This is a genomic window from Trinickia dabaoshanensis (assembly GCF_002879885.1).
GTDB lineage: Bacteria > Pseudomonadota > Gammaproteobacteria > Burkholderiales > Burkholderiaceae > Trinickia > Trinickia dabaoshanensis.
The window spans coordinates 112,570-168,053 of record NZ_PNYA01000013.1 but is presented as its reverse complement, the minus strand read 5'-3'; the positions used below and the strand labels follow the sequence as shown (position 1 = coordinate 168,053).

Sequence of the window (55,484 nt, the reverse complement as noted above, 5' to 3'; positions counted from 1 at the left end):
CGTCATCGCCCCAAAAAAAAGTGATGTGACCTTCCTTCGTCGGCAATGCGTGTGGCGAGTTCCAAACGAGTATTTAACCATGCTACGCGACCTTGGCGCACGCGTGCCGCCCGCTCGTCCCGGGCACGAAAACTGCGGATGGCCGAATTCGACGGTAAGCGGAACTTGGCGCGCGCTCGGCGATCGGAATAACATCCGGGCAGTGTGCAAGCGCCGCCTTACCTCGCATTCGTGATGGCAGCGAGTAATGCTAGGGGGATCTCATGGCTCGTCCTAAAATCGGCATTTTTGGTGCACTCGTCGCGGTTGGCGGCGTGTTAGCGTTGCGCTGGGCGCAAAAACATCGGGCTGCGCAAGCGCGGCTTGCAGGCGAGCTGACTCGGTGGGAGGGCGAAGGCGGCGCGGTGGCTGCGAGCAGCAGCGCTGCCGGGCCGATGTCCGATAGCGGCCCCGGGCACGACGTGGTGCCCAACGGCGCCGGCCACGGCGCAATGGGGCGTATCGGCGGCACGCGCGACGCGTGGATCTTCCCCCACGGACATAGCTGACGCCGGTTAAGCCACGCTGGGCTGCTTTGGGCGCCGCCGGTCCGGCGGTGCCGATTCCGTATTGGTATGCCGAATCGCTCGCTTGACTCGTTGCGCCTAGGCACAATGTCGCGACGGGCTGCGCGAGCGTTTCGCGCTTTTTTGTTTCTAACCGTTATTCATCACAGACCAGCGAAAACAGATGCCACATGTGCTGATAGTCGACGACGACCCCGAAACCCGCGAAGCGCTCGTATCGATCATCGCCGCCGACGGCTTGACGACCGCGACGGCCGGCGATCTGCGCGAGGCGCGCATCCAGCTCGTACGCCAGACGCCCGACGTCGTGTTCACCGATCTGCAATTGCCGGACGGTAGCGGCGTGGATCTGTTCGAGGACCTCGATCCGCGCTCGGGCGTCGAAATCATCGTCATCACCGGCCATGCTACGGTCGAGTCGGCCGTGACGGCCCTGAAGATGGGCGCCACCGACTACCTCGTCAAGCCGATCAACATGCAACGCGTCAAGGCCGTGCTCGATCGTTTGCCGCGCGCGGGCGATCTGAAGGCGCAGATCGGCACGCTGCGCGGCGAACTGCGCCGCATGGGGCGGTTCGGCTTGATGCTCGGCAGTTCGCCGGCCATGCAATCGGTCTACGACCAGATCGGCCGCGTGGCGCCGACGGCCGCGTCCGTGCTGCTCGTGGGCGAATCCGGCACGGGCAAGGAAGTGGCCGCGCAGACCATCCATGAACTCAGCTTGCGGCGCAAGCACGCGTTCCTGGCGGTCAACTGCGGCGCGATTTCGCCGAATCTGATCGAGTCGGAGATGTTCGGGCACGAGCGCGGCTCGTTCACGGGCGCGGACCGCCAGCACAAGGGTTATTTCGAACGCGCGAGCGGCGGAACGATTTTTCTCGATGAAATCACCGAAATGCCGGCCGAGCTGCAGGTCAAATTCCTGCGCGTGCTGGAAACCGGGATGTTCATGCGGGTCGGTACGACCAAGGAAATCGAGACGGACGTGCGCGTCATCGCGGCCACGAACCGCGACCCGGAAGAAGCCGTGCTCGAAGGCAAGCTGCGGCTCGATTTGTATCACCGGCTCAACGTGTTTCCGATCAGCCTGCCGCCGCTGCGCGAGCGCGGCAACGACGTCTGGCTGCTCGCGCAAGCGTTCCTCGAGGAACTCAACGAGCGGCACGGTTCGCGCAAGCAGTTCCCGCCGGCCGTGCGGGACATGATGTTGTCTTATCCTTGGCCGGGCAACGTGCGTGAATTGAAGAACTACGTCCAGCGCGCGTTCATCATGGCGGCTCCGGACGCCGATCTTACGGCCGCCGTACCGCTGCAAATCTCGCTGTCCAAGCCCTCGACGGGCACCGCGGTGACGATCCCGTTCGGCACGTCGCTCGCGACGGCCGATCGCCAACTCATTCTTGCCACGCTGGAGCAGTGCGGCGGGGTCAAGACACGCGCCGCCGAAATTCTCGGCATCAGCCTGAAAACGTTATACAACCGCCTCGTGGAATACGGTGAAGACGCGAAATCGGCGGCGAGCGAAAGCGATACGGCCGGCGAGCCGGGCGAGGCCACGGCCGGCGGCTGAAGCGCTCGGCAATCGTTCCGATGTGTAACGGGCGTGGCCGGGACGTTGGTATTGGTTCCGGCCGCGTCGCGCGCATGGCAGAAGATTTGCTCGTCTATCGTCCCAATTCCAATGGGTTGATTGACGAGGTACATCTCGATGTCCGCATCACGTAGAGCATGCATCCCCGCTTCGGTCTCGTTCCGGCTGCGGCCGCGATCGCATCTGCATACTCCCGAGCCTGATCCGCCCATCCCGCCGCCGAAAGAGCCGCCGTTGCCCGGGCCTGGGCCTGAGCCGGGCCCGATTCCCGAGCGCGAGCCGCCGGAGCCTGATCTGCCCCCTATCGGCGATCCGACCCCCGTTCCGCGGGACGTTCCTCCGATGCAGTAGCCATGAGCGTCGCGTTGCTGTACCCGTTACAAATCTGACGCAATTGTTACCGCGCGTTCGCGCGCTGCGCGTCCTAGACTTTGAAATGCAATTGCTTTGCTTGCGCGGGCATTGGCCTGCTCCTGGAGATCGTTCCATGAGACACCCTGCGTTACGGCGCTCCGCGCGCCATGCGCTCAAGCGTGAAGCGAAGAACGGCGGCGGTTATCCCGCTCGCTCGCCGTCTTCCGAAGATCCGTCTGCACAAAATCGCTCTGCACCCGGAGTGCCCGCGGACGGCGAGCACAATCAGGGCGGTGCTCGTGTCGAAGGACTCGATTACCAGCGCGATCTTGGCTCGGAGCAGGACGCTTAGACGCGGCTTGAGGCAGTAGCGAAGAAAGGTGACGCGCCTGCGGGTGCGCTGGCCTGCGGTTTTATCTTTTGTTGCGCATCTCGCGCAGCATGCTTGCGCGCGCTTGCTCGTTTCGACGAGCGCGCGTCGGGCTTTGGGGCTCGTCCACGGGGGATCGGCAAACGCAAGCGTGTGACGCGCATTGCGGCACGGCGCTTGCGTGCATGACGCCTAGCGACGGCGAGACGGTTCGCCGCGCGAGAATGCCAACCGAAGAGGTGGAGCCGCAATGAGCAGATTAATCGTGGTGTCAAACCGCGTCGCGCCGACGCAAGAGGGCCGCCCCGCAGCGGGAGGGCTCGCGATTGGCGTGCTGGACGCCCTGAAGGAAACGGGCGGCGTCTGGTTCGGGTGGAGTGGGGAAATCGTCGGCGAAGCACAGGCTCCGACGATCGAGAACCAGGGCAAGGTCACTTATGCGACCGTCGGCCTCACGCGACGCGATTACGATCAATACTATCGGGGGTTTTCGAACGCGACCCTATGGCCGACGTTCCATTACCGCACCGACTTATCTCGCTACGACCGGCAAGAATACGCAGGGTACTTGCGTGTCAACGCGACGATGGCCAAGCAACTGAAGGCCATGCTCCAACCCGATGACATCATCTGGGTTCACGACTATCACCTTCTGCCGTTCGCTCGTGCGCTGCGCGAGCTCGGCGTGAACAACCCCATCGGCTTTTTCCTGCACATCCCGTTTCCCGTGCCGGAGATGCTGCGCACCGTGCCGCCGCACGAAGAACTCGTCAAGGCGATGTGCAGCTATGACGTGGTCGGCTTCCAAACGCAGGCGGATCGGCAGTCGTTCGTCGACTATATCGAGCGCCGAGGTTTCGGCACGGCGAGCGACGACGGCATGGTCCACGCGTTCGGACGCATGTTGAAGGTCGGCGCCTATCCGATCGGTATCTATCCGGATGCGATCGCGAAGGCTGCGCAACAGTTCGCCGATCGTAAGCAGGTAGGCACGCTGCGCGACGCCATGCGCGGCCGCAAGCTCATCATGAGCGTCGACCGACTCGATTATTCGAAGGGTCTCGTCGAACGATTCCAAGCGTTTGAGCGTCTATTGCTGGCCGCGCCGCATTGGCATGGCCGCGTTTCGCTCGTGCAGATCGCACCTCCGACGCGCTCGGACGTGCAGACCTATCAGCGCATCCGTCAAACGCTCGAAGGCGAGGCGGGACGTATCAACGGACGATTCGCGCAGCTCGATTGGACGCCGATTCAATACCTGAATCGCAAATACGAGCGCAATCTGTTGATGGCGTTGTTCCGTCTTTCGCAAGTCGGCTACGTGACGCCGCTGCGCGACGGCATGAATCTCGTGGCTAAGGAATACGTGGCGTCGCAGGATCCGGAGGACCCGGGCGTTCTCGTGCTGTCGCAATTCGCCGGCGCGGCCGAGCAGTTGCCCGGCGCCTTGGTGGTCAATCCGTTCGACCTGACACAGATGGCCGAGGCGCTGGAACGCGCGCTATCGATGCCGCTGGAAGATCGCAAGGCACGGCACACCGACATGATGGCTCAATTGCGCTCGGGCGATCTCTCGACGTGGCGCGATGCCTTCCTGGTCGATTTGCGCCACGTGACGACGGCTGCATCGGTGACACGTAAAGCCGTCAAGCTGGCCGATATCGCCGCTTAGCGCGACAGCGCATCGACGATCTGTGATGTGAAAAAGGGAAAAGGGCCGACTGAGAAGTCGGCCCATTCTTTTCGCCCGGCGCCGCTTAGGACTGCTGATGATCGGCAGCCCTAAGCGAACTAAGCGAGGCGATCTTCTCTAACTAGGTGGACATTAGGCTTGCCGCCGCAGTTGAGCCGGCGGCACCTTCAACAGATTGCGGTACTTGGCGACGGTGCGGCGCGCGACGATCATGCCTTCCTGAGAGAGCATCTTCGCTAGTGCGACGTCCGATAGCGGATTGCGTACGTCTTCCTGATCGATCATCTCCTTGATCAAAGCGCGCACAGCGGCGGCCGAGCAGCGGCCGCCCGTTTCGGTGGCGAGTTCGCGCGGGAAGAAGTGACGGAACTCGAAGATTCCGCGGGGCGTGGCCATGTACTTGTTGCTCGACGCGCGCGAGACGGTCGACTCGTGCAAACCGAGTTCCTCGGCGAGCTTGCTCAGGACGAGCGGCTTCAACGCGATCTCGCCGTAATCGAAAAACGCCTTCTGATAAGACACGATGCATTGCGCGACACGTTGAATCGTCGTGAACCGCTGCTCGGCATTGCGAAGCAGCCAGCGCGCTTCCTGCAACTGTTGGCCGAGCGGCGAACCGGCCCCGCCCGATTGCGCGAACAACTCCGCGTAGACGCGATGAATGCGCGCGCGCGGTAGGACGGCCGGATTGATCGACGCCACCCAGCGTCCCTTCACGCGGCGCACGATGACGTCCGGGATGACGTAGTTATCGTCCGAGCGGGCATAGAACTGACCCGGCTTCGGATCGAGCCGCCGCACGAGCGCGCACGCGGTGCGCAATTCCTCGGCCGAGCATCCGAGCTGCTTTTGCAACTCGGCATGTTCGCGCCGGGCGAGCCGCTCCAAATGATGCTCGACGATTTCGCGAGCGGCGTCGCGTCCCGGCGTATCCGACGACATCACGTCGAGTTGCAGGCTCAGGCATTCCGAGAGCGAGCGCGCGCCGACACCCGGACGATCGAGCGTTTGCACGAGGCGCAGTGCAACGCGCAATTCCTCTTCGCTGAGCGGCGGGTCCGCTTCGAACGCGCCGGCCAGTTCCTCGAGCGACTCGCGCAGGTACCCGTCGTCGTCGAGCGCCTCGATCACGATCTGCGCGGCCGCGCGGTCGCGTTCGGTCAACGGATACAGGTGCAGCAGGTTATGCAAGTGCTCGTGCATCGTCGGCTGCGCGTGCGCCCACGCGCCCGGGTCCACGTCGTCGGAGTCGCCGTTGTTGCGCGAGGCGCCGCGCGTGCTCCAATCTTGGCCGAAATCGCCGATCGGATCGTCGGCCGGAGCGGTGACCGTGGCATCGGGACTTGCGAGCCCATCGTACGAATCGGCGGCTTCCACGGTCTGCGGCGCATCGGCGGCAACACCGGACTGCAACTCCGCGCCGTCGGCCGTGCGTGTGCCGTTAGCGGGGCTCTCGGACTCTTCCGCGATTGGGTCGTCGTATTCGAGAAACGGATTGTTATCGAGCGCTTGCCGCAATTCGTGCTGGAACTCCAGCGACGACAGTTGCAGAAGACGCACCGATTGTTGCAGGCGCGGCGTCAGTGCCACATGTTGTTTGCTGCGTAGCTCGAGTGTCGGTGGCATGTCGAAAGTCCTGTGGAATAGTCCTCGCTGTAAAGCAACGGCCATACCAGATGTTGCCGCGCGGGCCATGCAGACCATTGGGCGCCGCAGGAACCGTGCCGCGACGCGAAGAACGCGGCAGCTTTTACAGACTCGAGTGCAAAAGCGCGGCGCGCTGCGCTGCGGTTGCAAACGATGAGAGGTGGGACACCTTGCGATGAACGACGCGAACGATGAGGGCACGGCGCTTGCAGATGAGACGGGGGCGCAATCGAGATGGGGCGGCAGCCCTTTCCGATCGCGTACGCCGAGTTCGGCAAATTCTTCCATCTTTGAGCAGGAGAAAACCGTGAAAACGCTCCCTTTACTCAAAATCGCAGCCGTCGTTGCATCCCTGTCCCTCGCTGCCGGCGTATCGGCACAGACAATGGGATCGTCCGGCGCCTCCTCGACTGAAAGTGCGTCGGCATCGTCGGGCAGTTCCGAATCGCTCGGTCAGCACATTAGCGACGGCACCGTGACGACGAAGGTCAAGGCCGCGCTGATGACGGCCAAGGACGTGAAATCCACCCACATCCACGTGAAGACGCGGCGCGGTATCGTCTGGCTCACGGGCAGCGTTCCGACGAGCGACGACAAGACGCGCGCCGAGCAAGTGACCGCCGGCGTGACCGGCGTGCACGAAGTCAAGAATCGCCTGAAGGTGCGAGCCGAATAATGCGTCGAGCGCCGGGCGGCGCCGCGCATCGTGCGACGGCTACGCGTGGCGCTGCATGAACTCGGCGAGCGGAGTCGGCGGCACGGTCGGGTCGAAGTCGGCCCAACGGCCTTGCCGCCACTGTCCCGTGGCACGCTCGAGCGCGAGTGCGCCTGCCTCGTTCAGCGATCGCGCGGCTCTTTCCTGATTGTCGAGCGAGACGTGCACGGCCACGAGTACCCCTGAGTCGCGTGTTTCGTGATGCACCGCGTGGCGCATGCGTTCGCGCAAGTTCGGCGGGGTGGCGAGGTACGCTTGGATGCGGCCGCCGAGCAAGGCGCCCGCGTAGGCGCCGATCCCCGCCGCTGTCACCGCGGCGATAAACGATGCCGTCAGCGGGGCACAGATCGCCAGGCCAAGTACGGCGCCGGCCGCCGCGCCGAAGGTGCCCCATCGATTCGATTGCGCCGCGTGGCCGCTGATCGGAGCGACGGCATGCAGGCTGTCGGCCGCGGGGTGAGCGTGTTGTCCTCGCGGATTGACGAAAAACAGGCTGACGTCTTCTTCGAGGAAGCCTTGTGCGAACAATTGCCGAGCAGCGGATTGCGCTGCGGCGAACGTGGTGAAACGTCCAGCGACGATGAGCGACATGGCGGCTCCTTGACGGCGCTGCCGAACGGCATGCCGAATGAGCGAAGCGAACAACCGCGGGCGCGGCGGCTGGCGCGCGCCGTGCCACGGGCCATTCGGTTAGACACTCGTTTTTCGCATCAGTGCTGCGTGCGCAGCCGCAGCAGGCTCACGATCGCGGCGAGCCCGGCCACCGCGGACGCCAGCGTCAGCGCGATCACCGGCCCATGCTGCGGCGAGACGCCGAAAATCAGCGCGACGAGCGCGGCGCCGACCGTTTGCCCCGTGAGCCGCGCGGTGCCGAGCATGCCGCTCGCGCCGCCGCTACGCTCGCGCGGCGCCGACGACAGCATTTGCCGATTGTTCGGCGATTGGAACATCCCGAATCCCGCTCCGCACAATGCCATGCGCCAAACGATCGAGAAAACGCTCGGATGCGCGCCCATCGTCGCCAGCAACGCGAGCCCGATCGTCAGCGCGATAAGCCCGATACCGCCTAGCATGCCCGCCGAATAGCGGTCGGAGAGCACGCCCGCGATCGGCGCGGCGAAGATGATGACGAAAGGCCAAGGCGTGATCAAAAGCCCCGTGCGCACTTGGTCGAAGTCCAAGACGTTTTGAAAGAAAAACGGAAGTGCCACATAGGCCAGCATCTGCGCGCAGAAAGAGCAGACCGAGGTGGCGATCGAGAGCGCGAAGATAGGAATCTTCAGCAGATCGATCGGGAGCAACGGGGCGGGACGCGTCAACTGACGCCGAACGAACACGTAGCCCACGCCGAACAGCACCAGCACTTGCGCGATCAACCAGCCAGACGCTTCGCCGTGCCCGAGCCCGTCGATCGTGAAAATCAGCAGCCCGAAGACGACGGCGTTCATTGCCGCGCTGAGGTAATCGTAGGGCGCGTCGTACCCTGCGTTCGTCGGCAAGGCGCGCAACGCCCCGGCGATGGCCAGGATGCCGATGGGCACGTTCACCGCGAACAGCCACGGCCAAGGGGCGACCGAAAGGATGGCCGAGGCGGCGGTCGGTCCCACGGCGGACGATATCGCCACGACCATGGCATTGATGGAGACGCCGCGGCCAAGCTGGGTCGGTGGATAGATCGTGCGTACGAGCGCGGTGTTGACGCTCATGATGCCCGCGGCGCCAAAGCCTTGGACCACGCGCACCAGCGCGAGCGCGGGCAGGGAGCCAGCGAGCGCACAGCCGAGCGAGGCCGCGGTAAACAGCGCGAGCCCTCCGAGGTAGACGCGCCGATAGCCGATCCGGTCGCCTAGTGACGCGAGCGGCAACAAGGAGATCGTGACGGAGAGCTGATAGGCGTTGACCACCCAAATCGACGACGCGGCGCTGGCCCGCAGGTCTTTGGCGATGGTCGGCAAGGCGACGTTGGCGATGGCGCCGTCGAGCACGGCGAGCGTGATGCCCAGCGCGATAACGACGATCGCCCAGTAGCGCTGGGGAACGGGAATGCCTTGTTCTGCTTCCATCACGAAGAAACTCAGGGTAGCGGGCCGCGGGGACGTACCCCGCATTTTAAACGCGCAACCCTTCGACGCGCTTGCGGGCGCGCCGGCGCGGCTGCGGGCGCGTTTGGTTGCGTCCGCAACCACCATGCCCATGCGCCGCGCCAAGGCAGCCCGCGAGCACCTATTTCATTTCATAGAGCCCGGTGTAGGTGGTCGAGTCGAGCTCGTTCAAATGCGTCATGAAACGCGCCACCGCATTGGTCGTTTCGGGCGTGATCGGAAGATGATCCACTTTGAGCGCGTGCAGGCGGAAGATATAGCGATGGGGCTTGTCGCCGCGCGGCGGCGCGGCGCCGCCGAATCCCTGCGTGCCATAGTCGTTGCGCACCTGGATCGCTCCGGCGGGCAGCAAGCTGCCGTCCGCCTTGCCTGCGCCGAGCGGCAGCGAGCGAACGTCGGCCGGGATATTGACGACGACCCAATGCCAAAAACCGCTGCCGGTCGGCGCATCGGGGTCGTAGACGGTCAATGCGAGGCTCTTCGTATCCGCCGGCGGCGCTTCCCATTGGAGCGCGGGCGAGAGGTTGCCGCCGTCGCCGTCGACGCCGAACGATTTGTCGTTGCATTCCTGAGCCTTCGGCATGAAGCCGTTGCTCGGGAAGTCGTCTGACCAGATTCTGAACTCAGCCATCGGATGCCTCCTTCTTCTTGACAAGTGGGCCGTGCAGCACGATGAAAGCGCGGTGCGGGTTGCGTGCCGAGTGTATCACCGCGTCCGCGCGCGTATTGGCGGGTAAGCCCGCTCTACCGGGGCTCGTGCAGCTTGCGCAAGCGCCAGACGAGGCTGGAGGTGTCGAAGCGATTGCCGCCGAGCGCCTGGACCTCGCCATAGAACTGATCGACGAGCGCGGTGACCGGCAGCGACGTACCGCTGCGTTTGGCTTCGTCGAGACAAAAGCCGAGGTCCTTGCGCATCCAATCGACGGCGAACCCGAAATCGAACTTATTTTCGATCATCGTCTTGCCGCGGTTGTCCATTTGCCAGCTCGCAGCCGCGCCTTTGCCGATGACCTCGAGCACACGCGTCATGTCGAGCCCGGCGCGCTCGCCGAAATGAATCGCTTCCGAGAGCCCTTGCACGAGGCCCGCGATGCAGATTTGATTGACCATCTTCGTCAACTGGCCCGCGCCGACCGGGCCCAGGCAGGTGACGGCCACCGCGTAGTGCTTGAGGACGACGGCGGCGCGTTCGAAGGCTTGGGCGTCGTCGCTGCCGCACATGATGGTGAGTTTGCCGTTTTGGGCGCCGGCCTGGCCGCCGGAAACCGGAGCATCGATGAATTGAATGCCGCTCGCGCTTGCCGCCTGCGAGAGTTCGCGCGCCACACCCGCGGAGGCGGTGGTGTGGTCGGCGAACAGCGTGCCGCTCGTCATGCCGGCGAAAGCGCCTTGCTCGCCGAGCGTGACGCTGCGCAAGTCGTCGTCGTTGCCCACACAGGCAAGCACGAGTTCGGCGCCTTGCGCTGCTTCGCGCGGGGTGCGGGCCGCGCGGCCGCCGTATTCGGCCACCCATTGCTCCGCTTTCGCGTACGTGCGGTTATAGACGGTGACGTCGAAGCCGGCTTTTGCCAGATGGCCGGCCATCGGGTAGCCCATCACGCCGAGTCCGATAAAGGCGACACGGCGAATGGCGTTGTCAGAGGAGGAAATCGGCTCGCTCACGGCGGCTCCTTAGCTTGGGCGTTGAAGGGGGGGGGGACGTTGATTATCGCAGCGATAGGGCGTGCGCCGTGCGGCGGCGCACATTCGCGAAAGCGCGTCGTGCGTCTAGAATGCGCTTATCGAGACGATGAAGGAGACCGTCATGTCCTATTCATCGATTGGAATGATGCTCGCGCTGGCGCTTTTCGCCTGTGCCGCGCTGGCGCTGTCGACGCGCTATCGCACCGATCACCCGCTTGTCGACCTGACGCGTTGGGTCCATGGGCGTCACTGGTTCGATCGGCTTCATCACCGGCATTGATCGGATCGCCGATTCAGGGCCGAGTGAAACCCGGTGTCGAATCGGCCGATCGCGGAGCGGTTTCCCGTGCTACTGCCAGTAGAGTTCGCAACTCGGCAGCGTTGAGCTCCAGCCACAAGCCAAGACGGTTCCATTTTTCAGCAGAACCGCGCCGGGTTGCGCGCGTGGCATGGTCATGCTGCCGGCTGCCGACCAACTGTTGATGGCGGGATCGTAGATTTCCGCCGTCGCCAAGCCTACGTCAGCCGGATCGCTCGGATTGACCGAGCCTCCGAGTATCAACACCTTTCCATTCGGCAGGAGCACGGCGGCATGCTGCATGCGGGCCGCCGTGAGGTTGCCGGCCGATGACCACGTGTTCGTGCTCGGATCGTAGAGTTCAGCGCTCGATAGCGGCTGCCCCGACGCGTTGGCGCCCCCGACGACTAAGACCTTCCCGTCGGACAGCAGGGTGGCAGTATGGCGATCGCGGGCAACCGCCATGTTCGCGGCGGGTGACCAGGTATTGGCCGTGGGGTCGTAGATTTCGGCGCTCGACGTACTGCCAGCAGTTCCTACGGACGGATCATATCCGCCTGCGACGAGCACTTTTCCGTTGGCTAACAACGTCGCCGTATGGGCCGCTCTCGATGAGGCCATGGCCGGCACGGCCGACCAGCTATCGGAGCTCGGGCTGTAGCGCTCTTCTTCTCGGGCCTGCGTCGGCGGGCCAAACATGCCGCCCGTCACCAGCACCGTTCCGTCGGGCAAGAGCGTGGTGGTGTTGCCGTAGCGCGTCTGCAGCATAGTTGCTGGAGCGGACCATGAATTCAACGCGGGATCGTAAGTGGCGCTATGCCCGGTGATCCCATAAAAGCTCTGGCCGCCCACGCTCAGCACTTTCCCACTCTGGAGCAATGCCGCTGTATTGCCGATTATGGCGAGTGGAGAAGCCTCGGACCAGATGTCCTGATTCGGATCATAGAGTTCGGCATCTCCCGAGTGAACGTTGGATCCGCCCGCCGAAAACACTTTTCCGCTGGGCAACAGCGTTAGCGGCCCGAGCGTGAGCCGCATGTTAGCGGCAGGGGACCACACGTTGGCGGTCACGTTTATTGCGAAATCGACAGCCGCGCCTGCCGAGGAGACAAGGATGGTGGCCGTGCCCAACGCCGACCCCGTCACGGCTCCCGCATTCACCGCGGCGATGGATGGAGTCAGAGAAGTCCACGTTGCCGTTGTCGTCAAATCTGCCGTGCTGCCATCGGAAAAATGACCGGTGGCTGTGAATTGGCGCGTGATTCCGACGCCGGTATTAGCGGGGCTGGGCGTGATGGAAATTGATTGTAGCGTCGCGGAATTGGCACCAGCACCAGCACCAGCACCGTGGCCCCCGCATGCGTTCATCAATATCGCCGTCGCAAGCAGGATGATCGGCCGCAACGAGCGATTCGTCGTGATTGCACTCATTGGATCCTCCTATTTTTGTTTTTGTTTGACCCTGATGGGTATTGCCTCAACCTTCCAAGTCGAGATTCCCCAACAGAATAAACGGCTCGGCCTGCGAGCGCGAGGCTAAATCGAAATCCCGGGCGGCCTGCCAGGCGGCGAGCTTACGCGGCAGCGCTTCCAGATAGTGTTCGAACCGCTGCCGGCCGTTGCGCTCGGTTAGCGACTCGATCTCGCATTCATCCCATGTCATATGCAGATTGAGCGGGTGCCGTGCGCCGCGTACGCGTTCGGCGATCTGCGCGGTGATCGTGAGGGTCGTGGGGCGGCCCGGGCCGCCGTAAGGCTCGAGCCCGATCCGGGCGTTGGGTCCGATGACGTCTCGGATCGCTTGCGCGATACGAGGCGCGTACTCCGTATCGAATAGATGTGCTGTCGTCGGGTTCATGGGCGCTTCCGTGATCAAGCGATGCTAGCACGGCGCGACGGGGCGGTCAGACGGTAGCGTTGCCCCGCGACTTTCGAGGTCGTCGTCGCCGCTCCCGCACGGCGGTTTCCCCATACTTCTGCATGCTTTGACCGGCTGGTCAGCGTAACGAAAGACTATGCGCGGTTACCTGCGTGCGATCAGCCCTCACGCTAAACTCCATTGGACTGACCACTGACATTAGCAGTTGCATCTGCTTGGTACCGAGCGAATTCGTATCGACATCCCCGGAGAAGTCCATGTCTGAACAACTCACCGTTATCGCCTTCATGCGTGCCAAACCCGGTGCGGAGGAGGAACTCGGCCGCCGCTTGATGGAATTGGTCGAGGCGTCTCGCCAAGAGACCGGTTGCCTCAACTATGACCTTCACCGCAGCAATACCGACCCTGCCGTGTGGTGCATGTATGAAAACTGGAGATCCCGGGTCGATCTCGATGCGCATTTCCAGACGACGTATCTGCAGCGCTTCGCGCAGGACAAGGACCGGTTGCTCGCGGGCGATAGCGACATGCACTACCTGAGCATGGTTTCCGCTCAGGCGGCAAGTCGGTCGGTCTAATTCGGTCGCACGGTGTGCAATGCCGTTGTGCTTTGCCAGCCGAGCCCGCCGCGCGCGGGCTTTTCACAGGGCTTGGGAAAGGCTGGTCCCCCCGACAGGAATCGAACCTGTATCTAGCGCTTAGGAGGCACTTGTTCTATCCATTGAACTACGGGGAGGATTTGCTGACCGGGCGGTGAGCCCGGATGCGCCGGCGCGGATGCGCCGGCGCGCGCAGAGTATATCAAAGCCGGGCCGGTTGCCTATCGCAACCGCGCTAACCACTCCGCCCCCGCGCCCGATCTCAAAACTCCACAGCGGCGAATTCGCCCTTGCTGACGTCGCAAAGCGGGCAGCGCCAATCCTCCGGAATGTCCGCGAACCGCGTGCCCGGGGCGATCCCCTCGTCCGGCAGCCCTTCCTCTTCGTTGTACACCCATCCGCAAATCACGCAGACCCAACTTTTAAACTCGATCACGTCGCTCACAGCGTCCTACCCTAATTCATCTCGAAAAATCGCTACCTTAGCGCCGCGCAGCGGCCTTGCGGCGTTTTAGCGGCGGGACGAATTGTCGCACTCTTTTCCCGATCGGCGCAGACCACGCCGGAGAACCGCTCCGGTAGACCGAACGGCCAGCACATGCCGGCGGGCGCCCGGCGGCCGGTACAATGGATGTTTCGATTTTCGCAGGCGCGCTCTTTCATGTCGCTTTATTCCATCGTCGATGCGCAGCTCGCGTTCGGCCACGTCGCACTGCTCGATCACGCCGATTTCTCGCTCGAGGCCGGTGAACGCGTTGGGCTCATCGGCCGCAACGGCGCCGGTAAGTCGTCGCTGCTCAAGATCGTCGCCGGCCTGATGCACCCGGACGACGGCCTCGTCACGCGCCAGCAGGACCTCTCCACGGTCTATGTGCCGCAAGAGCCCGAGTTCGATCCGCAAGCCTCGGTGTTCGATGCCGTCGCGGCCGGCTTGGCGCAGGTGCGCGCTTCGCTCGACGAGTACGACGCCGTCACGCATGCGCTGGCCGATACGCCCGAAGGCGCGCAGCACGATGCGCTGATCGCGCGCATGAACACGTTGCAATCGGCGCTCGATGCGGCCAACGCATGGAATTGGCGCACGCGTGTGTCCACCACGCTCGCACAGTTGAACCTGGACGGCGAGGCCCGTATCGGTGCGCTCTCGGGCGGGATGCAAAAGCGTGTCGCGCTCGCGCAGGCGCTCGTCGTCGATCCAGACGTCCTGCTGCTCGACGAGCCCACGAACCACTTGGACTTCGACGGCATCCGCTGGCTCGAGGAGTTGCTCGTCAATTCGCGAGCGGGCCTGCTCTTCATCACCCACGATCGCGCGTTTCTCGATCGCGTCGCCACGCGCATCGTCGAACTCGACCGCGGCCGCTTGCTCTCGTACCCGGGCAATTTCTCGGCCTATCAAACGCGCAAGGCCCAGCAACTCGAAGTCGAGCGCATCGAAAACGAGAAGTTCGACAAGCTGCTCGCGCAGGAAGAAGTGTGGATCCGCAAGGGCGTGGAGGCGCGTCGCACACGCAGCGTCGGGCGCATCGCGCGGCTGGTCGAAATGCGCAATCAGCGCGCCGAGCGCCGCAACGTTCAGGGCAACGTCAAGCTCGACGTCGGGCAAGGCGAGCGCTCGGGCAAGATCGTCGCCGAACTCACCGATGTGACCAAGCGCTACGGCGAGCGCACGGTCGTCGATCGTTTTTCGACGACGGTGATGCGCGGTGACAAAATCGGTTTCATCGGTCCGAACGGTGCCGGTAAGACCACGCTGCTGAAGCTCATTCTCGGCGAGATCGCGCCCGACGAAGGCAAGGTTCGGATCGGCACGAACCTGCAAGTGGCCTATTTCGACCAAATGCGCGCCCAGCTCGATCCGGAAAAGAGTCTGGCCGATACGATCAGCCCGGGCAGCGATTGGATCGAGGTGAACGGCACGCGCAAGCATGTCATGAGCTATCTCGGCGATTTTCTGTTCGCCCCGGAGCGAGCGCGCTCGCCCGTCAAATCGCTCTCGGGCGGCGAGCGTAACCGGCTCTTGTTGGCCCGGTTGTTCGCCCGGCCCGCGAACGTCCTCGTACTCGACGAGCCGACGAACGACCTCGACATCCCCACGTTGGAGTTGCTCGAAGAGCTGCTGGCGGACTACGACGGCACGGTGCTGCTCGTCAGCCACGATCGCGCATTCCTCGACAACGTGGTGACGTCGGTGATCGCGGCCGAAGGCGCCGGCACTTGGCGCGAATATGTGGGCGGCTTCACCGATTGGCAGACGCAAAGCGAGCGCTCGCAGCGGCTCGCTCAGGAGGCGGCCGCCAAAAACGCGCCGAAGGCCGAACCGCGCGAAGCGGCGCCCAAGGAGAGCGCCGCCGGACGCAACGCACAGCGCACCGTCAAGCTGTCGTTCAAGGAGCAGCGCGAGCTCGAGGCGCTGCCCGAAACGATCGCGGCGCTCGAAGCGGAGCAAAAGGCGATCGGCGCGCAGCTCGAGGATGGCTCGATTTTCGCGCGCGACGCCAAGGAAGGCGCCCGGCTCACCGAACGCTTCGCCGCGATCGACGACGAGTTGCTGGCCGCGCTCGAACGTTGGGAGGCGCTCGAGGCCAAGCGCAAATAATCCGGCGGGTGGCCGGTGCGCTGCGTCGTGCCCGGCGGCCTAGAGGCTGGCCGCCCCGGGATCGCCGCCCGGCCGCCGTCCGCCCGAACGAATTGCCGCATGAAACGAAACCAGTAAAATACGGCGCGACTACGGCGGACGGGCATCCGGCGCAGCCGGCCGCGCTCGCTTCGCGGGCACGCCGGTCGCTGCCGTTGTTTCGATTCGCTTTTTTTGAACTTTCAACGCTTTGTCCACGCGGATATCCACACGCGCTGTGGACAACGACCTACACGAGACCATGTCCACGAAAAAGCCAAGCACCGCGTACAGCGAGGCCTCGATCAAGGTGCTCAAAGGGCTCGAGCCGGTCAAACAGCGGCCGGGCATGTACACGCGCACCGAGAATCCGCTGCACATCATTCAAGAAGTCATCGACAACGCGTCGGACGAGGCACTAGGCGGTTACGGCCGCCAGATCACCGTCACGCTGCATGCCGATCAGTCGGTTTCCGTCGATGACGACGGCCGCGGCATCCCGTTCGGCTTGCACCCCGACGAAGGCGTGCCCGTCGTCGAAATCGTCTTCACGCGCCTGCACGCCGGCGGCAAGTTCGACAAAGCGGCCGGGGGCGCCTATACGTTTTCGGGTGGTCTGCACGGCGTCGGCGTCTCGGTGACGAACGCGCTGTCGTCGCGGCTCGACGTCACTGTATGGCGCGACGGCAAAGTCGCTCAGGTCGGTTTCTCGCATGGCGACGTCATCCGGCCGTTGACCGTGCGCGCCGTCGAACGAGGCGAAAAGCGCTCGGGTACCCGCGTAACGGCGCTGCCCGACCCGAAATACTTCGATTCGGCCAATCTGCCGCTCGGCGAGCTTCAGCGCCTGTTGCGCTCGAAGGCCGTGTTGCTGCCGGGTGTCGAGGTCGTCCTCATCAACGAAAAGACGGGCGAGCGTCAAAGCTGGAAATACGACGACGGCTTGCGTGGCTACTTGCTCGAGGGCATGGCCGGCAGCGAGCTGTTGATCCCGCTGTTCGAAGGCGAGCGCTACGCGGATAGCACCCGCACGAGCGAGGATTCGTTCGCCGAAGGCGAGGGCGCGGCTTGGGTCGTCGCCTGGAGCGAGGAGGGCCCGCTGCAACGCGAGTCCTATGTGAATCTGATCCCGACGCCTGCCGGCGGCACGCACGAGTCGGGCTTGCGCGATGGGCTCTTTCAAGCGGTCAAGAGCTTCGTCGAGCTGCACAACTTGCAGCCGAAGGGCGTGAAGCTGCTGGCCGAGGACGTCTTCGCGAGGGTGTCGTTCGTGCTCTCGGCGAAGGTGCTCGATCCGCAATTCCAAGGGCAGATCAAAGAGCGCCTGAATAGCCGCGACGCCGTGAAGCTCGTTTCGTCGTTCGCGCGTCCGGCGCTCGAGTTGTGGCTCAATCAGCATGTCGAGCACGGCAAGAAGCTCGCCGAACTCGTGATCAAGCAGGCGCAGGCGCGCACGCGTGCGGGGCAAAAGGTCGAAAAGCGTAAGAGTTCCGGTGTCGCCGTGTTGCCGGGCAAGCTGACCGACTGCGAATCGACCGACATCTCGCGCAACGAACTCTTTCTTGTCGAGGGCGACTCGGCCGGCGGCTCCGCGAAGATGGGCCGCGACAAGGAGTTTCAGGCCATCTTGCCGCTGCGCGGCAAGGTGCTCAATACGTGGGAGACGGAGCGCGATCGCCTATTCGCGAACAACGAGGTGCACGACATCTCGGTGGCGATCGGCGTCGATCCGCATAATCCGGACGACAACGTCGATTTGTCGAATCTGCGCTACGGCAAGATTTGTATCCTTTCCGACGCGGACGTGGACGGCGCGCACATTCAAGTCCTGCTGCTCACGCTGTTCTTCAAGCACTTCCCGCAACTGATCGAGCGCGGGCACGTGCATGTCGCGCGGCCGCCGCTGTTTCGCGTCGACGCACCCGCGCGCGGCAAGAAGCCGGCGCAAAAGCTTTACGCGCTCGACGAAGGCGAGCTCGAGGCCACGCTCGACAAGCTGCGCAAGGACGGCGTGCGCGAGACGCAGTGGTCCATCAGCCGCTTCAAGGGCCTCGGCGAAATGAGCGCCGAGCAACTGTGGGATACGACGATGAACCCCGATACGCGTCGGCTCATGCCGGTCGCGCTAGGCGAACTGGAATACGAGGGCACGGTGTCGCGCATGACCATGCTGATGGGCAAGGGCGAAGCGGCGGCGCGCCGCAGTTGGCTCGAAGAGAAAGGCAACGAAGTCGAAGCCGATATCTGACGCAAAGCCAGCGCTTGCAGGCGCGCGCTTCTTCTAGAGTCTCCTGAACACGGACATTATTTTCGATGGATCAACAAGACGATCTGTTCGCACCGGCCGCCGCGCCCGATGGCGAGTCGCTGACGCTCGGTCATTACGCCGAGCGCGCTTATCTCGACTACGCGGTGAGCGTGGTCAAGGGCCGTGCGCTGCCCGACGTTTGCGACGGGCAAAAGCCCGTGCAGCGCCGCATTTTGTTCGCGATGAACGAGATGGGCCTCGCCTCCGACGCGAAGCCGGTCAAGTCGGCCCGAGTCGTGGGCGACGTGCTCGGTAAGTACCATCCGCACGGCGATCAATCGGCGTACGACGCGCTCGTTCGGCTCGCGCAAGATTTTTCGATGCGCTATCCGCTCATCGACGGCCAGGGCAACTTCGGCTCGCGCGACGGCGACGGCGCGGCCGCGATGCGGTACACGGAAGCTCGCTTGACGCCGATCGCGAAGCTGCTGCTCGACGAAATCGGCGAGGGCACGGTCGATTTCGCGCCGAACTACGACGGCTCGTTCCAAGAGCCGAAGCTCTTGCCCGCGCGTCTGCCATTCCTTCTGCTGAACGGCGCATCGGGCATCGCGGTCGGTTTGGCGACGGAAATCCCGTCGCATAACCTGCGCGAGGTCGCCGCGGCAGCGGTGGCGATGATTCGGCATCCTAAGATTTCGCACGCCGAGCTCATGGAGATCTTGCCGGGCCCCGATTTCCCGGGAGGCGGCCAGATCATCTCGAGCGCGACCGAAATCGCGGCCGCCTACGAGACGGGACGCGGCAGCCTGAAGGTGCGCGCGCGCTGGAAAATCGAGGATCTCGCGCGCGGCCAGTGGCAACTCGTCGTGACCGAGCTGCCGCCGAATACGTCGGGCCAGAAGGTGCTCGAGGAAATCGAGGAGCTCACGAATCCGAAGATCAAGCTCGGCAAGAAATCGCTGACGCCCGAGCAGTTGCAGACGAAGCAGACGATGCTGGCGCTGCTCGACGCGGTGCGCGACGAATCGGGCAAAGATGCGCCGGTGCGTCTCGTGTTCGAACCGAAGTCGAGCCGCATCGATCAAACCGAGTTCGTCAATTCCTTGCTCGCGCACACGAGCCTCGAATCGAACGCGGCGCTGAACCTCGTCATGATCGGCGGCGACGGGCGGCCGCGCCAAAAGGGGATCACCGAGATCCTGCAAGAGTGGATCGGGTTCCGTTTTGCGACGGTGACGCGGCGCTCGCGCCACCGGTTGACGAAGGTCGACGATCGTATCCACATCCTCGAAGGCCGGATGATCGTCTTCCTCAATATCGACGAGGTCATCCGCATCATCCGCGAGTCGGAAGAGCCGAAGGCGGCGCTGATGAGCGCATTCGGCCTGAGCGAGCGGCAAGCCGACGACATCCTCGAAATCAGGCTGCGCCAATTGGCGCGGCTCGAGAAGATCAAGATCGAGAAGGAACTCGAGTCACTGCGCGAAGAGAAGGCGAAGCTCGAGGAGTTGCTCGCGAACGAGTCGTCGATGAAGCGCTTGATCATCAAGGAAATCGAGGGCGACGCGAAGCAATACGGCGACGATCGGCGCACGCTGATCCAGCAGGAAAAGCGCGCGACGCTCGAAGCGCGCGTCGTCGACGAGCCGGTGACGGTGGTCGTATCCCAGCGCGGCTGGGTGCGCGCACTGAAGGGCCACGGGCTCGATGCGGCCGGCTTCACGTTCAAGGACGGCGATAGCCTATACGCGGCGTTTCAATGCCGTACGCCCGACACGCTGATCGCATGGGGCAGCAAGGGCCGCGTGTATTCCGTCGCCGTGGCGATGTTGCCGGGCGGACGCGGCGACGGCGCGCCGGTCACATCGTTCATCGATCTCGAAGCGGGCACGCACCTCATGCACTACTATGCGGCGAGCGCGGAGCAGCCGCTGCTGCTCGCCTCGAGCAACGGGTATGGCTTCATCGCGCGCGTGGGCGACATGGTCAGCCGCGTCAAGGCAGGCAAGTCGTTCATGACCATAGATGAAGGCGCGCAACCGCTCGCGCCGATGCCGGTCTTGCCGCAGGCAAGTCAAGTCGCGTGCTTGTCGGGCGCGGGACGGCTCGCGGTATTCGGGATCGACGAGATGAAGTCGCTCGCGGGCGGTGGGCGCGGCATCATCCTGATGGGGTTGGACGAAGGCGAGAAACTCGTCCAAGCGTTGGCCATCGCGCCGGCGGGTGTCGTATTGCTCGGCACGGGCCGTGGCGGTAAGCCGCAAGAGGAGCGGCTCGCCGGTGCGGCGCTCGCTCCCTACGTCGGTAAGCGGGCCCGCCGTGGCCGCGCGCCCGACACGCGGCTGAAGATCGCGGCGTTGCGGCCCGCGCTCGACTAACGGGTCGGCGTGAATGGTGCTCATGCGGCCTGGCGCCGGCATGAGCATCGAAGATTGGAACCAACGTTCTTGGAGAGTCTCATGTCCCTGTCGATCGCGATCGACGTCGCGCTCTTCGCGCATTTGGCTGCCGTCGTCGTGTGGGTTGGCGGCATGGTGTTCGCGCATTTTTGTTTGCGTCCGGCATTGGCCGACGTTTCGCCGCAATTGCGGTTGCCGCTGATCGAAGCGGTATTTGGCCGGTTCCTCAATTGGATCGGTGGTTCCGTGATCGCGATCCTGATCTCGGGCGGTTTTCTGATGGCGCGCTTCGGCGGCGCGCAAGCGCCATGGCAGATCCATCTGATGGCTGCACTGGGCGTCGTCATGATGATGATCTTCGGACACGTGCGCTTCGCCGTCTTTCCGCGCATTCGCCGTGCCGTGCAGGCTCAACGCTGGCCGGACGGGGCGCGCGCCGTCGATACGATGCGCCGGCTCGTATTGGTCAATCTCGTGCTCGGTGTCGCGACGATCCTCGCGGCCGTGCTCTCGCGCGGGTTCTAAGCCGGGTTTCGATCGATCCGGTACATCGTTGCGTACGCAACTATTACCGTTGATTGCGGATTGGCCATTTGCAAAGGTATTGCGCGATACTCGAGGTTTTACGAGTAATTCCCCGATGACTTCTTCCGATCCGGCCGAAGGCGCGTCCGACGGGCCTGCGAGGCCGCTGTCCGGCATTGCCCCGGCGAAACTCTTTCGCACGTTCGGCGAAATGAGCCTTTACGGCTTCGGTGGCGTCATGCCGTGGGCGCGGCGCATGCTGGTCGATCGGCGGCGCTGGCTGGACGACCGCGAGTTCGCGGAGTTGCTCGCCATCGGCCAGATTCTTCCGGGTCCGAATATCTGCAATATGGCCGTGATCGTCGGCTATCGGGCTTGCGGTTGGCGCGGCGCGCTGGCCGCGGCGGGCGGTTTGCTCGCTGCTCCGTTCGTGATCGTGCTCGTGCTCGGCGCGCTGTACCATCGCTTCGGTGCGTTGCCGGCCGTTCAAGGCGCGCTGCACGGCATGATGGCCGTGGCCGCCGGGCTCGTGTTGATGACGGGCATCAAGCTCGCTCAAAGCCAGCCGCGTACGCTGCGCGCTCTGGTGTTCGGCGTGTTGTCGCTGACGGCGGTAGGCATCGCGCACTTGCCGCTCGGGTGGGCGATGCTCGTGTTGATTCCCTCCGCGCTTTTCGTCGAGTGGCGGGCGTCGCGATGATCCTGATCGAGCTCGCATGGCGCTTCGCGTTGGTCTCGGCGATCGCGTTCGGCGGCGCGACGGCCGTCATGCCGGAGATGCACCGTTTCCTCGTCGAACAGAATCATTGGATCGGCGATACGACGTTCGCGGCGCTATTCGCGATCTCTCAAGCGTCGCCCGGCCCGAACGTGTTGTTCGTCGCGCTGTTCGGTTGGCAAGTGGCGGGCCTCGCGGGAGCGATCGTATCGACGTTGGCGATGTGCGGGCCGTCGTCGGTGTTCGCGCTCGTATTCGAGCATTACACGGGCGCGCATCGCGACGCACGTTGGATGGTCGTGTTTCGGCGGGCGCTGGCGCCGGTGACGATCGGTTTGCTCATGGCGACGGGCACCATCCTCGCTCAAGGCGCCGACCATTCGGCCGCCACGATTGCGTTGACGATCGTCACCGTCGCCGTCGGGCTGCGCACGAAAATCAATCCCCTGTGGTTCATTGCGGCCGGCGCGCTGCTCGGCGTATTCGGTTACGCGTGAGCCGGCTTGCGTAGCGGCTCGAGTCCGATACCGCGCAGCCTCATTGATAGCCGAGCAGGCGCGCCCCGCCGTATATCGCGGCCACGATCGCATAAACCACGTACACGGGCAGTTTCAGACGCGCGAGGCATACGAGCGCGAAGAGGGCCGTCACGAGTTGCGAGGGTTCGCGGGGGATATGCTCGACGATGTGCACGACGGCCGTCAGCAAGAAGGCGGTCGTCGATGCGCGCAGTATGCGCATGCCGTGCTCGAAGCGCACGTTCGTCTCGAGGCGATGCAGATGGCGGCGCGCGAACACGATGAGCACGGCCGACGGTACGAACAGCGAACAGGTTGCCACGATCGCACCGGCCCAGCCGTGCACGAGGTAACCCAGGAAGGGGACCACGTTCAGGAGCGGGCCGGGGGAAACGGGCGAGAGCGCGAAAGCGAGCGTGAACTCGCGCGCGGTGACGCCAACCTCGGGGGTCTCGAATAGCGCCTTGAGCACGGGCAGCGCCGAAAATCCGCCGCCGAACAAGGTCATGCCGGCACCCGCGAGGCGAGGCCAGATGAGGCGTCCCGCATACTCCGGCGGCAACGGTGCCGCGAACAGCGCGATCAACGCCAGCACCACGAGCAGGAAGAGCTTGTCGGTGAGTCCTAGTGAAATCTCGAGCTTGGCATCGCGTACCGGACTCGTGAACCAGCCGGCGGCGAACGAAGCCGTCAGCAAGAGCACGAACGAGGCCGTGCCGTGCACGGTCAGCAGGACGACGCAGGCGAGGGCGGCCGCGCCCCATTCGAGCGGCTGGTGCACGAGCGCGCGAGTTTGCCGGTACCAGGTGATGCCGATGAGCACCGCGAGCACGGCGGCAAAATGGTCGATGAGGCCGCGCGTGGCGAGCGCATGAATGAACGACGCGTGATAGAACGTCGCCAAGGCGGTCATCGTGCAAAAGAACGGCAAGACCGCCGCGATGCCGGCTACCCAAGCGCCGATGCGTCCGCGCAGCGCATAGCCGACCTGCACGGCCACGTTGTAGCCCACGGCTCCCGGCGTCATCCAGGCAAGCGCGACGAAATCGGAATATTGGACTTGGGTGAAGCGGCGTTCGCGCGCTACGTAATGCATTTCGAGTTGGGCCATCAGCGCAAGCCCGCCCCACGAAAGAGACGATAGAGCGAAAACGACGCGAAACAGCGTCCAAAGCGGTTCGGGGCCGGCATCGGGCGCCGGTGCGCGATCCGCCTCTCGCTCAGCGGCAAGGGCGGTGCGCACGGCGCGCGAAGCGCGTATTCCGCTCGTGCTCGCCTCACCCATCGATCGGTCCTTCCATTCGCTTGAGCATCTCACGCATCCGCGCCGGTGCCCTTATGCCGATTGTTTGCTCGTGTTCTTTTGGCTCTTGCCGTAGGACCCGAACGGCTCGTGCATGTCGCATACACCGAAGCGTTCGAGCAGCGCCGGTATACCCTCCGCGGGCACGGGGCGCGAAAACAAGAACCCTTGCGCTTGGATGTTGCCGAGCGCGGACAGCCACGCGATCTGCTCCTCGGTTTCCGTGCCTTCCACGACGACGGTCAAGCCGAGCGAGCGCGCCAGATTGACGATTGCGGACACCATCACGCAAACGCTGCGATCGGCCGGGATCGCTTGAACGAACGAACGGTCGACCTTGAGCGTGTCGACCGAGAAGCGGTTCAGGTACGACAGCGACGAATAGCCGGTGCCGAAATCGTCGAGCGCAATGCCGACGCCGAGCCGCTTCAGTGCGACGATTTTCTCGGAGACGAGTTCGGGGTACTCCATCATCGCCGTCTCGGTGATTTCGAGCTCGAGCCGATGGGCCGCGATGCCGGTGTCCTCGATCGCGCGCGAAATCGTCTCGTACAAATCGCCGCGCCAGAACTGCACCGCCGAGATGTTGACGGCGAGCGACAGCGTTTCGTAGCCGTCGCGCTGCCAGGCGGCGAGTTGGCGGCAGGCCGTCTCGATCACGAAGTCGCCGATCGGTACGATCAGCCCCGTCGACTCGGCTACCGGTATGAACTCGCTCGCCGAGATGACGCCTTGTTGGGGATGGTTCCAGCGCGCGAGCGCCTCGAAACCGGTGATGCACCGGCGCGCCAAATCGATCTTCGGCTGGTAGACGAGGAACAGTTGGTTTTCGCTCAACGCGACGCGCAGCTGCTGTTCCCATTGCATGAGGTGATCGGCGCGATGCGAAAGGTGCGGCGAATAGAACTGGTAGCAGTTCTTGCCGGCATCCTTGGCGCTGTACATCGCGAGGTCGGCCTTCTTGAGCAGATCGATTTCGCTCTCGCTGCCGACCGAGTACAGGGCGATGCCGATGCTGGCATGCAGGACGAACGAGGTGCCGCGCACGTCGAACGGATGCTCGAAGATTTCGCGCACGTTCTCCGCCAGTTGCACGGCCTGGCGTTCGACGTCGCCGCCCTTGAGCACGACGACGAACTCGTCGCCGCCGATACGCGAGAGCACGCCGGCCGCGCCGACCGCATCGGACAGGCGCGAGGCCGTCATCTGCAGGACGATGTCGCCGGCGTTGTGTCCGAGCGTGTCGTTCACCGTCTTGAAGTTGTCGAGGTCGATGAACAGAATCGCGAGACGCCCCACGTTGGCCGGGTCGCCGACGTCTTGCCGCAGGCTTTGCATCGTCGCGTAGCGGTTGCGCAGGCCCGTGAGCAAGTCGTATTCGACGAGGTGCGTCATTTCGCGCTCGCGCCCGAGCAGCTTGCCGATAAGACCGGTCGCGACGGCGAAAAAGCCGAGCATCGCAAGCGAGATAAAGCTCGCCATCAACAAGTAGACGTTGCGCGTATGGTTGTAGTCGGCGAACTCCTCGGCTTGCGAGAGGCCGACGAGCACACCCATCTGATAGCCGTCGATGTGCCGGTACGAGACGATCCGTTTGACGTGGTCGATCGGGTCGGTCATCGTGCCCGAGACGTGCTCGGAGATCGGATAGGTGCCGCTCGCGGAAAACGCGCCGGCGGGGTCGCGCGCCACGCCGGTGCGCCGCGCGAGCACCGCGCCGTTGTCCGAAATGACGGCGATGACGCCATCCTTGCCGATCGCCGCGTTGTTATAGAAGTCGCTCGTGAAGTAGCTCGGGTCTTCCGAGACCACCACGACGCCGGCGAACGAACCGTCGAGATGGTTCAGGCGCCGCGTCATCTGCAGCGTCCATTGATGCGAGACGCGCCCGAGCACGGGCTTGCTGATATAGAGCTGATCGTCGTTCTCGTGCTCGTGCACCTTGAAGTGCTCGCGATCGGACAAGTCGATCGGCGCCGGGTTGGGCTCCGCCGTGCTCGATACGAGGATGCCGTGCTCGTTGATGATCGACACCTGCACGAGCGTGTCGCTCTGCACGACGCCTTTCTCGACCGTGCTGGCGAGGTCGAAGTGATCCGGGCTCTTTTCGTACTCGTACTTGACGAAGCGCGTGATCTGATCGACTTGGTGAATCGCTTTGACGGTGTGCTGCTCGAGCGCGGCGGAAAGGATCGCGGCCGAGGCCGTCGCTTCGCGGTAGGTCGAGTCGCGCTCGACCGATAGCCGTGCCGAGATCACCGTCCACAGGAGCGCAAGCACGAGTATGCCCAACACCGGGATCGCGATCAGCGCGCGACGGCGTGAGCCCGCGGCGTTGGAGCGCGTGCGGGTGTCTCTCGTGGAATGAAGCCGGGCGAAATTCATCGGGGCAATGAGTTATTGGGAAGGCTTCGAATACCGCAGACGTTCCTCATCGAGGATATTACTGAATGGATAAAAATTAAGATAGCGTCCGTTTATCGGGTAAACGTTCGTCGCCGCGGGCACGATTTCAGCAATGGTATTCCGATTTCGCGCCGGGTGACCTGCCGAACGCATGACGCAAGGGCATTTGGCGGCCGTGGGTCGCACGCGATCGCCGCCGAACGGGCGTGCGCGCAGGGCCGGCGGGCCTATAAGACCCGTCGGGAATTTCGCTTAGTGGAATGAGAAAGGCGGGGAAAGAAAGGCGCGAACCGCGCCCGGGCGGGTAGCCGCTCAGAATAAGCGGAAAGTCCCGTCGACGATGGTGGTCGTCCGGCCGCCGACCCAGATGCCGCCCTCGGCATCATAGTCGACCGTCACGCGGCCCTCGCGCCCGATCGCCGTGCCCTGGCGAACCGTGTACCGGGCACCGGGCCTGCGGCCGCGCGCCGCGAACAGGCTCGCTAGCCCCGCGTTGGCGCTGCCGGTGACCGGGTCTTCGTAGATCGAGTAGTCGCTATCGATGACGATACAGCGCACTTCGAGCGTCGCCGGGCCGTCCGGCGCATGCCGAGCATAAAGAGCGAGCCCTGTCATGCCTACTTTCTGCACGATGCGCGAGACGCCCACCGGATCGAAGCCGATCGATATACACGTGCTTGGTGAGTCGACTCCGACCGCGAGCCACGGCGTACCGTTGTCGAGACAGCAGGGCTCGATGTCGCCGAAATCGATCTCAGCGCCGCCGAGCGCCGCTTTCAGCGCGCGCTGATCGTCCGCGCCGAGCGGCTCGATCCGGGCGGGCGGTGCCGCGAATGCCATCGAGCCGTCGTCGCGCAGCGCGATCTCGACGAGCCCGACCCCGCACTGTTGGACCAGCCGGCCCGGTTGCCGCGGCCGGTATCCGCTTTCCAGCAGCGCGTGCGCGGTGCCGAGGGTCGGATGGCCTGCGAACGGCAGTTCGTAGGCGATGGTGAAGATGCGCACGCGGTAATCGGCGCCGGGCTGCGTCGGCGCGCAGATGAACGTCGTCTCCGAGAGGTTCGTCCAACGCGCGATCGCTTGCATCTGCTCGTCGGTAAGACCGTCGGCATCGAAGACGACGGCCAGCGGGTTGCCTTTGAACGGCGCCTCCGAGAACACGTCGACCTGCTTGAAGCGGACTTGGCGTGCGCTCATCGGTTCGCTCCGTGTTAGGCGATCTCGGCGATCAACTCGATCTCGACGCACGAGCCCGTCGGGATCTGCGCGACGCCGAATGCGGAGCGCGCATGCTTGCCTGCGTCGCCGAACACCTCGCCGAACAGCTCCGATGCGCCATTCGTCACGAGATGCTGTTCCGTGTATTCGAGCGTCGAATTCACGAGGCTCATGACTTTGACGATGCGCTTGATGCGGTTCAGGTCGCCCGTGTGCGCGTGCAGCGTGGCGAGCAGATCGATGGCGACCGAGCGCGCCGCGACCTTGCCTTCGTCGGTCGTCATGTTCGCGCCGAGCTTGCCCACCCAAGGCTTGCCGTCTTTCTTGGCCGTGTGGCCCGACACGAAGACGGTATTGCCCGTTTGCACGGCCATCACGTAAGCGGCGGCCGGCGTAGCCGAGGCGGGCAACTCGATACCGAGTTCTTTGAGCTTGTCGTAGACGTTTTGGTTTGCCATGGCGGTTCCTCGAATAGAAGAGTGGAAGGGAGGGGGCGGTTCGACGGACCGTCGATCCGGTCGGCCCGCGCCCCCCGCGTGGGGAGGCACGGGCACGGGCCGCAAGCGATTAGATGCGCTCGCGGATCAGTTTGGCCAGACGGGCGATGCCTTCGTCGATGCGTGCGGGCGGCACGGTCACGAACGACAGGCGCAGCGCGCTGTGATCGGCGTCGTTCGCATAGAACGGCGCGCCGGGCACGAAGGCGACGTTCTCGGCGACGGCGGCCTCGAGCAATTGCATCGTATCGATATGCTTCGGCAGGCTCGCCCAGATGAACATGCCGCCTTCGGGGCGGTTCCAGGTCACGCCCTCGGGCATGTGACGCTCGAGCGACGAGAGCATCGCCTCGCATTGATCGCGGTACAGGGTGCGGATCGTCGGGATGTGCTCATCGAGGAAACCGTCCTTGACCACTTCGTACACGATGCGCTGAGTGAAGCTCGGCGTATGCAGATCGGTGGCTTGCTTGGCCTGGACGAGTTTGAAATGCAATTCCTCGGGCGCGATGATGTAGCCCAGGCGCAGACCCGGCGCGAGCACTTTGGAGAACGAGCCGCAGTGCACGATGTGATCGGGCGCCATCGACAGCAGCGTGGGCAGCGGGGCGCCGGCGTAGTCGAGCGCGCCGTAGGGATCGTCCTCGACCACGGGGAACGGGCTCGTGCGCGCGAATTCCGCCAGGGCGCGGCGGCGCTCGAGCGGCAGACGGCGTCCCGTCGGGTTCTGGAAGTTCGGCTGAGCGTAGAGCAGCCGCGCGTCTTGCGTGAGCGCCGGCGTCAGGCCTTCGGGGATCAGACCGTTCTCATCGGTCGGCACTTGCACGTAGCGCGGCTCGTACATCGAGAACGATTGCAGCGCGCCGAGGTAGGTCGGCGTTTCGACGAGCACGGGGCTCGCCGGATCGATGAGGACCTTCCCGAGCAGATCGAGCGCCTGCTGCGAGCCCGTGACCATGAGCACTTGGCTCGGGCGGATCGTCACGCCGTTCTTCGAATAGCGCGCGGCCACCCATTCGCGCAGCGGGGCATAGCCTTCGGTTGCGCTGTACTGGAAGGCTGCGGCAGGGGCGTCGCGCGTCACGCGCTCGCACGCCTCGCGCATCCGCTCGACCGGGAACGTTACCGGCGAGGGCAGGCCGCCCGCGAACGAGATGACTTCGGGGCGTTCCGTGACTTTCAGGATCTCGCGGATGGCGGAGCTCGTGAGTTTGCGTGCGCGCTCGGATATGCGCCAATTCGTATGCGGCAGATCGCTATGATCCATGAAACGTCTCCTTAGTCCTCGATGGTGGTTGAGTTGGGTTCCGTCGTCGATGCCGAAACACGGGTAATGTTTCGAGACGAGAAGCGCGATTATCGCGCGAGTCGTCCCGTTGCGGGTGTTGCGGTTGCGCTCGTCGTCGCCGCCGTCCGTACGGCGGCCTTGCGGCCGAGCATCACGGTGGCGATGACGGCGACGGCGAACAGCCACGTCGACGGCGCGACCGTTTCGCCGAAGAAGAGCGAGGCGAATGCGATCGTGAAGAATATCTGTAATAGCTGAACTTGTCCCACTCGCGCTGTTCCTCCCATCGCCAATCCCGCATACCAGGCGAAAAATCCTATGAATTGCGAGAAGAGTGTGACATAGCCGAACGCTAGCCAGGTCCGCAGCGCGAGCGGCCCCGGATGCGCCACATGCTGCTGCCAGCCGAGCCAAGCGACGGGAATCAGGAGGAAGGGCGCGGCCAGCACGAGCGCCCAGCAGATCACCTGCCAACCGCCTAGTTCGCGTGCGATGCGGGCGCCTTCGGCGTAGCCGAGCGCGCCGACCGCGACCGCGGCGAGCATGAACAGATCGCCCGCCTGCAGCGCGCCGCCGCCCGCATGGAGGGCGTAGGCGACGACAAGCGCGCTGCCGATGGCCGCGCTCGCCCAAAATGCCGGCGAAGGGCGCTCGCGGGAGAGCCAGGCGGCATAAATGGCCACGAAAAGCGGCTGCAGGCCGTTGACCAGTGCGCCGTGCGAGGCCGGGACGGTCTTCATGGCCCAGGCCGACAACACCGGGAACGCGACGATGACGCCGAGCGCCGTAACGGCCAGTCCTTTCAGTTGCGCGCGGCTAGGCAGGCGCTCGCGCCGCCAGGCCAGCAGCGCCGCGGCGGGGACGGCGGCGGCGAGTGCCCGGCCCAGCCCGTTGAGGACAGGATTGAGTTCTTGCACGACTACGTGCGTCATCGGCAGCGTCAGGCTGAAGATGATGACGCCCAGCAGACCGAGCAGCATCCCTCGCGTTTCAGGCGATTTCGACATCGAAAAACTCTCCTAGTGATCGAGCAGGGGGCGCGGGCGTATCACGCAAGGGTGCGCACGCCGGCAGGCGTTTCGATTTCGGCCGTCAATGCCGCCGCGCCGTCCGCGGCGTTTTCCAACTCGATCAGATGCGCGGCGCCCAGCCACCCGAGTTGCGCGCGTAACTCGTCCGCTCGCGGGTGACGTCCCTTCAACGTTTTGAGGGCCAGGCCGGTTTCGGGCAGGCGTGCGCTGGGATGAGCGGGGGTGTCCCATTGGATCAGCGTGGGCACGATGCCGTCGCCGGCGCCGAAGCTGCCGTCGGCCGGCACGGTCAGCCGCCAGGTCAGGTCACCGCGCGCCATCGGCATCACGGGCGGGATGCGCGCCGGGTATTGCCCTTGCCAGCGGGCCAGATCCTTGGGCCGGGCCACGCGGGCGGCCCAGTGCGCCAGGTAGGGGCCGAGTTCGAGCCGGGCCCGCATCGCCGGATCGTCGAGCGCGAACCAGCGCGGTCGTGAAGGCGGCGCGGATTCGCCGCCACGCTCGCGTTCCCGTTCTGCATCGGGATCGATCGCGATCACTTCGAGGTATGCGCCGCCCCACAAACCGAGCAACCGGTTGTGCGTGCCCATGGCGGCATGCTTGCCGCCGGCGACGGGTTCGACGCCGAGCGTGTCGGCGACGAAGCTCACGCCTTCTTCGAGTGTGCGGGCAGCGACGACGAGATGATCGAGTTCAAGCGCGGAGGCGGTTTTCATTGCGAAGAGGAACGAGCAATAAGCAGCGGAGCGCGGCGCCGGGACGGCGCCGGTTCCGGCGGATGAGATTTTACGATCACTTTAATCGGCATGGCCTGCACAGTAACTGTACAATCGGAACGATACTTTTCTGTACAGTTCGCTGCCGCCATGTCCGCTGCCCTAGATCAAATCCCTGCGCCGCACGAGGCTTCGTCGCTTACGCTGGTCGAGCAGCTCGTTCAATGGGCTCGGCGCCGCATCGAGGAACGCGTGTTCAGGCCCGGTATGCGCATGCCGTCGATTCGCAAGCTCGCGCAGGACAAGGGCGTCTCGCGCTTTACCGTGGTCGAGGCCTACGAGCGACTCGTCGCGCAGGGCTACCTCGAATCGCGCCGCGGCTCGGGTTTCTACGTGCGCGAACGCGCGGCGAGCGGGCCCGGCGAGCGTGGGACGGCGGCGGGGCAGCAAACGCGCGCGGGCGCCGCGGCGCGGCCGATCGACGTGGTGTGGCTCGTTCGCAATACGCTGCACGCCGGCAAGTCCGACAAAGGCCCGGGCCTTGGTTACTTGCCGAGCCATTGGCTCGACGGTGAACTCGTGGCCTCGGCGTTGCGCGCGCTGGCTCGGCAAAGCGCGGGGCAGTGGCTGGGTACCGGCACGGCACAAGGCTTTTTACCGTTGCGCCAGCAATTGCAAAACCGCCTGGAAGAGTTGGAGATCGGCGCTACGCCGGATCAGATCGTCCTCACGTCGGGTATTACCCAGGCGATCGATTTCATCGCGCGGCTATATGTTCAGCCGGGCGATGCCGTGATCGTCGGCGACCCGGCCTGGTTTCAGATGTTCGGCCGTTTTGCCGCGCAAGGCGCGCGCCTCGTCGGCATGCCGTACACGCCGGCGGGTCCCGATCTGGACGCGCTCGAAGAGCAGGTCAAGACCTGGCGCCCGAAAATGCTCGTCATCAACTCCGTCCTGCATAACCCGACGGGTACGTCGTTGTCGCCGGCGCAAGCCTTCCGCATTTTGCGCTTGGCTGAGGAATACGATTTCGTCGTGGTGGAAGACGACATTTACGGCGATCTGTGTCCCCCGAGCCACCCCGTCACACGTCTGGCTACGCTCGATCAGCTCAAGCGCGTGATCTATCTGAGCAGTTTTTCGAAGACGCTGACGGCTAACCTGCGCGTAGGTTTCGTCGCCTGCGCGCCCGAGGTTGCGCAGGCGATCGGCGATCAAAAGATACTGATCAGCATGACGACGCCCGAGCTCAACGAGCGTCTGCTCTACAAGATTCTGACCGAAGGGCATTACCGGCGGTACGTGGAGCGTTTGCGCGCGCGGCTGGACCCGGTGCGCGAGCAGACCGCCCGCATGCTCGAACGGGCCGGATTCTCGCTATTTTCGATGCCGACGGCCGGCATGTTTTTGTGGGCGGATGCCGGCGTGGATGCCGACGCTTTCGCCGCCGCGGGCCAGGAGGCCGGCTTTTTGCTCGCACCGGGCAGCCTGTTCTCCCCGCACCAGTCGCCCACCACCTGGATGCGGTTCAACGTTGCCAACTGCGGGGACCCGGAACTGCCGCGTTTCCTGGCCGATTACATCGAATCGCGGCACCGCGTCGCGCGCCCCTTGAAAGCTCAGGCCGACGTCCCCAATTAAGGGGCCGCTCTCGCGTCGCGATTGCCCGCCTGGGCCGCGGGCGGCGCACCAAGTGACGTTTTCCGCCATTTACGAACCGTAACCGAACGCAAAGGAACTTGAGACCATGGCACAAGAAACCATGAGCTTTCAGGCAGAGGTCAAGCAGCTTCTGCAATTGATGATCCATTCGCTCTACAGCAACAAGGAAATTTTCCTGCGTGAGTTGATCTCGAACGCGTCCGATGCCGCGGACAAGCTGCGTTTCGAAGCGATCGCCAATAGCGAGCTGTACGAAAACGATCCGAACTTGCGTATTCGCGTTGCCTTCGACAAAGAGGCGCGCACGATTACGATCGACGACAACGGCATCGGTATGAGCCGTGACGAAGCCGTGTCGCACCTCGGTACGATCGCGCGCTCGGGTACCAAGGAATTTTTCTCGCAGCTTTCGGGCGACCAGCAAAAAGACGCGGCGCTCATCGGCCAATTCGGCGTGGGCTTTTACTCGGGCTTCATCGTCGCCGACAAGATCACCGTGGAGACGCGCCGCGCCGGGCTGCCGGCTCAAGAGGGCGTACGCTGGGTCAGCGCCGGCGAAGGCGATTTCTCTGTCGAGACGATCGAGCGCGCGCAACGCGGCACGACCATCACGCTTCATCTGCGCGCCGAAGAAGACGAATTGCTTTCGTCGTACCGGCTCAAGTCGATCATCCGCAAGTACTCCGATCACGTTGCCTTGCCCATCCTCATGAAGCAGGAAGAGTGGGATGCGGAGAAGGGCGAGATGGTCGTCAAGGACGAGGACGAAACGGTCAATCAGGCCAGCGCTCTGTGGACGCGCCCGAAGAGCGAAATCGAAGACGAACAGTACAAGCAGTTCTATCACCACCTCGCGCACGACGAGCAAGACCCGCTTGCATGGACCCACAACCGAGTGGAAGGCCGCAGCGAGTATACGCAACTGCTGTACGTGCCGGCGCATGCTCCGTTCGATCTGTGGAACCGCGACCATCGCAGTGGTCTGAAGCTGTACGTGAAGCGCGTGTTCATCATGGACGACGCAGAGCAACTGCTGCCGCCTTACCTGCGTTTCGTGAAAGGCGTGGTCGATTCGGCCGATTTGCCGCTGAACGTGTCGCGCGAAATCTTGCAGGAAAGCCGCGACGTCAAGGCGATTCGCGAGGGCGTCACCAAGCGCGTGTTGTCGATGCTCGAGGAAATGGCCAACGCCGAAACCGAGGAAGGCAAGGCCAAGTACGCGACGTTCTGGAAAGAATTCGGCCAGGCGTTCAAGGAAGGTCTCGGCGAAGACTTTTCGAACCGCGAGCGTATCGGCAAGCTCGTGCGCTTTGCGTCGACGCATACCGATTCCGCCGAACAGACGGTCTCGCTGGCCGACTATCTCGCTCGCATGAAGCCGGAACAGACGAAGATCTACTACGTCACGGCCGACACCTGGCAGGCGGCTAAAAACAGCCCGCATCTCGAGGTGTTCCGCAAGAAGGGCATCGAGGTGTTGCTGTTGACCGACCGTGTCGACGAGTGGGCGCTGGCGTACTTTACCGAGTTCGACGGCAAGCCGCTTGCGAGCGTCGCGCGCGGCGATCTCGATCTCGATGCGTTCGACGACGAAGAGAAGAAGGCACATGAGGCCATCGGCGAGACGATGAAGCCTCTCGTCGAAAAGATGAAAGAGGTGCTCAAGGACAAAGCGAAGGATGTACGTTTGACGTTCCGTCTGACTGACTCGCCTTCTTGTCTCGTGGCCGACGACGGCGAAATGACGGGGTATTTGCAGCGCATGCTGAAGGCAGCGGGGCAAAAGACGCCCGACTTCCACCCGATTCTCGAGATCAATCCCGAGCATGCGTTGGTGAAGGCGCTGAGTGCCGAGCAGGGCGATTTCGCCGACTGGTGCAATCTGCTGTTCGATCAGGCCGTGCTGGCCGAGGGCGGCACGCTCGACGATCCGGCCAGCTTCGTGAAGCGCACGAACGCGCTGTTGCTGGCGCGCTGATGCACGCCGCGCGTCTGCGCTACGACGCCGCGAGCCGCGCTTGGCGCGCGGCGCGGCGGCCTATCACGACGTTCGATCAGAAAGATTGGCTCACGCGCGGCGGCTCGCTGACCGCGCACTTGCGTGGGCTCGGCGACGTGCGCGTGCGCGTGACGCGCGAAGCGGTCGATCGGGCGTGGCCCGACGAGTGCGCGGCGCTGCGCGTCGCGCCGCGCACGCGTGTTTGGGTGCGTGAAGTCGTGCTCGAGGTGGACGGCGTGCCGTTCGTCGCCGCGCATAGCATCGCGCCGCTGGCGGCGAGCCGGGGCGTTTGGCAGGCGATGCGGCGGTTGCGCACGCGCCCGCTCGCCGAGCTGCTGTACGCCGACAGCACCGTTGCGCGTTCGGTGTTGGTCAGTACGCGCCTCGCGCCTAGACATCCGCTCTCGGTATTGGCGCGGCGCGAAATCGCGGGGCGTGCGCCGCGCGCGCTGCTCGCGCGCCGCTCGGTGTTCGTGCGGCATGGCGCGCCGCTCATGGTGACCGAATGCATGCTGCCGGCGTTGTGGGCGCATCTCGAGGCGCGCGGGCGTGGCGAAATGCTCGACGGTGCGCCTTCGTCTCCGTATTCCCACCTTCCCCACGACCGCGGCGGACGTCCGGCGCGGCCCTCGCATGCGGGCCATACGCCTAGACGCGCCACGGAGCGCTCACCGATCGCCCCGGGCGCCACGCTGCCGTCTTCGTCGTGACGTTCAAACATTCGTTCGCGCCCGTCGTGAACGAGCACACGCGCGTGCTCGTGCTCGGCAGCTTGCCTGGAGAGGCCTCGCTCGCGCAAAGCCAGTATTACGCGCATCCGCAGAATCGGTTTTGGCATTTGATTGGCGATGTGATTGGGGTGGCGTTGCCGGGGATGGGGTACGAGGCGAGGCTGCAAGCGCTGCTCGACCATCGGGTAGGGCTGTGGGATGTGATTGCGAAGGCTAAGCGCGAGGGCAGTCTCGATAGCCGCATTCGCGATCATGCGACGAACGATCTGGCGGCGCTCGTGGCTGCGTTGCCGGAGCTAAAGGCCGTTGCCTTCAACGGCGGTACCGCTGCGAAGATCGGAATGCAGGCGTTGGCAGAAAGCCGGCTGTCGCTCGATCTCATCAAGCTGCCGTCGAGTAGTCCGGCTTATGCGGCCGTGCCTTATGCCGAGAAGTTGCGGGCGTGGGAGGCGTTGCGTAAGTGGGTGGCGGTGTAGCTGCCCTGACTCGAGAAGCTATTTAACGACCTCTAGGTAGGGGTAGCAGGTATTCGAGCTCAGATGCCGCATCGATGAGTTCGGCCGTAAGCCGAACCAACTCCGCGGTCAGGCTCGTCGGAAGATCGATGTTGCCTTCGTATTCGGCCGCATTGCGCCTGCGGTGCCCCGTGTCGTCGGTAAAGCGGTATTTCACGCAAACGACAGTTCCAACTCAACCCCCGAATAGTTGACGCGCGGCGCCATCTCCCGCCCCATACCTTCTTCGAAGTGAACGAGTCCGTATCGCTCCATTGTCTTGAGCGTTCGCGATAGGTTGGATTTCGCTCGGCCTGAGCGTTCAGCCAATTCGCTCAGCGAAGCCGGTTTTGTCTCCGCGATCAAAGCGAGCAGTGATCGGTTCCTGTCGGACAGCACCTGCGCCAGTGTTTCAAGTGACTGGAACCAGACCTTCGGCTCATGAGCTCCGGGCACATATTCACCGCGGGCAATTGCCATCGTCCGAGCCTTGTATTGCTCCAATGATGCAATCCCGACCTTCAGGACGTTCGCTGTACTCATGCTGTGTACTCCTTGCCTCGAGAATCGCTTCCACTTCAGCCCAAAAATCCGCCAGCAATTTCGCTGCGTCCCGATAGACGTAGAAGCGCACCCGGGGGCCGCGGTGCTTGTGGTCGTATTCGATCCGGGTACGCGATCCCGGTCCTGAGCCCTCGCGAATCGGATGTGCATTATCGAAGCCCAATAGACGCGAGCCTGCGCCGTCATGGAGCGTCAGCGAATACTTCAGCCCCTGAGGGCGCTCAGCCGACACGGCGCAGTGCTCTACCTCGAACTTCGCCCAACAGGTGCCGACCGAATCAACGACGAACGTTTCCCCGTCGAGGTATAGCAGCGCGTCGAGGGAGGGGTCGCGCACGTTCGCTTTCATTGATGTTATCACCCGATCATAACTTAATCAATCAACTTGCTGGAGAACCGCTCTTGCGCAAACCGCTTCAGCGCGGCGCCCGGTTCTCGTCCGCCGGTATCGTGCGTCCTACGGCCGGAGACAGGTTCGTAGGGCCGGGACATCCTAGCGAGGGACTGCTGCTTTATCGGTGCATGCGGATTTATTTAGGACCAGGTGCGGGTTGTATCCAGGTCGACTCGACTTCCCGCTTGCACGCGCGCGCTCGTGCTCGGCAGCTTGCCTGGAGACGCCTCGCTCGCGCAGAGCCAGTATTACGCGCATCCAGTTACACGAAGTTTTGCCTTGTCCGTTGGCCATAGCGCTGCGTTCACCGCGCCATGCACGGGTAGAATCGCCGGATTGCGCGCAGTTTGCGCCGCCCGAAAGAGTAACTGTGTCATGAACGATCTATCGCTTCCGTCGCCCGAGCTTGCCGCCGAAGGCCCCGACACCGAGGTTTCCGAAACGGTCCACGAAGACGGTCTATGGCGCGACAACGGATGGACCGCGCGCGTGATCAAGAACGAGGAGGACGACGGCTGGGCCGTCGAGATGATCAAGGACGGCGAGCCGGAACCCGCGCTCGTCGGCCCATGGACGATGGGCCGCAATAAGAAAGATCCGAAGCCGCTCGATGTCTCGGCATTCAATACGCTCGTGAAGACCGCGACGGAGGTGCTGCGCCGGCACGAGCAACAGTTGCGGGCGCAGTTGCACAAGCGAGTGACCGTGGCAACCGCATCGGGCGAAGGCGATTTGGACATCACGCTCGACATCGTCCCCGACGAGGACGAGCCCTATGCGCTACTGACGGCGCTCAACGCTTTCGGAGAGCAGCTAGCGCAAGTCCAAGTGGCGCCGAACTTCAAGCTCAGTAGGGCGAGCGCGGAAAGCTGGGTCGAAAACGAGTTTCGCCGCCCCGGCTAATCGGCTAATCGGCCGGTCGGCCGATCCGCTGACGGACCGGCGCGATCGCGCGCTGCCACGGTACGCGCGTTCGTACTCGCTTACTGGGGCTGCAATTGCCAACGCAAGACGGGATGATGGGCGCCGGCCGGCATCGCCCACGCACCGGTCGAGCCGAAGTCCCAGCCCGCGAAATTCGCGGCGTTCGACATTTGCGCGGTTGTCAGCCCATTTGCAGTCGATACGGGCGTGCCCCACGCGACACCGCGCGCGGTGGCGGTCGTTTGCTTGTCCCAGTAGACGTTCGTTGCGATCGAACCGGTGTTGCTCACCGAAATGCCGGCGCTTTGTCCTTGCGTGCCCGAAGGCGGGTCGACGAGTCCGCCGCTGACCAAACCGGTGGCGAACGATTGATCGATCTTTCCTTCGTTCAGGTACACGAGTGCCGCGCCGGAGCCGCAGGTGGACGGATCGATGCAGCCGTTCGCTATCACCTGGCCCGTCGAGTACGACTGGCTGACCGCGCCGGTGTTTTTCAGCACCAGCCCCCCGGCATACCCGCAACTGAACGCGGCGCAGCGGCCGGCCTCGACGGCGCCCGTCTCATACGATTGGCTGATGACGCCGTCGTTGTTGTCGGAGACGAGCCCCGCGGCGCCGCCGCAAAGCGAGTCGTTGCATTCGCCTACTACCACGCCGGTCGCGTAAGACCGGGTGATCGTGCCTAGGTTATCGCTCACGAGACCGGCGGGCCCGTCGGCGGTGATGACGACGGCGGTTGCCCCTTGCACCTGCCCCGAGGCATGCGAGTCCGCGATGAGGCCGTCGTTCTCGCCGACGAGGCCGCCCACGGTACCCGAATTCAAGATCGCCGAGCTGCTCGAATGCTCGATCTTGCCGGTGTTCAGGCCAACGAGTCCGCCCGCGAGCGAGACGTTTTGAGTGGCAAATACGTCCCAGACGCTGCCGGACGTATTGACTCGCAAAATCGTCCCTTCGTTGATGCCGGCCAAGATGCCTTCGATGCCGTCCTCCCAGTTGCTTTGCGGGTCGAGCGCCATGGCGATGTTGCCGTTCACGTTCAGATCGCGCACGATCGCGCTTGCCCCGAGGGTTCCGAACAGGCCGATCGATTGGGGGCCGGTGCCCCGCATCGTCAGCGAGTCGATGGAGTGGCCGCGTCCGTCGAACTGCCCTGTGAACGCCGTATTCCCGTCGCCTATCGGGACGAACGAGCCGTCGCTCGATCCGGTCGCGACGATGTCTCTGCCGAGCGCATAGTTGCCGACGAGATCGGCATTCACGCTGGCCAGGTCCTTGTAAAAATTGATGAGCTTGTAGCGCGTGATCTGCGTGGCGAGCCCGCTGTCGACCGGTGGGGTCCATGCCGCGTTGGTCGATAGCGTGCCGGGAACGTAGAACCCATTGATGTCGTGCAACAGGCTGACGGCGCCTTGGCTCGCCGACCAGTCCACCGTGCCATTGTTGGTGATGCTCCCGCCGTTGTCGATCGCTTGCGCGTCGGCGCGCAGAATCAAATTGCCGTTGCCCGTATTGCTCAACTTTGCGGACGGTTCGATCGTCAATGAACGATAGGCGCCGAGCGTGAGCGATGCCGCGCCGCTCCAACGTATGCTCGACGCCACGTCGATATCGCCCGTTGCGCATTGTGCTCCCGTCGTTTGAACGTTGACGGACGTGCCCGCGTCGAGGTTGTCCTGGAAGACGGGGGCTAAGAGGCTGTCGATGGTCAGGCTCGGCGTGGAGAGATTCCACTGACCGGCCTTCACGCTCGGCCCGCCTGCGAGATGCAGCGTGGCGCCATTCGTGTCGACGGTGCCGCCGGTGCCGTTCGCGTTTGTCGCGACGGTCGAACCGTCTATCGTGACGCTGCCCGTGTCGGCGACGAGCCAGACGTGACCGTCGCGTGTCGCGGTGCCCGTCGCGCGCAGCACCGAGTGGGTGCCGGCCAATGCATAGATGTTGCCGTCGGCCGCTTGCAGACTGATTTGCGCCGCTTCGATGGCGCCGCGATTGACGACCGTGCCGTGGCCGCCGCTTTGAACGAACACTTGTTGGCTCTGTGTCGAATCGTTCAATAACACCTTTTGCCCGGCAACGAGTTCGACTGTGCCCTTCGGCGCGCTCAGCGTTCCGCTGTTATCCACTTCGTTGCCCGTGATCAGGAAGATATCGCCGCCGCTCGACGAAATCGTCCCGAGGTTCACGACGGTGCCTTTGACGGTACCCGATGCGTTCGAAAACGTAAGCGGTGCGCCGTTCATGAACGCCGTGTTGTCGGTATCGAGCGAGGAGGCGACGAAGCGGCCTCCCGTGGAGACGATGCCGCTTTGGCCGATGACCACCCCCTGCGGATTGATCAAGTAGACGCTGCCAGTGGCGGTGAGCGTGCCGAGAATCGACGAGGGCGTCGTGCCGGTGACGCGATTGAGCGTGGCGCCGGTGCCGTTGGCGATGCTGACGCGGTTGCCGCTGCCGATGGAAAAGCTCGTCCAATCGACGACGCCGCGACTCGACGTTTGATTGATCGTGAGCGATGTCGTATTGCCGGATATCGAACCCGATCCCGCAACGAACTGCCCGCCTTGAGGCAGCGCTGCGGCGGCGAATGCCATCCCGGGCATGGCGAGGAAGAACGGCGTAAGTACCTGAAGCGGCGAGCGACGCGAGTGGCGCGCGTGTTCCATCCTCAAAGCAAGAAGCATTGCGATTACCCTCATCGTCCGAAGGTGCCCGGCACGCGTGTCTTGCGCGAAGGGACCGTTATAGTCCGTTCATATTATGAAATTTCCGCACGGGCGGCAGCGCCAAAACCCCGTTAAAACGCGCCATCGCGCCGGATGGTGGCGCGTGCCGGCGGGTAGACGAATGGGGACGAATCGATGGTCTATCGGCCCGACATCGCTATTAGCGCTTCAAGATTCATGCAGCGATGCCGTAATAAGCGGGTGTCGTCCTGCAACGAGTGTGACTCGATTCGAATGCGGCGGCATGCGCATTCCAACAGCAACTTAGCAAGTGAATAAGACCAGAGGACCGTATGTACCTTACAAAAATAAAACGTCTGTTGACCATTGCTTCGATCGCGATCGGCGCGGTGCAATTGTCGGCTTGTGTTTCGATGCAGCATTACGTCGATCCGACGCTGGGCGATACACCCGCCGCCGACCTCAAAAAGCCGAATGAGCCGCAGCCGATTCAGGTGCTTTATGAATTCAGAACCAATGGCGTAGCGAACGCCACGGCTACCGCATCGACCAAGGCGTATGTGATCGAGGATGTGACGAAATCGGGACTTTTCAGTTCGACATCGGCCACGCCGGTGCCGTCCGGCCGCAAGCTGTCGATCGTGATCGATAACGTCGCCGAAGCGGATGCAGCCAAGAAGGGCTTCACGACGGGACTGACATTCGGTCTCGCCGGCGATACCGTGACCGACAACTACGTTTGCAAGTTCAGTTACCTCGAACCGGGCCATGACTTGGTCACCGCCGACGTTCATCACGCCATCTACACGACGGTCGGCATCAAGAAGGGGCCCGAGGGTCTTAAACCCGTTCCGCTGCACGATGCCTTCACGACGGTGATCAGGCAGGTTGTCGATCGCGGCCTCGCGAACATCGACCAGGCATCGGATATCGCTCAATGACTACGCTCAGCCCTCGCGTCGTGCATCTGGCGCATAAGCTCCGGCGTGGCATCGTGCTCGCGTCCGCGGCCGCATGCGTCGTCGCGTTCGCCGGCTGCGTGACGAGACCGCTGCCGCCGTATCAGTCCAGCATCGTCAACCAGCAATCGTTGTCGCATCTCGCGCATGGCGCCGTCTATCGCGTCGAAGCCGGTAGCGACCCCGCTAACGTGGCCAACAGCGTGCGCGCCTATACCTTGACCGCGCCGAACGGCGGTTCGTGGGCATCGTATTTGAGCGACGGCATTCGCGACGAACTGACCACGTCCGGCAACTACGACGCCGGCGCGGCTTCGACGATCAAAGCGTCCTTGCTCACTGTCCAGCTTGCCGATGGACATGCCGAAGTGAGCGCGCGGTTCGTCGTCGAACGAGGCGACAAGGTTCGCTATGACAAGGTGTTGCATGCGCATGGCCGCTGGCGAACGTCGATGGCGGGCGCGATAGCCATTCCGGCCGCCTATCGAGGGGCGAGCGCTGTCTTTCAGGATCTGTTGACGCAGTTTTTCAACGATCCTGATTTCATCGGCACCGGAGGTACCGGCACGTAAAGAGCGCAAGGCGCGTAGAGATCAGGGCCTCGTTCCTACCGCCACGCCTGCTTAGTTCGTCGGACGAAAACGAAGGGCGATGAGGAGAGGTGTTCGGGCATATGGCTTGCTGAAGACCTAGCAAGCCATTCATTCGAAGACTCGTCTTGCCAAGGGAGGACGCTCATGACACGACTCATCGCACTTTTGGTTTTCGCAAGCACGCTCGGGCTGACCGCCTGCCACACCGTAGCGGGTGCCGGCCAGGATATTTCGAAGAGCGGGCAGGCCATCACCAACTCGGCGGAGCGCCATTCCGATTAGCGGGTAAAAGCTTTAGTCTGATACTTACGCGCTCTTAATTAAGCAACGACAATCGGCTGTGAGGTCGACTGATCGAACCTCCGCGTCGGCGTATACCGGCCCGGAGGTTTTTTTGTCTATCGAAATAATAGGACCATTGCGTGCGCAATGAGTTGCCTCCGCACGTAAAACACATCTCAAGTTCCTCGTAAGGCGGCCGTTAAACGGTCGTAAGCACCCATCGCGGCTAACCGCCGCATTGGATTGCCGCCCCGTTTCACACTTTCTGAGGTCTTGTTCGATGCGCAACAACGTGCCAGTCACCGGCCGGGAATATGAGTTGTCCGATGACGCAACCCTGATGTCGACAACCGACGCGCAAAGCTATATCACCTATGCCAATGCGGCGTTCGTCGAGGTCAGCGGCTTTTCGGTCGAGGAATTGGAGGGTCAGCCGCACAACGTCGTGCGCCACCCCGACATGCCGCAGGAAGCCTTTGCCGATATGTGGGCGACCCTCAAGGGCGGCGAACCGTGGACCGCCATCGTCAAGAACCGATGCAAGAACGGCGATCATTATTGGGTGCGGGCGAATGCGACGCCGGTCGTGCGAGGCGGCCGGCCGGTCGGCTATATGTCGGTGCGCACGAAGCCGTCGCGCGAAGAGATCGCCGCCGCCGAAGCGCTCTATGCGGATTTTCGCGAAGGGCGCGCGGGCAATCGTGCATTTCATAAGGGACTCGTCGTCCGCAAGGGACTGCTTGGCGTGACGAGCGTGCTGAAGACGATGTCGGTGCGCTGGCGCATTCGCACGGCGTTGATCGCGCTACTGGCCGCGCTCGTCGGTACCGCCGCAGCGGCAGGCACGAGCGGTGCGGGACTCGGGGTGTTCGGCGCGGTGGCCTGCGTGGCGTGTGCGCTCGCGTCGTTTTGGCTCGAAGCGCAGATCGCCGGCCCGCTCGAGCGGCTGCGCGAGCACGCGCTCGACGTCGCTGCCGGGCAAGGGCGGCAATCGGCCGAAGCCGACCGCGTCGACGAGATCGGCATGACGTTGCGCACCGTCAATCAGATGGGGCTCATGTTCCGTTGGCTCGTCGATGACGTGAGCGAGCAAGTGCGTCACGTGCAGCAGTCGATCAACGAGTTCGCGCAAGGCAACACCGATCTCAGCTCGCGCACGGAGCAAGCGGCGTCGAGCGTGCAGCAGACCGCGTCGTCGATGATGCAGATGACCTCGACCGTCAAGAGCAATGCGGAGACGGCGTCGGCCGCGAACCAGCTCTCCAGCACCGCGAGCGAGTCGGCATCGGCGGGTGGGCGTGCCGTTTCGGAAGTCGTGCATACGATGAACGACATCACGACCAGCTCGCGCAAGATCGCGGACATCATCGGCGTGATCGACGGCATCGCATTCCAGACGAACATTCTCGCGCTGAACGCGGCCGTCGAAGCGGCGCGGGCGGGCGAGCAGGGCCGGGGCTTCGCGGTCGTGGCCGGTGAGGTGCGCAGCCTGGCCCAACGCAGCGCGACCGCCGCGAAGGAAATCAAGTCGCTCATCGACGCGAGCGTCGAGAAGGTCGACTCGGGCGCGAAGCTCGTCGACGACGCGGGCCGCACGATGGACGACATCGTCTCGCAGGTCAAACGCGTGTCCGATCTCATCGCCGAAATCAGCTCGTCGACGAGCGAGCAAAGCGCCGGCGTGCTGCAAGTCGATCGCGCGGTGAGCGAGCTCGACAACATCACGCAGCAAAACGCGGCGCTCGTCGAGCAAAGCACGGCCGCCCTTGCCAGTTTGAAACAGCAGGCGACGCGTCTCGTCGATGCCGTCGGCGTGTTCCGCTAACGCGCCGCGATGACGGCCGGGAGCTGCGCGCGCCGGCGCGCAGCCCCGGCAATGCTATCCTCTCGTCCGATTCAACCCGGCGCCTGACGGGCGCACCCATTTTTCCATGACCGATCTCATCAAGCGCGCTTCGGCTGAAGCGCGCGCTTTCGCACGCAGCCAACGCGGCACGCGCGACCCTCGCGACGAACAAGGCAAGCGTAAGCGCTCGCGCGCCGGCGCGGACGACGACTTGCAACATGACACGGCGCCTCGTATCGAGCTGCCGCGCAAACCGCGTTTCGCGCCGGTTACCTTCTCGGAAGAGCGCGGCGTGCGCTATTTGCACTTCGGCACCGAGTGGGTGCAAGGTGCGATGCGCATCAACAAGCCCGATCGAATCGAGCTCGAATACGCCGAACAAATGATGGCGTGGCTGCTGTTCTTGGAAACACCGAAACGCATCGTTCAACTCGGTCTCGGCGCGGCGGCGCTGACCAAGTTCGCCTATCGCTTCTTGCCGCGCGCACACGTCGAAGCCGTGGAACTCAATCCCGCGGTGGTCGTGGCGGCTCGCACGATGTTCGCCCTGCCGCCCGATGATGCGCGGCTAACGGTGCACGAGACCGACGCCTGGGATTTCGTGAACGACCGCGCCAATCACGGCACGATCGGCGCGCTGCAAATCGATCTTTACGATGCCACGGCGCGCGGTCCGGTGCTCGATACCGTCGCGTTCTATCGCGCGGTTCGGGCGTGCCTGACCGGCGCCGGCGTCGCGACCATCAATCTCTTCGGCGATCATCCCAGCTTCGTACGCAACATGAAGCATTTGAACGCGGCGTTCGACGGCCGCGTGATCGCGCTACCCGAGGTGCATGAAGGCAATCGCATCGCGCTCGCGTTTTCGGGCCCGGCGCTGGCGATTTCCTATGCCGCGCTCACGCGCCGCGCCGAGTTGATCGAGGCGCAACTCGGGTTGCGGGCCCGTCGCTGGGTCAAGGCATTGCGCGAAGTGGACGCGGCTCGCCGCGCCGGCGCGCCCTCGGATATGTTCAATATCTGAGCGCCGGCACGACGCGCCGTTGAGCGCCGTGCCGGACGGCCTTGTCCCGCACGGCGCGGCCCCGGGTCTGTCCTGCTTGACCACCCGGGTAACGCTCTTATACTCTTCCCAAGTTTTATAAGCTGAAGGATGCCGGCCGGCCGCTCCAATAGGGGTTTCGGGACGGTTCAATTCGGGTCGTCGCCCTCGAGGGGGATGTCCCGCGGGGTGAAGAAGAGTAAAAGAGGAGACGTCATGGCTCACAACGCCGACGCCAATCGAGCCTCCAAGCACTGGCTCTGGCTGCTGGTAGTGCCCTGGATCGCGATGATCTGGGTTCCGTCGTATAACAAGATCGACCCCCAAGTCTGGGGCTTTCCGTTTTTCTACTGGTATCAGTTGTTCTGGGTACTGGTGAGCGCCGTCATCACGGCCATCGTTTATTTCAAGACAAAATCGCGTTCGAAGCCGGGCGCCTCTGCCGGAGACGCTCGATGAACGCAACGGCAACATTTGTTTTCGTCCTGTTCTTCATCGGCGTGACCATTCTCGGCTTCGTGGCCGCGAACTGGCGGCGTGGGGATCTGGCGCATTTGGAAGAGTGGGGCTTGGGCGGCCGCCGTTTCGGCACGATCGTCACGTGGTTCTTGCTCGGCGGCGACCTGTACACCGCCTACACGTTCGTCGCCGTGCCGGCCCTCGTGTTCGGCGCCGGTGCCACGGGCTTTTTCGCGCTGCCCTATACGATCCTGATCTATCCGTTCGCGTTCGTCGTGTTCCCGAAGCTGTGGGCCGTCGCGAAACGCCATGGCTACGTCACGTCGGCCGACTTCGTGAGCGCCCGCTACGGTAGCCGCACGCTGGCACTGGCCGTGGCGGTCACGGGTATCCTCGCGACGATGCCGTACATCGCGCTGCAACTCGTCGGTATCGAAGTGGTGATCGGGGGGCTCGGGTTCGACACGTCGGGCTTCGTCGGCGATCTGCCGCTCATCATCGCGTTCGCGATTCTCGCCGCCTATACCTATACGTCGGGCTTGCGCGCACCGGCCATGATCGCCGTGGTCAAAGACTTGCTGATCTACATCACGATCATCGCGGCCATCATCGTCATCCCGGCGCAACTCGGCGGCTTCGGCCATATCTTCAGCGTCGTGCCGCCCGCCAAGTTGCTGCTCAAGGCCCCCGACGTCGCCAGCATGAACGGTTATAGCGCTTATGCGACGTTGGCCGTGGGCTCCGCGCTCGCCTTGTTCTTGTACCCGCACTCGGTCACGGCGATTCTGTCCTCTTCCTCGGGCAACACGATCCGCCGCAACATGGCGATGTTGCCCGCGTACTCGCTCGTGCTCGGTTTGCTGGCGCTGCTCGGCTACATGGCGCTGGCATCGGGCGTGAAGGACATGCCGGAGTTCGCGCCGTACTTCAAGGCGTTCGGGCCGAACTTCGCCGTCCCGGCGTTGTTCCTGCACTTCTTCCCGTCGTGGTTCGTCGGCGTGGCGTTCGCTGCGATCGCGATCGGCGCGCTGGTACCGGCCGCGATCATGTCCATCGCCGCGGCAAACCTGTACACGCGCAACATCCACAAGGAGTTCGTCAATCGCAATATGTCGCACGAGCAGGAAACGGGCGTGGCCAAGCTCGTTTCTCTGATCGTCAAGGTGGGTGCCGTCGCGTTCATTCTCGGCTTGCCCCTGACCTACGCGATCCAATTGCAGTTGCTCGGCGGGATCTGGATCATCCAAACGCTGCCGGCGATCGTGCTCGGCCTGTACACGCGTAAGCTCGACTCGCGCGGCCTGCTGGCCGGCTGGGCCGTGGGTATCGGCGTGGGCACGTGGATGGCCGCGTCCAACGGGCTCAAGAGCTCGATCTTCGCGATCCATCTCGGCGGTTATGCGATCCCCGGCTATGCGGCTGTTTGGTCGTTGGTCGTGAACCTGGTCGTCGCGATCGTCGTCAGCCTAATCGTGCGCGCGATCGGCATGAGCCATGCCGAAGACCGTACGAGCCCGGAAGACTACCTCGATGTAGTCGAAGGCTAAGTGGGCACCGTGCCGCTCGCTCGATGCGGGCGGCCGGAACCCGCTGAAGAAGCGAAGGCGGCCCGCGTGCCGCCTTTTTTTCGGCTGCGCGAGCGCGCTCCATATCGACGCGGTGCCGCATTTGGCCGACAATTGCACGGTGATGACCCGTTTCCGTCCTTTCCGCTGGCTTGCGAGTTCGCTCGCGAGCGTCATCGTTTCGCCGTACTACCGCTACCGCCATGCGAGTTTGCTGCATGCCGTGCGCGTGGGTCTGGCGATGCTCGTCTCCATTCTCGTCACGACAGGCGTTCACGTGCCCAACGGTATTTGGGCGTCGGTGACCGTGCTCGTCGTCATCGGCGGCTTGCAGCACCACGGCAACATCCGCAAGAAGGCGGCCGACCGCGCGCTCGGCACGCTGCTCGGCGCCGCGGTGGGGCTAGCATTGATCGCCCAACTGCACGTGATCGGCTCGATGCCGCTAACCTACTTGCTGATGGCGATCGCCACCGGCGTGTGCGGGTATTACGCGATCGGCAAAGCCGGCTACATCGCCCTGTTGACGGCGATCACGATCTGCATCGTGGCCGGACACGGCGATAGCACGATCGATACAGGCTTATGGCGTACGCTGAACGTGCTGATCGGCATCGTGATCGCGCTGGCGTTCTCGTTCGCCGTGCCGTTGTATGCGACCTACTCTTGGCGCTATCTGCTCGCGCGCAATTTGCGCGACTGCGCGCGCATTCGCGGCCGAATCGCGCGAGGACGGCCGCTCGACGTCGAGACGCACGTGGCCGCGTTCGCGGCGATGAACGGCCGGCTCGTGAAGCTGCGCTCGCTCATGCCCTCGGTCGCGAAAGAGGTCGATATTCCGCTGAAGCGTTTGGAAGCGATTCAGCGGTTGCATCGTTCGACCTTGAGCGCGCTTGAAATGATGTCGACGAGTGCCGCGATGCACTCGGCGGCGCCTGCCGATACGGGCGACGATGCGCATGCCGAACGCGCCGCCTTACTCAGAATCGCGCGTGCTTTGCGGTTCGGTTCGCATTCTCGCGCCGGTGAGCGCTTAGCCGTACCGTCGCTTGGTTCCATAGTGCCCGACGGGCACCGGGGGGAGGTCGGCGGGGCGCCCGACGATACGCTGCCGGGGCCGCGCTGGATCGCCAACTGGTTCGCGCAGCAAGTGGATGTGCTGCGGGCGCTGCTCGGCGATACGGAGCCGCACTGGCACATCGAGGGCGATGCGGCGGTACGCGCGAGGGTGCGCAGCGCGCGGTGAAACCCACAACGTTTCGTCTCGCTAAGTCTCGCTAAGCGCGGCGCCGCCGCGCGCGAACTCAAGGCTGCGTATTCTCGACGTTGACCATCCACGGCACGCCGAACTTGTCGACGACCATGCCGAAGCCTGTCGCCCAGAACGTCGATTGCCACGGAAAGCGGATCTCGCCGCCTTGCGCCAGCGCGTCGAAGATCTTTTTTCCTTTGGCCGGGTTCTCGAGCGATATTGCGATGCTGAAGCCCGAGTAGGGCGGCACGGGCGTTTGGTTGGGCATGCCGTCGGTGGCCATCAGCGTGGTCTGGCCGACCTTGAACGAAGCGTGCATGATGCGTTCGCCTGCTTCGCCCTGCGCCGCGAAGTCGCCGGGTGCCTCCTTGTTGCGCATCTTGCCGACGACTTGAGCGCCCAACGCTTGCTCGTAAAACGCAAGCGCTTCCTCACAGCGACCGTAAAAATACAGATAAGGCTGGACCACCATGCCGATTACCCCCTTCGTCCGCGTGAAATGCGACTCAGCGTAGCGCCTCGATCAGTTTTTCGAGCTTGATGGCGTCGGCCGCGAAAGCACGGATGCCTTCAGCGAGTTTTTCCGTCGCCATCGCGTCGTCGTTGAGCTGGAAGCGGAACGACGGCTCGTCGATGGCGATGCGTTCGATCTTCTCGCCCTCGCTCGCCTGCGGCGAGAGCTTGCGCTCCACCGTCTCGTTGCTGTCGTGAAGCTTTTGCAGGAGGTCGGGACTGATCGTCAGCAAGTCGCAACCCGCCAGTTCGACGATCTGGTTCGTCGTGCGGAAGCTCGCGCCCATGACCTCGGTGTCGTAGCCGAAGCGCTTGTAGTAGGCATAAATGCGGCGCACCGACTGCACGCCCGGATCGTTCGCGCCGCCCATCTTGGCTTCGTCCCAATCGGCGCCCGCCTGCTTCTTGTACCAATCGTAGATGCGGCCGACGAACGGGGAGATCAGCTTTGCGCCGGCCTCGGCACAGGCGGCGGCCTGCACGGGCGAGAACAGCAGCGTCATGTTGCAGTTCACGCCGTCTTTTTGCAGGACTTCGGCGGCGCGCACGCCTTCCCAGGTCGACGCCAGCTTGATCAGCACGCGCTCGCGGTCGATGCCGGCCGCTTCGTACAGCTTGATGAGTTCATGGCCCTTGTCGATCGAGCGCTGGGCATCGAACGAAAGACGTGCATCGACTTCCGTCGATACGCGCCCGGGGATGATCTTCAGAATTTCGGTGCCGAAAGCGATCAGCAAGTGGTCGATGATCGCGGTGGCGGGCTTGCTCGCGTGCTCGCGCACGGTTTTTTCGAGCAAGGGCTTGTACGCGTCTTTTTGCACGGCCTTGAGGATCAAGGACGGGTTCGTGGTAGCGTCGCGCGGCTTGTATTGCGCGAGTTGCTGGAAGTCGCCCGTATCCGCGACGACAATCGTGTGCTGCTTCAGTTGGTCGAGAGCATTGGTCATGGCCGATTCAATAGCGCGGAGCGCCTCCGGTATGGGTTGGATCAGGGTCGCACCGCTTAAACCGTTCAAACGGCCCGACCCACTGAGAATGTGACTATTTTATTCCCGTCGCGTTCGCACTGCGACGGCGCCCGAGGAAGCGGCCTTCGGCAGTGCGCTCATGCCCGCCGCGCATTGAGTATCACTTGCGTGATCACGCCGGCGACGAGGCCCCAAAACGCGGACCCGATCGAGAGCAGCGTGAGCCCCGAGGCCGTTACCATGAAGGTGACGAGCGCCGCTTCGCGCTCGCGCACGTTGCTCATCGCGTTGGTGAGGCCGCTCATGATCGAGCCGAACAGGGCGAGCGCTGCCACCGATACGACGAGCGCTTTCGGTAACGCGGCGAAGAGCGAGGCGATCGTCGCGCCGAAAATACCGGCGACGAGGTAGAACACGCCGCACCAAAGCGCCGCGGTATAGCGCTTGTCGCGGTCCTCGTGCGCTTCGGGGCCGGTACAGATCGCCGCCGTGATCGCCGCGAGCGTAATGCCGTGCGAGCCGAAGGGCGCGAGCAACACCGAGGCGATGCCCGTCGTCGAGATGAGCGGCGCCGAGGGCGTCTTGTAGCCGTCGGCGCGCAGTACCGCCACGCCGGGCATGTTCTGCGACGCCATCGCGACGACGAACAGCGGCACGCCTAGACTGACCGCGGCGGAAAGGGAAAAGTGCGGCGCCGTGAAGACGGGATGCGCGAGCGCGATGTGCAAGCGGCTGAAATCGATGAGCCCGAGGCCACCCGCCACGCCCGTGCCCACGATCAGCGTCGACAAAATGGCGTAGCGAGGCGCGAGACGCTTCAGGAACAGGTAGACGAAGAACATCGTCAGCACGAGCGCGGTCTGATACTGCGCGGCATGAAAAATCTCGATGCCGATCTCGAACAGAATGCCTGCCAGCAGCGCCGCGGCGATACCGGCCGGCACGCGTTTCATGAGCGCGTCGAACCAACCCGTTAGCCCGACGGCCGTGATCAACACGGCACTGACGATGTAGGCGCCGATCGCATCCGGATAGGGCACATGCGGCAAGGCCGCGATCAGCAGCGCGGCGCCCGGCGTCGAGAACGCGACGACCACGGGCGTGCGATAACGCAACGATAGGCCGATGCACGAAAGCGCCATGCCGACCGACAGCGCCCAGATCCACGAGGACACTTGCGCATCCGATAGCTGCGCCGCACGGCCCGCTTGGAACACGAGCACGAGTGAGCTCGTATAGCCCGTCATCATCGCGACGAACCCGGCCACGACCGAATGCAGCGACGTATCGGCGAGGGGGCGCGCGATGGCCCGGCGCATCGAAAAAGGGCCCGGCAATTCGGGAGCGGCTGGGGAGGTCATGGTTACGCGGACTCGATAACGGCTAAGAGGCAAGGCTAAGAAACAGGGCTAAGGGGCAAGGCTAAACGAGCGAGCGGCTAAACCGCTCAAAACGCGTGTGAGACGCGGGGTTATTTGCTGAGCTTGCGCATCGCGGTCTCGAGTCCCGCGAGCGTGAGCGGATACATGCGCTCGCCGAGCAGTTGCCGGATGATCGAGACGGATTGACGATACTCCCACAGCCCTTCGGGCTCGGGATTGAGCCAAGCGTGATGCGGAAAGCGGTCGGCCAAGCGCCGCAACCATACCGCACCCGCTTCAGGGTTGTTGTATTCGACGGACCCCCCGGCTTGCAACACTTCGTAGGGGCTCATCGTGGCATCGCCGACGAAGATCAGCTTGTACTCGGGCGTGTACTTGTGCAGGACGTCCCAGGTCGGCATGCGCTCCATATGCCGGCGCCGGTTGTTCTTCCAGAGGTGGTCGTAGACACAGTTGTGGAAGTAATAGAACTCGAGGTGCTTGAATTCGGCTTTCGCCGCGGAAAACAACTCCTCGGTGCGCTTGATGTGGTCGTCCATCGAGCCGCCGACGTCGAGCAGCATCAACACTTTGACCGTATTGTGCCGCTCGGGCACCATCTTCAGGTCGAGCCAGCCGGCGTTGGCGGCCGTGCTGCGAATCGTATCGGGCAGATCGAGTTCGTCGGCCGCGCCTTCGCGCGCGAAGCGGCGCAGCCGTCGCAACGCGACCTTGATGTTGCGCGTGCCAATTTCGACCTGGTCGTCGTAGTCGCGATAAGCACGCGCCTCCCAGACTTTGACCGCCGTTCGGTTGCCCGCCGATTGCCCGCCGATGCGCACGCCTTCGGGGTTGTAGCCCCCGTTGCCGAACGGCGAGGTGCCGCCCGTGCCGATCCATTTGCTGCCGCCTTCGTGGCGCTCCTTTTGTTCGTCGAAGAGCTCTTTCAATCGCTCCATCAGCTTATCGAGCCCGCCCATGGCCTCGATTTGCGCTTTCTCCTCGGGCGTGAGTTCCCGGCGCAGGCGCTGCTCGAGCCAATCGAGCGGCAGGTCGAACGCGGCATCCGTGCGTTGCTGCACGCCGCGGAAATAGGCGCCGAACGCTTGATCGAATTTGTCGAAGTAGCGCTCGTCCTTCACGAGCGTGAGGCGGGCGAGGTAGTAGAACTCGTCGAGCGAGGGGGCGATCACACGCTCGCGCAGCGCTTCGACGAGCGTCAGGTACTCCTTGACCGATACCGGCAACTGGGCCGCGCGCAGCGAGTAGAAAAAGTCGATCAGCATGCGGATGCCTCTATAGGCGCGAGCGCGGGAGGGCGTACGGGCGCCGTGGGTTAGCGGTTATGGCGGTTCATGTACACCAAGCGCTCGAGCAGGCTCATGTCCTGCTCGTTCTTGAGCAGCGCGCCGGCGAGCGGCGGCACGACTTGCTTTTGATCGGCCGCGCGCAGCGCCTCGGCGGGGATGTCCTCGGCGAGCAGCAGCTTGAGCCAATCGAGCAGCTCCGACGTGGAGGGCTTCTTCTTCAGACCCGATATGGCCCGCAACTCGAAAAAGCTCGACAAGGCCGCGCGCAGCAGATCCTCGCGGATGCCGGGGTAATGCACGTCGACGATCCGCTGCATCGTCGATGGGTCGGGGAATTGGATGTAGTGAAAGAAGCAGCGGCGCAAGAAGGCGTCGGGCAGCTCCTTTTCATTGTTCGAGGTGATGACGACGAGCGGCCGGTGCTTGGCGCGCACGACCTCGCGCGTCTCGTAGACATGGAACTCCATCCGGTCGAGCTCGCGCAGCAAGTCGTTCGGAAATTCGATGTCGGCCTTATCGATCTCGTCGATGAGCAGCACGGCGGGCACTTCCGAGTCGAACGCCTGCCAGAGCACGCCTTTCACGATGTAGTTGGCGATGTCCTTCACGCGCGCCTCGCCGAGTTGCGAATCGCGCAGCCGCGAGACCGCATCGTATTCGTACAGACCTTGCTGTGCTTTGGTGGTCGATTTGATGTGCCACTGATAGAGCGGCATGCCGAGCGAGGCGGCGACTTCCTCGGCGAGCATCGTTTTGCCCGTGCCGGGTTCGCCCTTGATCAGCAGGGGACGCTTGAGCGTCATCGCGGCATTGACGGCGAGTTTGAGATCGTCGGTGGCGACGTACTGCGACGAGCCTTCGAAGCGCATGGCGGCCTGCTCTTTGAGAAAAAAACCCAGTATAAGTCAGAAGGGCTAGGCGACTTTGTCAAGCCGCCGTATCGTGTCGGACGGCTCGTGCCCGGCGGCCCCCGGGCTTGGCCGGGTGGACGCCCGGCCGAGCGGCGCGGTACAATTGCCGCGATTTTTTTGGCCGCTCGTTGCGATTTCGACAACAAGAACGGCGTAGCGCCATTGCCCGCAGGCTTTTAGCGGGCGCTCGTTTCCCCTCAAGCCAGGTTAGAACCTATGAACTCTTTCGTCGGCAAACATGTCGTGACCGTAGCGCTTGCCGCGCTCGCGGGGTTTGCGGTGAGCGCGCAGGCGGCCGATGTGGTCGGCAACGCAAAGGCGGGCCAGGGCAAGGTTGCCATGTGCATCGGTTGCCACGGTATTCCCGATTACCGCACCGCGTTCCCCGAGGTCTATCGCGTGCCGATCCTCGGCGGGCAAAACCAGCAATACCTCGATAACGCGCTGCACGCGTACAAGAAGGGCGACCGCCACTTCCAAACGATGCATGCGATCGCGGCGTCGCTGTCGGACCAGGATATCGCCGATATCGCGGCGTACTACGCTTCGCAAACGCCGGCGTCGAAAAACAATCCCGACAAGTGACCGTCCCAACGGACGCTTTCAGCTACCTCATTTCGCGGGATAGGAGAATTCATGAACAAACCTGATCAAGCGCTGCGCTTCGTCGTCAAGGCAGCCGGTGCGGGGCTCGTCGCGGCCGTCGGGGCGGTCGGTTCGGCTCACGCGGCCAGCGTCGACAACGGCAAGGCCCTCGTCGAAGCTCACAACTGCGCGGCTTGCCACGGCGCCACGTTCACCAAGCCCGTCAGCGGCGAGTATCCGAAGCTGGCCGGTCAACACGCCGACTACATCGTCATGGCCCTGCGTCAGTACCAAATGGGCACGAGCAATCCGAATTTCGGCCGCAACAACGCGATCATGCAGGCCCAGGTGCAAGGCTTGTCGCTGAGCGACATGAAGGACATCGGCGCCTATCTCGAGTCGCTCCAGGGCGAGCTCGTCGACAAGAAGTAACGTCGAACGCTCGGGTCCGTTGGTGCGCTCCATCGGCCCGGAGCCCGGCAGATCGAGAAACACCCCGCTTAACGTGGGGTGTTTTTTTATCCGCGGTCTGTTCAGCGGGTTCAGCGGGTTCAGCGGTTCCGCGACAAGCTGCGACAAGATGTCGCAGCCGCATCGATCGTCAATCGCGCGACGCGCGTCGTTCGATGCGAGCGAGATAAGCGTCGGTATCGGGCGGCGTGTTGTTGCGCTGCGCCTCCCAGATCGTCTCCCCGAGACACTCCATGATCGCGTGCTGCGCTTCGTGCGTGGACCCGAGCCTTGCGGCGAGCCGCTCGTGCGCGGCCCGGATGCCGGGCGGCTGGTCGATCGAAAGCTGCTCGCTGATCGCCAAATGCATCGACAGATGCAAGAACGGGTTCGTGCGGCCCGCCTCGGGCGCGTAATCGGCGGCGGCCGTCGCTTCGTCGGCCAATTCGGCGTGATATTCGGGGTGTTCGACGATCCAGTCGGCCGCGATCGCTTCGAGCGGCGTGAGAATTTCGCCCCCGCGCTGCTTGCGCCAGGTGTCGATGAAAAAGCGTCGGACTTCGTCGCGGCTCGGATTGAACATCGTGTGAATCGACCTTGGTTTCAGTGATGCCGCGGGCGAGGGGCGCATGGCGCAGCCCCGCTCGAGGCCAATCCGGCATTTTACGCCGCGATGCGCGGCGCTCGCCGCGCGGACGCAGGTAGAATCGATCGGCGCAAGCTCGACGACGGGCTTGCGCTCCCTGCCGCGGTCGTCGCTGCTAGCTGCCTCGACGACGCAAAAGCGCCCCGACGAAGACAAGACGATAACGATCCGTTTCTCGATGCCCGATCTCCACGCACATTCGCGCGCCGACACTGCGCGCGGCGCTTTGCTCGTTGCTTTGTCCGCCAGTGCGTTCGGCGCCATGGCGATTTTCGGGCGCTACGCTTATGCGGGCGGCACCGA

At 63.7% G+C, this 55,484-nt stretch carries 54 protein-coding genes and 1 tRNA gene (1 of these 55 running past the window's edge); 29 read left to right on the top strand and 26 right to left on the bottom strand.

Annotated elements, in window-relative coordinates; all coding sequences use genetic code 11:
* The first annotated feature begins 263 nt into the window (after positions 1-263).
* The 4 genes from C0Z18_RS16145 (at position 264) to otsA (ending at position 4,553) form a co-directional block, all read left to right on the top strand.
* Complete coding sequence (locus C0Z18_RS16145; protein WP_102646404.1) at positions 264-548, top strand: hypothetical protein; 285 nt, start codon at positions 264-266, stop codon at positions 546-548.
* Positions 549-729: 181 nt separating this feature from the next.
* Entirely contained in the window at positions 730-2,136 is a 1,407-nt protein-coding gene (locus tag C0Z18_RS16140; RefSeq protein ID WP_102646403.1) for a sigma-54-dependent transcriptional regulator, read from the top strand.
* 508 nt (positions 2,137-2,644) lie between these two features.
* A complete protein-coding gene (locus C0Z18_RS16130) occupies positions 2,645-2,863 on the top strand; it encodes a hypothetical protein (protein WP_102646402.1) in 219 nt (72 codons plus the stop codon).
* A gap of 268 nt (positions 2,864-3,131) precedes the next feature.
* The gene (otsA, locus tag C0Z18_RS16120; protein ID WP_102646400.1) at positions 3,132-4,553 is read left to right on the top strand and encodes an alpha,alpha-trehalose-phosphate synthase (UDP-forming); all 1,422 of its coding nucleotides are present in this window, start codon (positions 3,132-3,134) and stop codon (positions 4,551-4,553) included.
* A gap of 153 nt (positions 4,554-4,706) precedes the next feature.
* On the opposite strand, the gene C0Z18_RS16115 is transcribed toward otsA, so the two are convergent.
* Entirely contained in the window at positions 4,707-6,200 is a 1,494-nt protein-coding gene (locus C0Z18_RS16115; protein ID WP_102646399.1) for an RNA polymerase factor sigma-54, read from the bottom strand.
* A gap of 328 nt (positions 6,201-6,528) precedes the next feature.
* Between C0Z18_RS16115 and C0Z18_RS16110 the strand changes: the two genes are divergently transcribed.
* The gene (locus C0Z18_RS16110; RefSeq protein WP_102646446.1) at positions 6,529-6,897 is read left to right on the top strand and encodes a BON domain-containing protein; all 369 of its coding nucleotides are present in this window, start codon (positions 6,529-6,531) and stop codon (positions 6,895-6,897) included.
* 39 nt (positions 6,898-6,936) lie between these two features.
* On the opposite strand, the gene C0Z18_RS16105 is transcribed toward C0Z18_RS16110, so the two are convergent.
* From C0Z18_RS16105 to C0Z18_RS16090, 4 genes are all read right to left on the bottom strand, one after another.
* The gene (locus C0Z18_RS16105) at positions 6,937-7,527 is read right to left on the bottom strand and encodes a hypothetical protein (RefSeq protein ID WP_102646398.1); all 591 of its coding nucleotides are present in this window, start codon (positions 7,525-7,527) and stop codon (positions 6,937-6,939) included.
* Between the two features lie 119 nt (positions 7,528-7,646).
* Complete coding sequence (locus C0Z18_RS16100; protein ID WP_102646445.1) at positions 7,647-8,999, bottom strand: MFS transporter; 1,353 nt, start codon at positions 8,997-8,999, stop codon at positions 7,647-7,649.
* A 160-nt stretch (positions 9,000-9,159) separates the two neighbouring features.
* On the bottom strand, positions 9,160-9,669 hold the full coding sequence (locus C0Z18_RS16095) for a YbhB/YbcL family Raf kinase inhibitor-like protein (protein ID WP_102646397.1): 510 nt from the start codon (positions 9,667-9,669) through the stop codon (positions 9,160-9,162).
* Between the two features lie 113 nt (positions 9,670-9,782).
* Complete coding sequence (locus C0Z18_RS16090; protein ID WP_233217332.1) at positions 9,783-10,634, bottom strand: NAD(P)-dependent oxidoreductase; 852 nt, start codon at positions 10,632-10,634, stop codon at positions 9,783-9,785.
* 208 nt (positions 10,635-10,842) lie between these two features.
* Between C0Z18_RS16090 and C0Z18_RS32970 the strand changes: the two genes are divergently transcribed.
* Entirely contained in the window at positions 10,843-11,001 is a 159-nt protein-coding gene (locus C0Z18_RS32970) for a hypothetical protein (protein ID WP_158244245.1), read from the top strand.
* 69 nt (positions 11,002-11,070) lie between these two features.
* Here C0Z18_RS32970 and C0Z18_RS16085 read toward each other — a convergent pair whose 3' ends face one another.
* Both C0Z18_RS16085 and C0Z18_RS16080 read right to left on the bottom strand, forming a co-directional pair.
* Positions 11,071-12,450, bottom strand: coding sequence for a Kelch repeat-containing protein (locus tag C0Z18_RS16085; RefSeq protein WP_102646396.1), 1,380 nt, complete (start codon positions 12,448-12,450; stop codon positions 11,071-11,073).
* A gap of 46 nt (positions 12,451-12,496) precedes the next feature.
* Positions 12,497-12,877 carry a DUF5594 family protein gene (locus C0Z18_RS16080; protein ID WP_102646395.1) on the bottom strand — a complete coding sequence of 127 codons (381 nt, stop codon included), beginning with the start codon at positions 12,875-12,877 and terminating at the stop codon, positions 12,497-12,499.
* Between the two features lie 278 nt (positions 12,878-13,155).
* Here C0Z18_RS16080 and C0Z18_RS16075 point away from each other — a divergent pair, with 278 nt between their 5' ends.
* Entirely contained in the window at positions 13,156-13,476 is a 321-nt protein-coding gene (locus C0Z18_RS16075; RefSeq protein WP_102646394.1) for a putative quinol monooxygenase, read from the top strand.
* A gap of 83 nt (positions 13,477-13,559) precedes the next feature.
* Here the strand turns inward: C0Z18_RS16075 and C0Z18_RS16070 are convergent.
* Positions 13,560-13,634 (bottom strand) — tRNA-Arg (locus C0Z18_RS16070).
* A 125-nt stretch (positions 13,635-13,759) separates the two neighbouring features.
* Positions 13,760-13,942 carry a rubredoxin gene (locus C0Z18_RS16065; RefSeq protein WP_102646393.1) on the bottom strand — a complete coding sequence of 61 codons (183 nt, stop codon included), beginning with the start codon at positions 13,940-13,942 and terminating at the stop codon, positions 13,760-13,762.
* Between the two features lie 216 nt (positions 13,943-14,158).
* Here C0Z18_RS16065 and C0Z18_RS16060 point away from each other — a divergent pair, with 216 nt between their 5' ends.
* From C0Z18_RS16060 to C0Z18_RS16035, 6 genes are all read left to right on the top strand, one after another.
* Positions 14,159-16,096, top strand: coding sequence for an ATP-binding cassette domain-containing protein (locus tag C0Z18_RS16060; RefSeq protein WP_102646392.1), 1,938 nt, complete (start codon positions 14,159-14,161; stop codon positions 16,094-16,096).
* 280 nt (positions 16,097-16,376) lie between these two features.
* Complete coding sequence (locus C0Z18_RS16055; protein ID WP_102646391.1) at positions 16,377-18,362, top strand: DNA topoisomerase IV subunit B; 1,986 nt, start codon at positions 16,377-16,379, stop codon at positions 18,360-18,362.
* A 65-nt stretch (positions 18,363-18,427) separates the two neighbouring features.
* On the top strand, positions 18,428-20,743 hold the full coding sequence (parC, locus tag C0Z18_RS16050) for a DNA topoisomerase IV subunit A (protein ID WP_102646390.1): 2,316 nt from the start codon (positions 18,428-18,430) through the stop codon (positions 20,741-20,743).
* A gap of 87 nt (positions 20,744-20,830) precedes the next feature.
* Positions 20,831-21,289, top strand: coding sequence for a CopD family protein (locus C0Z18_RS16045; protein WP_102646443.1), 459 nt, complete (start codon positions 20,831-20,833; stop codon positions 21,287-21,289).
* Between the two features lie 115 nt (positions 21,290-21,404).
* Positions 21,405-21,989, top strand: coding sequence for a chromate transporter (locus C0Z18_RS16040; RefSeq protein ID WP_102646389.1), 585 nt, complete (start codon positions 21,405-21,407; stop codon positions 21,987-21,989).
* A complete protein-coding gene (locus C0Z18_RS16035) occupies positions 21,986-22,504 on the top strand; it encodes a chromate transporter (RefSeq protein ID WP_102646442.1) in 519 nt (172 codons plus the stop codon). Before C0Z18_RS16040 ends, C0Z18_RS16035 begins: the two co-directional genes overlap by 4 nt.
* Before the next feature lie 40 nt (positions 22,505-22,544).
* Here the strand turns inward: C0Z18_RS16035 and C0Z18_RS16030 are convergent, their stop codons facing one another.
* From C0Z18_RS16030 to C0Z18_RS16000, 7 genes are all read right to left on the bottom strand, one after another.
* Positions 22,545-23,810 carry a chromate transporter gene (locus C0Z18_RS16030; RefSeq protein ID WP_102646388.1) on the bottom strand — a complete coding sequence of 422 codons (1,266 nt, stop codon included), beginning with the start codon at positions 23,808-23,810 and terminating at the stop codon, positions 22,545-22,547.
* 51 nt (positions 23,811-23,861) lie between these two features.
* The gene (locus C0Z18_RS16025) at positions 23,862-26,213 is read right to left on the bottom strand and encodes a bifunctional diguanylate cyclase/phosphodiesterase (protein WP_102646387.1); all 2,352 of its coding nucleotides are present in this window, start codon (positions 26,211-26,213) and stop codon (positions 23,862-23,864) included.
* Positions 26,214-26,546: 333 nt separating this feature from the next.
* On the bottom strand, positions 26,547-27,431 hold the full coding sequence (locus C0Z18_RS16020; protein ID WP_102646386.1) for a PhzF family phenazine biosynthesis protein: 885 nt from the start codon (positions 27,429-27,431) through the stop codon (positions 26,547-26,549).
* Positions 27,432-27,445: 14 nt separating this feature from the next.
* Positions 27,446-27,910: a RidA family protein gene (locus C0Z18_RS16015; RefSeq protein ID WP_102646385.1), complete on the bottom strand. Its 465-nt coding sequence runs from the start codon at positions 27,908-27,910 to the stop codon at positions 27,446-27,448.
* Positions 27,911-28,019: 109 nt separating this feature from the next.
* Positions 28,020-29,216, bottom strand: coding sequence for an aminotransferase-like domain-containing protein (locus C0Z18_RS16010; protein WP_102646384.1), 1,197 nt, complete (start codon positions 29,214-29,216; stop codon positions 28,020-28,022).
* A gap of 89 nt (positions 29,217-29,305) precedes the next feature.
* Complete coding sequence (locus C0Z18_RS16005) at positions 29,306-30,244, bottom strand: DMT family transporter (RefSeq protein WP_102646383.1); 939 nt, start codon at positions 30,242-30,244, stop codon at positions 29,306-29,308.
* 41 nt (positions 30,245-30,285) lie between these two features.
* A complete protein-coding gene (locus tag C0Z18_RS16000; RefSeq protein ID WP_102646382.1) occupies positions 30,286-30,984 on the bottom strand; it encodes a VOC family protein in 699 nt (232 codons plus the stop codon).
* 150 nt (positions 30,985-31,134) lie between these two features.
* Here C0Z18_RS16000 and C0Z18_RS15995 point away from each other — a divergent pair, with 150 nt between their 5' ends.
* From C0Z18_RS15995 to C0Z18_RS15980, 4 genes are all read left to right on the top strand, one after another.
* Positions 31,135-32,625 (top strand): aminotransferase-like domain-containing protein, encoded by a 1,491-nt coding sequence (locus C0Z18_RS15995; RefSeq protein WP_102646381.1) that lies wholly within the window; start codon positions 31,135-31,137, stop codon positions 32,623-32,625.
* Between the two features lie 106 nt (positions 32,626-32,731).
* Complete coding sequence (htpG, locus tag C0Z18_RS15990; protein ID WP_102646380.1) at positions 32,732-34,624, top strand: molecular chaperone HtpG; 1,893 nt, start codon at positions 32,732-32,734, stop codon at positions 34,622-34,624.
* Positions 34,624-35,355 (top strand): chorismate--pyruvate lyase family protein, encoded by a 732-nt coding sequence (locus C0Z18_RS15985; protein ID WP_102646379.1) that lies wholly within the window; start codon positions 34,624-34,626, stop codon positions 35,353-35,355. The genes htpG and C0Z18_RS15985 overlap by 1 nt, the downstream gene beginning before the upstream one ends.
* Entirely contained in the window at positions 35,352-35,852 is a 501-nt protein-coding gene (locus tag C0Z18_RS15980; RefSeq protein WP_102646378.1) for a DNA-deoxyinosine glycosylase, read from the top strand. The genes C0Z18_RS15985 and C0Z18_RS15980 overlap by 4 nt, the downstream gene beginning before the upstream one ends.
* 22 nt (positions 35,853-35,874) lie before the next feature.
* On the opposite strand, the gene C0Z18_RS32965 is transcribed toward C0Z18_RS15980, so the two are convergent.
* Genes C0Z18_RS32965 through C0Z18_RS15970 form a run of 3 tightly spaced genes read right to left on the bottom strand, consistent with a single transcriptional unit; the run spans position 35,875 to position 36,783 of the window.
* On the bottom strand, positions 35,875-36,048 hold the full coding sequence (locus tag C0Z18_RS32965; RefSeq protein ID WP_158244244.1) for a hypothetical protein: 174 nt from the start codon (positions 36,046-36,048) through the stop codon (positions 35,875-35,877).
* A complete protein-coding gene (locus C0Z18_RS15975) occupies positions 36,045-36,350 on the bottom strand; it encodes an HVO_A0114 family putative DNA-binding protein (RefSeq protein WP_332888213.1) in 306 nt (101 codons plus the stop codon). The genes C0Z18_RS32965 and C0Z18_RS15975 overlap by 4 nt, the downstream gene beginning before the upstream one ends.
* Positions 36,331-36,783 (bottom strand): toxin-antitoxin system TumE family protein, encoded by a 453-nt coding sequence (locus C0Z18_RS15970; protein ID WP_199189463.1) that lies wholly within the window; start codon positions 36,781-36,783, stop codon positions 36,331-36,333. Before C0Z18_RS15970 ends, C0Z18_RS15975 begins: the two co-directional genes overlap by 20 nt.
* A 420-nt stretch (positions 36,784-37,203) precedes the next feature.
* Here C0Z18_RS15970 and C0Z18_RS15965 point away from each other — a divergent pair, with 420 nt between their 5' ends.
* Positions 37,204-37,731, top strand: coding sequence for a hypothetical protein (locus C0Z18_RS15965; RefSeq protein ID WP_102646376.1), 528 nt, complete (start codon positions 37,204-37,206; stop codon positions 37,729-37,731).
* An 80-nt stretch (positions 37,732-37,811) separates the two neighbouring features.
* Here the strand turns inward: C0Z18_RS15965 and C0Z18_RS15960 are convergent, their stop codons facing one another.
* Complete coding sequence (locus tag C0Z18_RS15960; RefSeq protein WP_158244243.1) at positions 37,812-40,436, bottom strand: two-partner secretion domain-containing protein; 2,625 nt, start codon at positions 40,434-40,436, stop codon at positions 37,812-37,814.
* Positions 40,437-40,771: 335 nt separating this feature from the next.
* Between C0Z18_RS15960 and C0Z18_RS15955 the strand changes: the two genes are divergently transcribed.
* The 8 genes from C0Z18_RS15955 to C0Z18_RS15920 all read left to right on the top strand — a co-directional run bounded on the left by C0Z18_RS15955 (position 40,772) and on the right by C0Z18_RS15920 (position 48,431).
* Positions 40,772-41,380, top strand: a complete 609-nt coding sequence (locus C0Z18_RS15955) for a hypothetical protein (protein WP_146014019.1) — start codon at positions 40,772-40,774, stop codon at positions 41,378-41,380.
* Positions 41,377-41,970 (top strand): hypothetical protein, encoded by a 594-nt coding sequence (locus C0Z18_RS15950; protein WP_102646373.1) that lies wholly within the window; start codon positions 41,377-41,379, stop codon positions 41,968-41,970. The genes C0Z18_RS15955 and C0Z18_RS15950 overlap by 4 nt, the downstream gene beginning before the upstream one ends.
* A 165-nt stretch (positions 41,971-42,135) precedes the next feature.
* The gene (locus C0Z18_RS15945; protein ID WP_102646372.1) at positions 42,136-42,273 is read left to right on the top strand and encodes an entericidin A/B family lipoprotein; all 138 of its coding nucleotides are present in this window, start codon (positions 42,136-42,138) and stop codon (positions 42,271-42,273) included.
* A 280-nt stretch (positions 42,274-42,553) separates the two neighbouring features.
* Positions 42,554-44,098 carry a methyl-accepting chemotaxis protein gene (locus tag C0Z18_RS15940; protein ID WP_102646371.1) on the top strand — a complete coding sequence of 515 codons (1,545 nt, stop codon included), beginning with the start codon at positions 42,554-42,556 and terminating at the stop codon, positions 44,096-44,098.
* A gap of 106 nt (positions 44,099-44,204) precedes the next feature.
* Positions 44,205-45,143 carry a class I SAM-dependent methyltransferase gene (locus tag C0Z18_RS15935; protein ID WP_102646370.1) on the top strand — a complete coding sequence of 313 codons (939 nt, stop codon included), beginning with the start codon at positions 44,205-44,207 and terminating at the stop codon, positions 45,141-45,143.
* Between the two features lie 234 nt (positions 45,144-45,377).
* Positions 45,378-45,620: a DUF3311 domain-containing protein gene (locus C0Z18_RS15930; RefSeq protein ID WP_102646441.1), complete on the top strand. Its 243-nt coding sequence runs from the start codon at positions 45,378-45,380 to the stop codon at positions 45,618-45,620.
* Positions 45,617-47,167: a monocarboxylate uptake permease MctP gene (gene mctP, locus C0Z18_RS15925; protein ID WP_102646369.1), complete on the top strand. Its 1,551-nt coding sequence runs from the start codon at positions 45,617-45,619 to the stop codon at positions 47,165-47,167. The genes C0Z18_RS15930 and mctP overlap by 4 nt, the downstream gene beginning before the upstream one ends.
* A gap of 142 nt (positions 47,168-47,309) precedes the next feature.
* Positions 47,310-48,431: an FUSC family protein gene (locus C0Z18_RS15920; protein ID WP_102646440.1), complete on the top strand. Its 1,122-nt coding sequence runs from the start codon at positions 47,310-47,312 to the stop codon at positions 48,429-48,431.
* A gap of 58 nt (positions 48,432-48,489) precedes the next feature.
* On the opposite strand, the gene C0Z18_RS15915 is transcribed toward C0Z18_RS15920, so the two are convergent.
* From C0Z18_RS15915 to C0Z18_RS15895, 5 genes are all read right to left on the bottom strand, one after another.
* The gene (locus C0Z18_RS15915; RefSeq protein WP_102646368.1) at positions 48,490-48,909 is read right to left on the bottom strand and encodes a VOC family protein; all 420 of its coding nucleotides are present in this window, start codon (positions 48,907-48,909) and stop codon (positions 48,490-48,492) included.
* Between the two features lie 34 nt (positions 48,910-48,943).
* Positions 48,944-49,897: a transaldolase gene (gene tal, locus C0Z18_RS15910; protein ID WP_102646367.1), complete on the bottom strand. Its 954-nt coding sequence runs from the start codon at positions 49,895-49,897 to the stop codon at positions 48,944-48,946.
* 158 nt (positions 49,898-50,055) lie between these two features.
* Complete coding sequence (locus C0Z18_RS15905) at positions 50,056-51,237, bottom strand: benzoate/H(+) symporter BenE family transporter (RefSeq protein WP_233217331.1); 1,182 nt, start codon at positions 51,235-51,237, stop codon at positions 50,056-50,058.
* A 152-nt stretch (positions 51,238-51,389) separates the two neighbouring features.
* Positions 51,390-52,565, bottom strand: coding sequence for a vWA domain-containing protein (locus C0Z18_RS15900; RefSeq protein WP_102646365.1), 1,176 nt, complete (start codon positions 52,563-52,565; stop codon positions 51,390-51,392).
* A 50-nt stretch (positions 52,566-52,615) separates the two neighbouring features.
* A complete protein-coding gene (locus C0Z18_RS15895) occupies positions 52,616-53,458 on the bottom strand; it encodes an AAA family ATPase (protein ID WP_102646364.1) in 843 nt (280 codons plus the stop codon).
* Positions 53,459-53,716: 258 nt separating this feature from the next.
* Between C0Z18_RS15895 and C0Z18_RS15890 the strand changes: the two genes are divergently transcribed.
* Together C0Z18_RS15890 and C0Z18_RS15885 are read left to right on the top strand one after the other, a co-directional pair.
* Entirely contained in the window at positions 53,717-54,085 is a 369-nt protein-coding gene (locus C0Z18_RS15890; RefSeq protein ID WP_102646363.1) for a c-type cytochrome, read from the top strand.
* Positions 54,086-54,136: 51 nt separating this feature from the next.
* Entirely contained in the window at positions 54,137-54,517 is a 381-nt protein-coding gene (locus tag C0Z18_RS15885) for a c-type cytochrome (protein ID WP_102646362.1), read from the top strand.
* Positions 54,518-54,686: 169 nt separating this feature from the next.
* Here the strand turns inward: C0Z18_RS15885 and C0Z18_RS15880 are convergent, their stop codons facing one another.
* A complete protein-coding gene (locus C0Z18_RS15880; RefSeq protein WP_102646361.1) occupies positions 54,687-55,118 on the bottom strand; it encodes a DUF1841 family protein in 432 nt (143 codons plus the stop codon).
* A 241-nt stretch (positions 55,119-55,359) separates the two neighbouring features.
* On the opposite strand from C0Z18_RS15880, the gene C0Z18_RS15875 reads away from it, so the two are divergent.
* On the top strand, positions 55,360-55,484 hold the start of the coding sequence (locus C0Z18_RS15875; protein WP_102646439.1) for a DMT family transporter. It continues 808 nt past the right edge of the window; the window shows 125 of its 933 coding nt (coding positions 1-125); the start codon lies at positions 55,360-55,362; its stop codon lies beyond the right edge, outside the window.

Excerpts from the sequence above, each read along its gene's own strand:
- C0Z18_RS16060 (WP_102646392.1), top strand. The coding sequence starts at position 14,159 with ATGTCGCTTTATTCCATCGTCGATGCGCAGCTCGCGTTCGGCCACGTC.
- C0Z18_RS15885 (WP_102646362.1), top strand. The coding sequence starts at position 54,137 with ATGAACAAACCTGATCAAGCGCTGCGCTTCGTCGTCAAGGCAGCCGGT.
- C0Z18_RS16025 (WP_102646387.1), bottom strand. The coding sequence starts at position 26,213 with ATGAATTTCGCCCGGCTTCATTCCACGAGAGACACCCGCACGCGCTCC.
- C0Z18_RS16115 (WP_102646399.1), bottom strand. The coding sequence starts at position 6,200 with ATGCCACCGACACTCGAGCTACGCAGCAAACAACATGTGGCACTGACG.
- C0Z18_RS15920 (WP_102646440.1), top strand. The coding sequence starts at position 47,310 with ATGACCCGTTTCCGTCCTTTCCGCTGGCTTGCGAGTTCGCTCGCGAGC.
- C0Z18_RS15960 (WP_158244243.1), bottom strand. The coding sequence starts at position 40,436 with ATGCTTCTTGCTTTGAGGATGGAACACGCGCGCCACTCGCGTCGCTCG.
- C0Z18_RS16035 (WP_102646442.1), top strand. The coding sequence starts at position 21,986 with ATGATCCTGATCGAGCTCGCATGGCGCTTCGCGTTGGTCTCGGCGATC.
- C0Z18_RS16130 (WP_102646402.1), top strand. The coding sequence starts at position 2,645 with ATGAGACACCCTGCGTTACGGCGCTCCGCGCGCCATGCGCTCAAGCGT.
- htpG (WP_102646380.1), top strand. The coding sequence starts at position 32,732 with ATGGCACAAGAAACCATGAGCTTTCAGGCAGAGGTCAAGCAGCTTCTG.
- C0Z18_RS16000 (WP_102646382.1), bottom strand. The coding sequence starts at position 30,984 with ATGAAAACCGCCTCCGCGCTTGAACTCGATCATCTCGTCGTCGCTGCC.
- C0Z18_RS16080 (WP_102646395.1), bottom strand. The coding sequence starts at position 12,877 with ATGAACCCGACGACAGCACATCTATTCGATACGGAGTACGCGCCTCGT.
- C0Z18_RS16005 (WP_102646383.1), bottom strand. The coding sequence starts at position 30,244 with ATGTCGAAATCGCCTGAAACGCGAGGGATGCTGCTCGGTCTGCTGGGC.
- C0Z18_RS16105 (WP_102646398.1), bottom strand. The coding sequence starts at position 7,527 with ATGTCGCTCATCGTCGCTGGACGTTTCACCACGTTCGCCGCAGCGCAA.
- C0Z18_RS16015 (WP_102646385.1), bottom strand. The coding sequence starts at position 27,910 with ATGGCAAACCAAAACGTCTACGACAAGCTCAAAGAACTCGGTATCGAG.
- C0Z18_RS15935 (WP_102646370.1), top strand. The coding sequence starts at position 44,205 with ATGACCGATCTCATCAAGCGCGCTTCGGCTGAAGCGCGCGCTTTCGCA.
- C0Z18_RS15890 (WP_102646363.1), top strand. The coding sequence starts at position 53,717 with ATGAACTCTTTCGTCGGCAAACATGTCGTGACCGTAGCGCTTGCCGCG.
- C0Z18_RS16140 (WP_102646403.1), top strand. The coding sequence starts at position 730 with ATGCCACATGTGCTGATAGTCGACGACGACCCCGAAACCCGCGAAGCG.
- parC (WP_102646390.1), top strand. The coding sequence starts at position 18,428 with ATGGATCAACAAGACGATCTGTTCGCACCGGCCGCCGCGCCCGATGGC.
- C0Z18_RS15880 (WP_102646361.1), bottom strand. The coding sequence starts at position 55,118 with ATGTTCAATCCGAGCCGCGACGAAGTCCGACGCTTTTTCATCGACACC.
- C0Z18_RS16095 (WP_102646397.1), bottom strand. The coding sequence starts at position 9,669 with ATGGCTGAGTTCAGAATCTGGTCAGACGACTTCCCGAGCAACGGCTTC.
- C0Z18_RS16010 (WP_102646384.1), bottom strand. The coding sequence starts at position 29,216 with ATGGATCATAGCGATCTGCCGCATACGAATTGGCGCATATCCGAGCGC.
- otsA (WP_102646400.1), top strand. The coding sequence starts at position 3,132 with ATGAGCAGATTAATCGTGGTGTCAAACCGCGTCGCGCCGACGCAAGAG.
- C0Z18_RS15900 (WP_102646365.1), bottom strand. The coding sequence starts at position 52,565 with ATGCTGATCGACTTTTTCTACTCGCTGCGCGCGGCCCAGTTGCCGGTA.
- C0Z18_RS15895 (WP_102646364.1), bottom strand. The coding sequence starts at position 53,458 with ATGCGCTTCGAAGGCTCGTCGCAGTACGTCGCCACCGACGATCTCAAA.
- C0Z18_RS15995 (WP_102646381.1), top strand. The coding sequence starts at position 31,135 with ATGTCCGCTGCCCTAGATCAAATCCCTGCGCCGCACGAGGCTTCGTCG.
- C0Z18_RS15985 (WP_102646379.1), top strand. The coding sequence starts at position 34,624 with ATGCACGCCGCGCGTCTGCGCTACGACGCCGCGAGCCGCGCTTGGCGC.
- C0Z18_RS15950 (WP_102646373.1), top strand. The coding sequence starts at position 41,377 with ATGACTACGCTCAGCCCTCGCGTCGTGCATCTGGCGCATAAGCTCCGG.
- C0Z18_RS16100 (WP_102646445.1), bottom strand. The coding sequence starts at position 8,999 with ATGGAAGCAGAACAAGGCATTCCCGTTCCCCAGCGCTACTGGGCGATC.
- C0Z18_RS15975 (WP_332888213.1), bottom strand. The coding sequence starts at position 36,350 with ATGGCAATTGCCCGCGGTGAATATGTGCCCGGAGCTCATGAGCCGAAG.
- C0Z18_RS16020 (WP_102646386.1), bottom strand. The coding sequence starts at position 27,431 with ATGAGCGCACGCCAAGTCCGCTTCAAGCAGGTCGACGTGTTCTCGGAG.
- tal (WP_102646367.1), bottom strand. The coding sequence starts at position 49,897 with ATGACCAATGCTCTCGACCAACTGAAGCAGCACACGATTGTCGTCGCG.
- C0Z18_RS16055 (WP_102646391.1), top strand. The coding sequence starts at position 16,377 with ATGTCCACGAAAAAGCCAAGCACCGCGTACAGCGAGGCCTCGATCAAG.
- C0Z18_RS16090 (WP_233217332.1), bottom strand. The coding sequence starts at position 10,634 with ATGGGCTACCCGATGGCCGGCCATCTGGCAAAAGCCGGCTTCGACGTC.
- C0Z18_RS16145 (WP_102646404.1), top strand. The coding sequence starts at position 264 with ATGGCTCGTCCTAAAATCGGCATTTTTGGTGCACTCGTCGCGGTTGGC.
- C0Z18_RS16040 (WP_102646389.1), top strand. The coding sequence starts at position 21,405 with ATGACTTCTTCCGATCCGGCCGAAGGCGCGTCCGACGGGCCTGCGAGG.
- mctP (WP_102646369.1), top strand. The coding sequence starts at position 45,617 with ATGAACGCAACGGCAACATTTGTTTTCGTCCTGTTCTTCATCGGCGTG.
- C0Z18_RS15940 (WP_102646371.1), top strand. The coding sequence starts at position 42,554 with ATGCGCAACAACGTGCCAGTCACCGGCCGGGAATATGAGTTGTCCGAT.
- C0Z18_RS16030 (WP_102646388.1), bottom strand. The coding sequence starts at position 23,810 with ATGGGTGAGGCGAGCACGAGCGGAATACGCGCTTCGCGCGCCGTGCGC.
- C0Z18_RS15945 (WP_102646372.1), top strand. The coding sequence starts at position 42,136 with ATGACACGACTCATCGCACTTTTGGTTTTCGCAAGCACGCTCGGGCTG.
- C0Z18_RS15905 (WP_233217331.1), bottom strand. The coding sequence starts at position 51,237 with ATGCGCCGGGCCATCGCGCGCCCCCTCGCCGATACGTCGCTGCATTCG.
- C0Z18_RS15955 (WP_146014019.1), top strand. The coding sequence starts at position 40,772 with ATGTACCTTACAAAAATAAAACGTCTGTTGACCATTGCTTCGATCGCG.
- C0Z18_RS15930 (WP_102646441.1), top strand. The coding sequence starts at position 45,378 with ATGGCTCACAACGCCGACGCCAATCGAGCCTCCAAGCACTGGCTCTGG.
- C0Z18_RS16075 (WP_102646394.1), top strand. The coding sequence starts at position 13,156 with ATGTCTGAACAACTCACCGTTATCGCCTTCATGCGTGCCAAACCCGGT.
- C0Z18_RS16085 (WP_102646396.1), bottom strand. The coding sequence starts at position 12,450 with ATGAGTGCAATCACGACGAATCGCTCGTTGCGGCCGATCATCCTGCTT.
- C0Z18_RS15915 (WP_102646368.1), bottom strand. The coding sequence starts at position 48,909 with ATGGTGGTCCAGCCTTATCTGTATTTTTACGGTCGCTGTGAGGAAGCG.
- C0Z18_RS32970 (WP_158244245.1), top strand. The coding sequence starts at position 10,843 with ATGTCCTATTCATCGATTGGAATGATGCTCGCGCTGGCGCTTTTCGCC.
- C0Z18_RS15970 (WP_199189463.1), bottom strand. The coding sequence starts at position 36,783 with ATGAAAGCGAACGTGCGCGACCCCTCCCTCGACGCGCTGCTATACCTC.
- C0Z18_RS15965 (WP_102646376.1), top strand. The coding sequence starts at position 37,204 with ATGAACGATCTATCGCTTCCGTCGCCCGAGCTTGCCGCCGAAGGCCCC.